The sequence below is a fragment of the Paenibacillus sp. 23TSA30-6 genome (genome assembly GCF_014858585.1).
In the GTDB taxonomy this organism is placed as follows: Bacteria; Bacillota; Bacilli; order Paenibacillales; family Paenibacillaceae; genus Paenibacillus.
The window spans coordinates 286,307-343,977 of sequence record NZ_SLTL01000001.1; the positions used below are offsets into that span (position 1 = coordinate 286,307).

58 protein-coding genes, 6 tRNA genes and 1 riboswitch (1 of these 65 cut by a window edge) are annotated in these 57,671 nt (G+C 47.8%); of the genes, 53 read left to right on the forward strand and 11 right to left on the reverse strand.

The genetic code is table 11. From position 1 onward, the window contains the following. Positions 1–459 precede the first annotated feature (459 nt). From E0698_RS01480 to E0698_RS01500, 5 genes are all read left to right on the forward strand, one after another. On the forward strand, positions 460–1,020 hold the full coding sequence (locus E0698_RS01480) for a M57 family metalloprotease (RefSeq protein WP_192510381.1): 561 nt from the start codon (positions 460–462) through the stop codon (positions 1,018–1,020). Between the two features lie 16 nt (positions 1,021–1,036). Continuing rightward, positions 1,037–1,705, forward strand: coding sequence for a hypothetical protein (locus E0698_RS26535; protein WP_238353817.1), 669 nt, complete (start codon positions 1,037–1,039; stop codon positions 1,703–1,705). A 582-nt stretch (positions 1,706–2,287) separates the two neighbouring features. Next, complete coding sequence (locus E0698_RS01490; protein ID WP_192510382.1) at positions 2,288–2,791, forward strand: DUF6933 domain-containing protein; 504 nt, start codon at positions 2,288–2,290, stop codon at positions 2,789–2,791. 102 nt (positions 2,792–2,893) lie between these two features. Further along, positions 2,894–3,202, forward strand: coding sequence for a hypothetical protein (locus tag E0698_RS01495; protein ID WP_134910728.1), 309 nt, complete (start codon positions 2,894–2,896; stop codon positions 3,200–3,202). Positions 3,203–3,412: 210 nt separating this feature from the next. Then, positions 3,413–5,044: a formate--tetrahydrofolate ligase gene (locus tag E0698_RS01500; RefSeq protein ID WP_192510383.1), complete on the forward strand. Its 1,632-nt coding sequence runs from the start codon at positions 3,413–3,415 to the stop codon at positions 5,042–5,044. Positions 5,045–5,070: 26 nt separating this feature from the next. Here the strand turns inward: E0698_RS01500 and E0698_RS01505 are convergent, their stop codons facing one another. After that, positions 5,071–6,831 (reverse strand): helix-turn-helix domain-containing protein, encoded by a 1,761-nt coding sequence (locus tag E0698_RS01505; protein ID WP_192510384.1) that lies wholly within the window; start codon positions 6,829–6,831, stop codon positions 5,071–5,073. 110 nt (positions 6,832–6,941) lie between these two features. Then, entirely contained in the window at positions 6,942–7,937 is a 996-nt protein-coding gene (locus E0698_RS01510) for an ABC transporter substrate-binding protein (RefSeq protein WP_134910725.1), read from the reverse strand. Positions 7,938–8,258: 321 nt separating this feature from the next. Here E0698_RS01510 and E0698_RS01515 point away from each other — a divergent pair, with 321 nt between their 5' ends. Further along, on the forward strand, positions 8,259–8,480 hold the full coding sequence (locus E0698_RS01515) for a hypothetical protein (RefSeq protein ID WP_238353818.1): 222 nt from the start codon (positions 8,259–8,261) through the stop codon (positions 8,478–8,480). A 423-nt stretch (positions 8,481–8,903) separates the two neighbouring features. Here the strand turns inward: E0698_RS01515 and E0698_RS01520 are convergent, their stop codons facing one another. Beyond that, complete coding sequence (locus E0698_RS01520; RefSeq protein WP_192510385.1) at positions 8,904–9,665, reverse strand: DeoR/GlpR family DNA-binding transcription regulator; 762 nt, start codon at positions 9,663–9,665, stop codon at positions 8,904–8,906. 372 nt (positions 9,666–10,037) lie between these two features. Here E0698_RS01520 and iolA point away from each other — a divergent pair, with 372 nt between their 5' ends. The 15 genes from iolA to E0698_RS01595 all read left to right on the forward strand — a co-directional run bounded on the left by iolA (position 10,038) and on the right by E0698_RS01595 (position 28,156). Beyond that, the gene (gene iolA, locus E0698_RS01525) at positions 10,038–11,501 is read left to right on the forward strand and encodes a methylmalonate-semialdehyde dehydrogenase (RefSeq protein ID WP_192510386.1); all 1,464 of its coding nucleotides are present in this window, start codon (positions 10,038–10,040) and stop codon (positions 11,499–11,501) included. A 15-nt stretch (positions 11,502–11,516) separates the two neighbouring features. Continuing rightward, a complete protein-coding gene (gene iolB, locus E0698_RS01530; protein ID WP_192510387.1) occupies positions 11,517–12,353 on the forward strand; it encodes a 5-deoxy-glucuronate isomerase in 837 nt (278 codons plus the stop codon). A 22-nt stretch (positions 12,354–12,375) separates the two neighbouring features. Beyond that, entirely contained in the window at positions 12,376–13,401 is a 1,026-nt protein-coding gene (gene iolC, locus E0698_RS01535) for a 5-dehydro-2-deoxygluconokinase (protein ID WP_192510388.1), read from the forward strand. A gap of 14 nt (positions 13,402–13,415) precedes the next feature. Beyond that, positions 13,416–15,326 (forward strand): 3D-(3,5/4)-trihydroxycyclohexane-1,2-dione acylhydrolase (decyclizing), encoded by a 1,911-nt coding sequence (iolD, locus tag E0698_RS01540; protein WP_192510389.1) that lies wholly within the window; start codon positions 13,416–13,418, stop codon positions 15,324–15,326. A gap of 17 nt (positions 15,327–15,343) precedes the next feature. Next, positions 15,344–16,249, forward strand: a complete 906-nt coding sequence (iolE, locus tag E0698_RS01545; protein ID WP_192510390.1) for a myo-inosose-2 dehydratase — start codon at positions 15,344–15,346, stop codon at positions 16,247–16,249. A 5-nt stretch (positions 16,250–16,254) separates the two neighbouring features. Next, entirely contained in the window at positions 16,255–17,682 is a 1,428-nt protein-coding gene (locus E0698_RS01550) for a sugar porter family MFS transporter (protein ID WP_134910718.1), read from the forward strand. A 32-nt stretch (positions 17,683–17,714) separates the two neighbouring features. Then, positions 17,715–18,743, forward strand: a complete 1,029-nt coding sequence (locus E0698_RS01555) for a Gfo/Idh/MocA family protein (RefSeq protein WP_192510391.1) — start codon at positions 17,715–17,717, stop codon at positions 18,741–18,743. Positions 18,744–18,880: 137 nt separating this feature from the next. Further along, positions 18,881–19,756: a sugar phosphate isomerase/epimerase family protein gene (locus E0698_RS01560; RefSeq protein WP_192510392.1), complete on the forward strand. Its 876-nt coding sequence runs from the start codon at positions 18,881–18,883 to the stop codon at positions 19,754–19,756. 105 nt (positions 19,757–19,861) lie between these two features. Next, positions 19,862–20,713 (forward strand): 2-keto-myo-inositol isomerase, encoded by an 852-nt coding sequence (gene iolI / locus E0698_RS01565; protein WP_134910716.1) that lies wholly within the window; start codon positions 19,862–19,864, stop codon positions 20,711–20,713. Positions 20,714–20,766: 53 nt separating this feature from the next. Beyond that, a complete protein-coding gene (fba, locus tag E0698_RS01570; protein WP_134914403.1) occupies positions 20,767–21,639 on the forward strand; it encodes a class II fructose-1,6-bisphosphate aldolase in 873 nt (290 codons plus the stop codon). 399 nt (positions 21,640–22,038) lie between these two features. Further along, entirely contained in the window at positions 22,039–23,361 is a 1,323-nt protein-coding gene (locus E0698_RS01575; RefSeq protein ID WP_192510393.1) for an outer membrane lipoprotein-sorting protein, read from the forward strand. A gap of 262 nt (positions 23,362–23,623) precedes the next feature. Next, a complete protein-coding gene (gene alr / locus E0698_RS01580; RefSeq protein ID WP_134910714.1) occupies positions 23,624–24,820 on the forward strand; it encodes an alanine racemase in 1,197 nt (398 codons plus the stop codon). Between the two features lie 294 nt (positions 24,821–25,114). Further along, positions 25,115–25,396, forward strand: a complete 282-nt coding sequence (locus E0698_RS01585; RefSeq protein WP_007429334.1) for a CopG family ribbon-helix-helix protein — start codon at positions 25,115–25,117, stop codon at positions 25,394–25,396. A gap of 6 nt (positions 25,397–25,402) precedes the next feature. Continuing rightward, the gene (locus E0698_RS01590) at positions 25,403–25,753 is read left to right on the forward strand and encodes a type II toxin-antitoxin system PemK/MazF family toxin (RefSeq protein ID WP_007429335.1); all 351 of its coding nucleotides are present in this window, start codon (positions 25,403–25,405) and stop codon (positions 25,751–25,753) included. 180 nt (positions 25,754–25,933) lie between these two features. Next, entirely contained in the window at positions 25,934–28,156 is a 2,223-nt protein-coding gene (locus E0698_RS01595) for a Tex family protein (RefSeq protein ID WP_192510394.1), read from the forward strand. A gap of 102 nt (positions 28,157–28,258) precedes the next feature. On the opposite strand, the gene cmpA is transcribed toward E0698_RS01595, so the two are convergent. After that, the gene (gene cmpA, locus E0698_RS01600) at positions 28,259–28,393 is read right to left on the reverse strand and encodes a cortex morphogenetic protein CmpA (protein ID WP_007429337.1); all 135 of its coding nucleotides are present in this window, start codon (positions 28,391–28,393) and stop codon (positions 28,259–28,261) included. Between the two features lie 160 nt (positions 28,394–28,553). Here cmpA and E0698_RS01605 point away from each other — a divergent pair, with 160 nt between their 5' ends. The 3 genes from E0698_RS01605 (at position 28,554) to E0698_RS01615 (ending at position 29,276) form a co-directional block, all read left to right on the forward strand. Next, positions 28,554–29,066 carry a SprT family protein gene (locus tag E0698_RS01605; RefSeq protein ID WP_192510395.1) on the forward strand — a complete coding sequence of 171 codons (513 nt, stop codon included), beginning with the start codon at positions 28,554–28,556 and terminating at the stop codon, positions 29,064–29,066. A gap of 44 nt (positions 29,067–29,110) precedes the next feature. Continuing rightward, positions 29,111–29,186 (forward strand) — tRNA-Asn (locus E0698_RS01610). 1 nt (position 29,187) lies between these two features. Continuing rightward, a tRNA-Ser gene (locus tag E0698_RS01615) sits at positions 29,188–29,276 on the forward strand. 94 nt (positions 29,277–29,370) lie between these two features. On the opposite strand, the gene E0698_RS01620 is transcribed toward E0698_RS01615, so the two are convergent. Next, positions 29,371–30,243, reverse strand: coding sequence for a Cof-type HAD-IIB family hydrolase (locus tag E0698_RS01620; protein WP_192510396.1), 873 nt, complete (start codon positions 30,241–30,243; stop codon positions 29,371–29,373). A gap of 46 nt (positions 30,244–30,289) precedes the next feature. Then, positions 30,290–31,048: a DeoR/GlpR family DNA-binding transcription regulator gene (locus E0698_RS01625; protein WP_025682798.1), complete on the reverse strand. Its 759-nt coding sequence runs from the start codon at positions 31,046–31,048 to the stop codon at positions 30,290–30,292. 243 nt (positions 31,049–31,291) lie between these two features. On the opposite strand from E0698_RS01625, the gene E0698_RS01630 reads away from it, so the two are divergent. From E0698_RS01630 to E0698_RS01655, 6 genes are all read left to right on the forward strand, one after another. Then, positions 31,292–31,363 (forward strand) — tRNA-Glu (locus tag E0698_RS01630). Between the two features lie 81 nt (positions 31,364–31,444). Next, positions 31,445–31,520, forward strand: a tRNA-Lys gene (locus E0698_RS01635). Positions 31,521–31,535: 15 nt separating this feature from the next. Continuing rightward, positions 31,536–31,618 (forward strand) — tRNA-Leu (locus E0698_RS01640). A 163-nt stretch (positions 31,619–31,781) separates the two neighbouring features. Then, positions 31,782–32,237, forward strand: coding sequence for a MarR family winged helix-turn-helix transcriptional regulator (locus E0698_RS01645; RefSeq protein WP_134910709.1), 456 nt, complete (start codon positions 31,782–31,784; stop codon positions 32,235–32,237). A 185-nt stretch (positions 32,238–32,422) separates the two neighbouring features. After that, a complete protein-coding gene (locus E0698_RS01650) occupies positions 32,423–32,797 on the forward strand; it encodes a helix-turn-helix domain-containing protein (protein WP_134910708.1) in 375 nt (124 codons plus the stop codon). A 107-nt stretch (positions 32,798–32,904) separates the two neighbouring features. Next, on the forward strand, positions 32,905–33,288 hold the full coding sequence (locus tag E0698_RS01655) for a helix-turn-helix domain-containing protein (protein WP_134910707.1): 384 nt from the start codon (positions 32,905–32,907) through the stop codon (positions 33,286–33,288). A gap of 127 nt (positions 33,289–33,415) precedes the next feature. On the opposite strand, the gene E0698_RS01660 is transcribed toward E0698_RS01655, so the two are convergent. Next, complete coding sequence (locus E0698_RS01660; RefSeq protein WP_149094522.1) at positions 33,416–33,637, reverse strand: XRE family transcriptional regulator; 222 nt, start codon at positions 33,635–33,637, stop codon at positions 33,416–33,418. A 352-nt stretch (positions 33,638–33,989) separates the two neighbouring features. Next, a complete protein-coding gene (locus E0698_RS01665; protein WP_149094635.1) occupies positions 33,990–34,679 on the reverse strand; it encodes an urease accessory UreF family protein in 690 nt (229 codons plus the stop codon). Positions 34,680–34,942: 263 nt separating this feature from the next. On the opposite strand from E0698_RS01665, the gene E0698_RS01670 reads away from it, so the two are divergent. Further along, a tRNA-Leu gene (locus E0698_RS01670) sits at positions 34,943–35,025 on the forward strand. A gap of 150 nt (positions 35,026–35,175) precedes the next feature. Here the strand turns inward: E0698_RS01670 and E0698_RS01675 are convergent. After that, a complete protein-coding gene (locus E0698_RS01675) occupies positions 35,176–35,652 on the reverse strand; it encodes a glutathione peroxidase (RefSeq protein WP_192510397.1) in 477 nt (158 codons plus the stop codon). 123 nt (positions 35,653–35,775) lie between these two features. On the opposite strand from E0698_RS01675, the gene E0698_RS01680 reads away from it, so the two are divergent. The 6 genes from E0698_RS01680 (at position 35,776) to kdpC (ending at position 41,789) form a co-directional block, all read left to right on the forward strand. Beyond that, positions 35,776–35,943, forward strand: coding sequence for a hypothetical protein (locus E0698_RS01680; RefSeq protein ID WP_192510398.1), 168 nt, complete (start codon positions 35,776–35,778; stop codon positions 35,941–35,943). 173 nt (positions 35,944–36,116) lie between these two features. Beyond that, positions 36,117–36,292: riboswitch (cyclic di-AMP (ydaO/yuaA leader) on the forward strand. A 114-nt stretch (positions 36,293–36,406) separates the two neighbouring features. Further along, positions 36,407–36,802 (forward strand): hypothetical protein, encoded by a 396-nt coding sequence (locus E0698_RS01685; protein WP_134910703.1) that lies wholly within the window; start codon positions 36,407–36,409, stop codon positions 36,800–36,802. Between the two features lie 215 nt (positions 36,803–37,017). Next, a complete protein-coding gene (gene kdpF, locus E0698_RS27585) occupies positions 37,018–37,092 on the forward strand; it encodes a K(+)-transporting ATPase subunit F (protein ID WP_223264321.1) in 75 nt (24 codons plus the stop codon). A gap of 150 nt (positions 37,093–37,242) precedes the next feature. Beyond that, positions 37,243–38,919 carry a potassium-transporting ATPase subunit KdpA gene (gene kdpA / locus E0698_RS01695; RefSeq protein WP_192510399.1) on the forward strand — a complete coding sequence of 559 codons (1,677 nt, stop codon included), beginning with the start codon at positions 37,243–37,245 and terminating at the stop codon, positions 38,917–38,919. A 52-nt stretch (positions 38,920–38,971) separates the two neighbouring features. Beyond that, positions 38,972–41,002 (forward strand): potassium-transporting ATPase subunit KdpB, encoded by a 2,031-nt coding sequence (kdpB, locus tag E0698_RS01700; RefSeq protein WP_192510400.1) that lies wholly within the window; start codon positions 38,972–38,974, stop codon positions 41,000–41,002. A gap of 58 nt (positions 41,003–41,060) precedes the next feature. After that, positions 41,061–41,789, forward strand: a complete 729-nt coding sequence (gene kdpC, locus E0698_RS01705; RefSeq protein WP_192510401.1) for a potassium-transporting ATPase subunit KdpC — start codon at positions 41,061–41,063, stop codon at positions 41,787–41,789. Positions 41,790–41,885: 96 nt separating this feature from the next. On the opposite strand, the gene E0698_RS01710 is transcribed toward kdpC, so the two are convergent. Next, positions 41,886–43,208, reverse strand: coding sequence for an Nramp family divalent metal transporter (locus E0698_RS01710; RefSeq protein WP_192510402.1), 1,323 nt, complete (start codon positions 43,206–43,208; stop codon positions 41,886–41,888). 285 nt (positions 43,209–43,493) lie between these two features. On the opposite strand from E0698_RS01710, the gene E0698_RS01715 reads away from it, so the two are divergent. From E0698_RS01715 to E0698_RS01725, 3 genes are all read left to right on the forward strand, one after another. Beyond that, complete coding sequence (locus tag E0698_RS01715; RefSeq protein ID WP_192510403.1) at positions 43,494–43,913, forward strand: organic hydroperoxide resistance protein; 420 nt, start codon at positions 43,494–43,496, stop codon at positions 43,911–43,913. Between the two features lie 124 nt (positions 43,914–44,037). After that, positions 44,038–44,364 carry a hypothetical protein gene (locus tag E0698_RS01720; protein ID WP_025682429.1) on the forward strand — a complete coding sequence of 109 codons (327 nt, stop codon included), beginning with the start codon at positions 44,038–44,040 and terminating at the stop codon, positions 44,362–44,364. Between the two features lie 123 nt (positions 44,365–44,487). Beyond that, positions 44,488–44,898, forward strand: coding sequence for a thiol-disulfide oxidoreductase DCC family protein (locus E0698_RS01725; protein ID WP_192510404.1), 411 nt, complete (start codon positions 44,488–44,490; stop codon positions 44,896–44,898). A gap of 4 nt (positions 44,899–44,902) precedes the next feature. Here the strand turns inward: E0698_RS01725 and E0698_RS01730 are convergent, their stop codons facing one another. Continuing rightward, positions 44,903–45,712, reverse strand: a complete 810-nt coding sequence (locus tag E0698_RS01730) for a DUF3153 domain-containing protein (RefSeq protein WP_192510405.1) — start codon at positions 45,710–45,712, stop codon at positions 44,903–44,905. 236 nt (positions 45,713–45,948) lie between these two features. Between E0698_RS01730 and E0698_RS01735 the strand changes: the two genes are divergently transcribed. The 13 genes from E0698_RS01735 to E0698_RS01795 all read left to right on the forward strand — a co-directional run. Then, entirely contained in the window at positions 45,949–46,920 is a 972-nt protein-coding gene (locus tag E0698_RS01735; protein ID WP_192510406.1) for a metal ABC transporter solute-binding protein, Zn/Mn family, read from the forward strand. A gap of 16 nt (positions 46,921–46,936) precedes the next feature. Further along, positions 46,937–47,701, forward strand: a complete 765-nt coding sequence (locus E0698_RS01740; protein ID WP_134910696.1) for a metal ABC transporter ATP-binding protein — start codon at positions 46,937–46,939, stop codon at positions 47,699–47,701. 5 nt (positions 47,702–47,706) lie between these two features. Then, on the forward strand, positions 47,707–48,636 hold the full coding sequence (locus E0698_RS01745) for a metal ABC transporter permease (RefSeq protein ID WP_192510407.1): 930 nt from the start codon (positions 47,707–47,709) through the stop codon (positions 48,634–48,636). Then, complete coding sequence (locus E0698_RS01750) at positions 48,633–49,520, forward strand: metal ABC transporter permease (protein ID WP_192510408.1); 888 nt, start codon at positions 48,633–48,635, stop codon at positions 49,518–49,520. Before E0698_RS01745 ends, E0698_RS01750 begins: the two co-directional genes overlap by 4 nt. Before the next feature lie 38 nt (positions 49,521–49,558). Then, the gene (locus E0698_RS01755; RefSeq protein ID WP_192510409.1) at positions 49,559–49,750 is read left to right on the forward strand and encodes a hypothetical protein; all 192 of its coding nucleotides are present in this window, start codon (positions 49,559–49,561) and stop codon (positions 49,748–49,750) included. Further along, complete coding sequence (locus tag E0698_RS01760) at positions 49,737–52,061, forward strand: histidine kinase (RefSeq protein ID WP_192510410.1); 2,325 nt, start codon at positions 49,737–49,739, stop codon at positions 52,059–52,061. Before E0698_RS01755 ends, E0698_RS01760 begins: the two co-directional genes overlap by 14 nt. 528 nt (positions 52,062–52,589) lie before the next feature. Continuing rightward, positions 52,590–53,747 (forward strand): ParA family protein, encoded by a 1,158-nt coding sequence (locus tag E0698_RS01765; protein WP_192510411.1) that lies wholly within the window; start codon positions 52,590–52,592, stop codon positions 53,745–53,747. 15 nt (positions 53,748–53,762) lie between these two features. Continuing rightward, on the forward strand, positions 53,763–55,010 hold the full coding sequence (locus E0698_RS01770) for a CpaF family protein (protein ID WP_192510412.1): 1,248 nt from the start codon (positions 53,763–53,765) through the stop codon (positions 55,008–55,010). Next, positions 55,007–55,804, forward strand: a complete 798-nt coding sequence (locus E0698_RS01775) for a type II secretion system F family protein (protein WP_192510413.1) — start codon at positions 55,007–55,009, stop codon at positions 55,802–55,804. Before E0698_RS01770 ends, E0698_RS01775 begins: the two co-directional genes overlap by 4 nt. Before the next feature lie 18 nt (positions 55,805–55,822). Beyond that, positions 55,823–56,695 (forward strand): type II secretion system F family protein, encoded by an 873-nt coding sequence (locus E0698_RS01780; protein ID WP_192510434.1) that lies wholly within the window; start codon positions 55,823–55,825, stop codon positions 56,693–56,695. Between the two features lie 13 nt (positions 56,696–56,708). Beyond that, entirely contained in the window at positions 56,709–56,900 is a 192-nt protein-coding gene (locus tag E0698_RS01785) for a Flp1 family type IVb pilin (protein WP_013309278.1), read from the forward strand. Continuing rightward, a complete protein-coding gene (locus tag E0698_RS01790; protein WP_149094536.1) occupies positions 56,900–57,568 on the forward strand; it encodes a TadE family protein in 669 nt (222 codons plus the stop codon). Before E0698_RS01785 ends, E0698_RS01790 begins: the two co-directional genes overlap by 1 nt. Positions 57,569–57,607: 39 nt before the next feature. After that, positions 57,608–57,671, forward strand: the start of a protein-coding gene (locus E0698_RS01795) for a hypothetical protein (RefSeq protein WP_192510414.1). Its footprint extends 2,153 nt past the window's final position; 64 of the gene's 2,217 nt are visible here — the first part of the coding sequence; its start codon is at positions 57,608–57,610; its stop codon lies beyond the right edge, outside the window.

Below are 57,671 nucleotides of genomic sequence, written 5' to 3' on the forward strand. Positions count from 1 at the left end.
TCTTCATACAATAGCAGACGCCGCCATAACATATGTGTGCATGGTCAGTGCATAATACTATGTGGAAACTCGACCTGATATAGGGTTCATGGTTCCTAAGCCTGAATAGAAGCTAACGTTATGAGACAACTCCGTCTATGATTGGGTTCCACATTTCTTTGGAAGGGGGCTATGCTGGTTTTACAATGGCTGATTTGTTAGAGCTGATAGACAAACTCACAGATTTGCAATTTGGATATTTAATCCGTCATTATTATGAACTCAATAACGCTACTTCCAGTTCCACTAAGTAGCTTATAAAAAATTCATCAAAAAACAATCTATCTATGACATTTAAAACACTCAAATTAAAAAAATCCAAAAAATTCAATTAATTTGGAAACTTTTTCTGAATTCATTGCGTCTAACTTGAATGTGTAGTTAAAATTAACTTTATTAGGAAAGAGGGAGGACTTTTTTATGGAAATTATAAGAAAAAGATTTTTCTTAGGCATCGTATTAGGCTCTTTAATTTTTTCTATGGTACTATTGCCTGTACATTCTGCAGACGCTAGGTATAGCTATTTAGGTATAACTTGGCCAAGTTCGGTTGCAAAGAACATAACATACTACCGTGATTCAAGCTCAAGTGCAAATGAAATATGGAATAGCGCTATTTATAGTTGGAATAATGCTACATCTAGTATCCATTTTGTAAACAATGGATCTAGTAGCGGGAAAGTAAGATTATCAACTGTTCATATAACCAATACAGATGCAGACGGAAGAACTCAGGCATATGCGGACAGTAGCAACCATATCTATAGTTCCTATAGCTGGTTCAATACTGCCTTCACCCAAAATTATTCTTCTCAGAAGGCACAATCAGTGGCTGCCCATGAGCTAGGACATGTCTTAGGACTAGATGAAGACTTTGGTAAATGCTTGATGTATCCAACTACACCACAACGCTATGATAATTGGGGAATTTACACTCCACAGCCTAGCGAAGATGTGTTTGGTATTAATGATCTTTATTAATAAGGAGGTAAATTAAATGAAGAAATATATTGTTACAACAATAGCTGCCGTAGCCATTGTGGGTGTGGTTGGGTATTTAGTAAAAAGTGATGCTCTCCAACCAACAACAAATAATGCACCAATCGTTGCAGACTCAAAACAAGCGACACCGAATAAACCTGAGCCTGAAAAAAGCGGAAAAACCAAAGTCATTACAAGCCTAAGCCTAAGTAAATCTTATGATACACTTGATGCTTTGACTAATGCTGTAGATTTGGTTGCACAGGTAAAAATAACAGGTATTCAGGGAACTTTACCAGAGGAGGATTCTACACGGTATAATGCAGAATTGACTGATGTGATTAAAGGAACAGAATCAGAAAAAAATATTGTTATTACCCAATTAGGAATAAAAAAAGACGATATTGTTGAAAAAACAGACAACCCCTACCTTAAGCAAGGCGATGAACTCGTTTTATTTTTGAAAAAGGGCCAAGATCCTAAAATTAATCCAATTTACTTTGTGGCTGGTGAATATCAAGGTAAGTTTGACATTAAAAACGGAAACGTTTATGCGGTCAATCAGGCGTTAAAAGAACAAGCTAGTCTTAATAGTATTGACGCAGAAAACAATCAATATATTGATGGGCAAAAACTAAGTACTTTTAAAGAAAATATTAAAAGTATAGTTAGTAGACAAGAATAAAAAACTCTATTTAAACCGCAATCCATTTGTGAATAATCAGAAAAGGCCTTGGCCTAAATCGTAAAAAGCTGACTTCTTATCCCGAGAAGTCAGCTTTTTAATACAGATTTTCTTATGATTTTGGCTTAGAGCAGTTAATCTGCTGACATGTGACTTAACTCTACTATATTCTTTACTCAGTTAGAATTAACTATTCTTTTTTAGATAAAAGAGAATACCTTGTAGAGGCAAGGCTTTCTCCAAAATTACCATTAATATTTTCTCAAACATGTGCCGTTAAAAGTAATGAAATCAGTCTCAAATATAATCAATTACTCACACTTAGGTAATCGCTTTAACTTCAACATGAGATACCTAAAATATTCTCAACCTGAAGGCACTGAAGTAGATTTTTTATCCATCCCCAGCATAAGATGTAATCAAATTACTGGAAATTCGCCACCTTCCTATATTATACTGAAAGAGTTTACAAACCGATGTTTGGAATACAGTGTTATGATATCCGGGACATGCCTTATACGAAAGATTGGACATGATCGAAACATGAGCTACGGCACAGAACCGTCATAAAGGAGAGCAACGATGTTTGTCATACGGGGAACACAAAAACTGCTGAAGGAATGGGATATCGAACCACTACAAGTTGACATTTATCCGCCTTTGAATAGTTGGCATGCCAACTTGTTTTTGCTTAATCGGAGAAAAAATATTGTGTTTATGCATGATGCATCCCGCTTGAGTGTCACACTGTTCGGAATCAAAAAGGCGCAGTACAAAAATCTACCAACTCTTTTCGTCCAAGCCTTGAAGGAACTCATGCTCAGTGAGGGTTTTGATGAACAAATTGTAGAGGCGTACACACAGGAAGGCAAGCAGATGCTGGCTACTACGACGAACAGCCATAGTGTGATGGGAACCTTGGATGAGATTATTTTTGTCATGAAGGAACTGGATATGGAGCATGGATGCGAGTTGGAAAAAAACCAGTGGAATAACCGGATTGTATTAAAAATGGTTCAATACCAGTATCCGGTCGATGCTTTTAAAGAAGCTTTGGAAAAGCATTATAAACTAGAGAATGTTTAAGAGAATTTACTATTTTTTCGAAAATAAGTTCCACTTATTCCCTCTATACTATATAATCTAATATAGTTCTAAAAGACTATATAGAGAGAGGTAAGGGGTAATATGAAGATTAAACTAAGAAATAAAAGCGGGATGATTAAGGAACGCAAAGTGGGTTTTTCTTGGACCACGCTGTTTTTTGGTTTTTTTCCTGCGTTGTTTAGAGGGGATTGGAAGTGGGCTATTATTATTTTTCTGGTATCCCTCCTTACGAGCGGGTTATCCAGCTTTGTATTTTGCTTCATTTATAATCGCTTACATATTAATGATCTGCTGTCCCAAGGCTATGGTCCTGCGACCAAGAAAGCCCAAGCTGTCCTGATTTCCAAAGGATTTCTTGCTGAAAATTACGCTGCTAACGCTGCGAGTTAATTGGAGAGCTGGTCGTTAAACAGAAGTGCCAAAAGAGTATCCACCAAAGTCCATCTGGGCGGGGGATGCTCTTTTTTTACAACTCACAGGAAAGCAAAGCTTGCGATGAAATGAATCATAGCGCAAAAAGCGGCACACTTTGGTAAAATAAAACGATACAGTGTTTGACACCATCGGTCAGACTTAAAAACAGGGGGTACATAACAAAGCATGAAACGGATTATTGAAGTAGCCAAAGAAGCAGGAATCGAAGAAGAGCATCTGGAGACGTATGGAAAATATAAAGCGAAGCTGAATCCGTCCCTGTGGGAGCAGGTGAAGGATCGTTCGAACGGAAAGCTGGTGCTGGTCACGGCAATGAATCCGACTCCGGCGGGAGAAGGAAAAACACTAACGACCATTGGGCTGTCGCAGTCGCTAAATGCGCTGGGGCACAAGACCATAGCTGCGCTGCGGGAGCCGTCACTAGGCCCCTGCTTTGGCATGAAAGGGGGAGCAACCGGGGGAGGACAAGCCCAGATTGTTCCGGCCGAGGATATTAATTTGCATTTTACAGGCGATATTCACGCGATTTCGGCGGCGCATAATTTGCTGGCAGCGATGATCGATAATCATTTGTTTCATGGCAATGCTTTGCGCTTGAATCCGGAACGAATCATGTGGAAACGGGCTGTAGATATGAATGACCGGAGTTTGCGAAGTATAGTAACCGGATTGGGAACAGGGAATGGAGCGGTGAGAGAAAGCGGCTTTCTAATTACCTCCGCGTCGGAAGTGATGGCGGTATTGTGTCTGAGTGAAAATATCGACGACCTCAAAGTGCGCTTGGGTCGAATGGTCATCGGATATAACGAAGCAGGCGAAACGGTGACGGCTAAAGATTTGCAAGCCGTGGAAGGCATGGCTGTGTTGCTTCGGGAAGCATTAAAGCCGAATCTGGTGCAAACGCTGGAAGGAACACCCGTCATTGTGCATGGTGGGCCTTTTGCCAATATTGCGCACGGATGCAGCAGTCTGATCGGTACGAAGCTGGCGCTAAAGCTGGGAGAGGTGGTTGTGACGGAGGCTGGATTCGGGGCTGAGCTGGGGGCAGAAAAGTTTTTTGATATCAAATGCCGTCAGTCCGGTTTGCAGCCGGATGCGGCTGTGCTGGTCGTAACCGCCAAAGCGCTGAAATATAACGGTGGTGTAGCTAAAAATGAGCTGGACGCGGAAAATCTGGAGCATTTACAGCTCGGATTAGCCAATATGAATCGGCATGTGTGGAATTTGCAAAAATTCGGCGTGCCTGTATTGGTAGCGGTTAACCATTTTGTAACGGACAGCGAAGCCGAATTGGAACTGATTTTCGCGGAATGCCGCAAGCTGGGTGTACCCGCAGAGCTATCGCAGGTGTGGGCACAGGGAAGCCAAGGGGGAGAAAAGTTGGCTCAAAGTCTGCTAAATCTACTCGAAGAGGACAAAGCCCATTTTGCACCGCTGTACGATCATGCGCTTGATCTGCAAGCGAAAATTAGTGTCATTGCGAAGGAGCTTTACGGCGCGGCAGAGGTAGCGTATACTCCTGCGGCTAAACGGGCGTTGTCCGGTATGGAGCAGCTTGGCTTTGGACAATTGCCTGTATGCATGGCCAAAACGCCGTATTCTTTTTCAGATCAGCCGTCTCTGCTAGGCGCACCGGAGGGCTTTACGATCCACGTGTCCAGAGTGTCATTGTCCGCTGGAGCAGGCTTCGTGGTCGTGGAAACGGGCAACACAATGACCATGCCCGGTCTACCCAAATCCCCGGCAGCCGAGCATATGTCGCTGGAGCCGGATGGGAGCATTCAGGGGTTGATGTAATATTATTGCGAAAAATGTTAGGTGTTTTATGAGGAAGCACCGAGCAGCTTGGGCAGTGCGGTGAGCAGCTTTTGGCGGGTCATGGCATCGTTCCAATTCCAGCGGTCTGCTTCTACAAAATACACCTGGCCTTGACGCACAGCGGGTAGGCTGTGCCAGAGAGCGCTGTTCAGCATGTGATCCAACGTACGTTTGGAGTCTGGAGCAGTGGGAATGAGCATAAAAATACGGTCCCCGGCGTAGTCGGGGAGCTGGTTGGGCTCAATTTCCGCGAAGCCAAGTCTTTCGTCGAGAACCTTTTGGATCGGCTCAGCGGGCTGAAAGCCCTGCGGGTGGTAAAGAGCCGCCGAGAAGCCGGACATCCCCATCACAAATAGTCGATCACCATGATCGAAGATGAAGACGGAAGCCGTTTCTCCGACTGTAATTTCTGTGCCGAGTTGCTGCCACATGCCCAGATTACGGGTGGCGAAGGCAGACAGCCATTGTTCGGCTTCGCGTTCCTTGTCAAGCCATGATCCGAGCGTCCGCAGTCGTTCCTCCAGCGTGGCAAAGGAGTTGAAGGTGACGGTGGGCGCAATGCCGGCAATGCGCTCATATTCCTGTTCATCCGAATTGGCGATGATAATCAGATCGGGATCAAGCGCACGGGTCAAGCGTGTATCGAGTGGAAGACCAACATCAGCAACATGTCCCAGACGATGCTTATAGACGCTGTATTCACTGAATCGTAGACTTCCGCCGATGGCTTTGGCCCCTAGCGCGAACAGATCGCCCATCGTTTCTCCATGATAAATAATGCGGCTGGGGCGGCGTGGAATATGGATATGGTGGCCCGTCCAATCCTTGACGCGGACAGAACAGGGAATGTTAAGCGCGTATTGTCCGGGGGGAATCCCGGTCATTTGCCGAAAGCGGCGGTTAAAATAATATTCGTCAGAGAAACCAACTTGGCGGGCAATTTCACGTAAAGGCCGTTTGCATTCCAGCAGCAGCCGCTTGGCATGATTCAAGCGCAGCTCAGTGAGGTAATGCAGCGGCTTTTTGCCTGTCCTTTTGCGAAACATTTGCGAGTATTGCCATATGGAAACGTTCGCCTGTTCGGCAAGCTGCTTGACGGTCATTGGTTTCTCATAGTTTTTCTCCATGTAGGTAATGGTGGCCTCAACTGATGCTGGTAATGTCGGACAAGAATTATCCTTATCCTCTACATAGGTTGGGGATTCCTGCCACAATAGCAGTAACTCCTGCAACCTAATTTGCTGCCGCAACGCAGTAATGGGGTTATGCAGGTGTACCGGTTGATGGGCGCTATGGAATAGCTCTTCGGTCAACCGAATGGACTTGGAAGAAGAGGTAACGATATGCTCACGTGACCCCGACAGGAGAGGACCCTTATATATGGAAGGATTGCTATTTATATTTTCAATCAGAGCTGTGTCTGATCCTGATTCCGATGACATGACGATGACCTCGAACATGAGCTTGTAGTATTCGGGTACAGTTCCATCCAGGGGAGCGATTCGATAGGATTCACCGGGAGTTAGCCAATACCCATGACCCGCATGGAATAGACACTGCTCCGGACCAATGTTCACCATACCTGTGCCACCAATGAACATAAGCAAGCAGTGATATGGAACCGGGTGTGAAGAAGATGCAAATGCAGATGCTGAAAGACCGGAAGATTGTACTTCGGCAGGCCTGCGAACCAACTCAATCCCCTTGAAATGATAAAGCAACGAGTTGGGCGGAGGAGGAAATACAGACGACTGGGGCTGGTTCACAGTGTAACGCTCCTTTTATTGAGAATGGTTATCATATGTACATAAGTATACCTCCTTTTGGTTCAACAAAAAAGAAGCCTATCCACAAGTGTCGATAAGCTTCTATATCCTTATTTTATGAGCTTAGGTAATTCGTCCAGCAACCATTCCCGGGTAGTAGCATCGCTGTCGGTTTTGCTAATATCCTGAGCGTACACATGCCCCTGCTTGACGGCAGGAAGCTGGAGCCACAGCTTGCTTTTCATCAACTGTTTGGTGGATTGCTGGGCTTCCGAAATCGGAGAATTCAGAATAAAAATCCGATCCCCAGCGTATTGTCCGATCACTTCCTGGGATATCTGGACGAATCCTTTGTCCTCGTCCAGCGCCTTCTGAATAAGAGGGGTAGGCTTGAGACCATCCTTTTCATACAGTATTTGTGACAGCCCTGTCCGTCCCATCACGAACAAACGGTCACCGGGATAGTAGGTAAAGACCGAAGCGGTTTCCCCCGGCTTTACATCGTTCGCGCGAAGTTTGCTCCACATTTCGGCTTCCTTGATTTTGTACTGGGCAAGCCAGTCTTCGGCAGCTTTTTTCTTGTTTACCAGGTCTCCGAGATGCAGCAAACGCTCGTTCAGTGGAGCAAAGGTATCGAACATAATCGTAGGTGCGATTTTAGTTAATGCTGTGTATTGCTTTTCATCCGTATTGGCGGTAATGATCAGGTCGGGCTGTAGCTCCAACGCTTTTTCCAAGTTAATCGGAAACCCCAGATCGGCCACATTCTGAACCTGCTTCTCATACACCTTGCCCTCAATCATGGAAGTGGATGTGCCTACAGCCTGAACGCCCAAAACCAGCAGATCTCCATAGTTTTCTCCGAAATAGGCAATGCGTTGGGGAGCCGTGGGGATGTTTACCGTGTGTCCCCTATAGTCTGTGTAAGAGCGTGTTGCAGCCGCTTCTGAAGCCTTGGTAGATGCCGTCGTTCCTGCAGTGGGTGCTGTTGTGTTACTATTTGCAGCAGGTTTCTCCGAGGTGCCGCATCCCAACAGCAACGCTCCCATAAGAGAGAATAGGCCGAGCATAGTCGTATATTGTCGAGTGGATTTCTTATTGATCATGGTAACCTCCGTATGATTGATGGATTCAGGGTTGTGTAAATGAGAATTATTATCACAGAAGCAATGATAAGCGATGCACCTTCAATACTCAATGGACAAACTTGGTCACGGAATTCGATTTTGTACAAAATGAAGATGCACGAATAGAGCTGACACGTACCGCACCTTGTACTACAATTTGTCTCACGCAAAAAAGAGGCCGCTCTATAGTAGTTAAAACTACTTTTGAGCTAGCCCCATGTGCTTTTGTCTAATTAGTTATTTAATAAAGAGGAAATATTGTTTTCGCAGAAGTACAATTTATAAACTAAGAAACAGGGAATGGCCTCCACCGGATGGAAGGGGTTTGAAAATGCAAAATTTTATTATCAATTTGATCGTTTCAATGCTCCTGTTTGGCTTGTATTAGTAAGTATCATACCAACTATATTTGAAGCAGACAATGAATATACTATTGTGATTTCAGATGCAGAAGCAAAGGTTAAATATCTTATTGATCCTAATGGACATTATTATACGCCTCATACAAAAGGGATGGATTAACTGACGAAAAGTTTGATAAAATATGGGACAAAGATTCAGAAAACGAATAGTTCACGTGGCTTGCTCCTTGATAGTATAAAAGGGCAAGCTTTTTTCATATTGGCAAATCACTAAAAAATGCACATAAAAAACGGAGTAGGCGGAATGGTGCTGTACAAGCGAAGCGGTCGCTTTTGTCCCCGGATTTCTACCCTAATATAAGCTTTATTCAAGAAATCCAGGGGCGGTGGCGATGGGAAGCACCATCCGATTGCGCAGTGGCTCCAAATGTAACTATTTACTTTTAGTGCAGCTTATATAAAGTTTTTTGGAATGCACTCAATTTAACTTTGTACAAAACACAAACACACGGATAAGCCGGGCTGTCCCGGTTCTATCCGTGTGTTTTGTTCTGTCACAACGTCCTGTCTGGTCGCTCTACTTCTACTCCCGATCCGCAATAATCAACTGAATATCGTGCTCCCGCACATATTCCTGATACGTGTTATCTGGCATCGTGTCTGTGACGAGATAATGAATCTGATCCAGACTGCAATAGGTCATGAGCGCGTATTTGTCGAACTTATAGTGGTCCACCAGCAAGAAAACCTCCGAGCTTTTTTCGACCACTACCTGCTTGATCTCGCTCTCCAGGGGAGAGGAATTGGTGACCCCATTGGCAATGGAAATGCCGGTAGAAGCCATGAACGCTTTGTTAATGTTATAGGATTTTAAGAGTTCAATATTTTTGAAGCTGGCAAAAGATTTGGTTTTCCGCTCCAGCATACCGCCTGTCGAAATGACATTCAAACCCGGAAACGGGAAAGAGTCGATCATAAAATCAAAATTGTTAGTGATAATCGTCAGTTGCTTGTTTTTGAGAAATTCGATCATTTCCAGCGTCGTGGTTCCCGAATCTATGAAAATAATATCCCCGTCTTCCACATAGCTAGCCGCCGCTTTGGCGATGAGTGTCTTCTCCTGCTGGTGCCGTGTGATTCGGTCGTTAAAAGGCTCCAGTGTCGTATGATTAACCGCCACACCTCCATATACCTTTTTAAGCTCTCCACGTTCCACGAGTTCCTGAACATCGCGACGAATCGTATTTTTGGAAACATCAAATACATTAACTAACTCATCTAATGAAGCCGTCTGGTGCTCAAAAACATATTCCTGAATTTGTTTAATGCGTTTCGTCTTTAACATGTAAATCCACCTTTTAATTTGGTAAATGAGAGCGATTATTGCAATTGAACAGCGGTAAAAGATTCTCTTACATTCATTATAACAACATTTAACCAAAACTTAATCATTTTTTTGTCTTTTATGTTTATTTCGATATATATCCGTAATTTGGATAGATAAATTTATAAAAAATTCAAATTACGTATTGACTGAAAGCGCTTCAAATATTATGATGTTATCAGATTATGATCAAAACATAACAAAAAGATAACAAACAAACGATGAAAAGAGGGATGAACACCATGGTTTAGCACCCTTGTGAATGAATTTTGTCCCAATATAACCAAGAGCTTACTTCAGCATCAACCAAATAGCCGCAAGGAGGAACAATGTATGTCTGAAGCACGGAAACTGAAAAACTACATTAACGGAGAATGGGTAGAGAGCAAAACAACACGTTATGAGGAAGTATACAATCCAGCTACGAAAGAGGTTGTAGCACTGGTGCCGATTTCGACGCAGGAGGATACAGATTACGCGGCTGAGGTTGCGGCCCGTACCTTTGAACAGTGGAAGAAGGTTCCTGTTCCACGCCGTGCCCGCATTTTGTTCAATTACCAACAGTTGCTCATAAAGCACAAAGAAGAGCTGGCCCGCCTGATCACCATTGAGAACGGTAAAAATTTGTCCGAAGCGTTGGGTGAGGTTGGACGTGGGATCGAAAATGTGGAGTTTGCCGCTGGAGCGCCTACCTTGATGATGGGTGACTCGTTGGCGACAATTGCAACGGATGTGGAAGTGGCGAACTATCGGTATCCGATAGGAGCGGTTGGCGGCATTGCCCCTTTTAACTTCCCAATGATGGTACCGTGCTGGATGTTCCCGATGGCGATTGCGCTGGGAAATACGTTTATTTTGAAGCCTTCCGAGAGAACGCCGCTGTTAACTGAAAAGCTGGTGGAGCTGTTTACGGAAGCCGGACTGCCAAAGGGTGTATTTAACGTGGTGTACGGCGCTCATGATGTGGTCAACGGTATTTTGGATCATCCGCAGATCAAGGCGATTTCCTTTGTCGGCTCCAAGCCGGTAGGGGAATACATCTACAAGCGTGGTAGTGAAAATCTCAAACGTGTTCAGGCTCTTACGGGAGCGAAAAACCATACGATTGTGCTGAATGATGCGGATCTGGACGATACGGTGACGAACATTATAGCTTCGGCTTTTGGTTCAGCAGGTGAGCGCTGTATGGCATGCGCCGTGGTTACTGTGGAGGAAGGAATTGCGGACGCACTTCTAGCCAAGCTGACAGAAAAAGCAGGCAGCCTGAAAATCGGCAATGGGCTGGATGATGGGGTGTTCCTCGGTCCGGTCATTCGGGAAGAAAATCAGCAACGAACCATTCGCTACATTGAAAAAGGCATTGAAGAAGGAGCCACTTTATTGTGTGATGGGCGTGAACGTGTGTCGGACGAAGGCTTTTTTATCGGGCCAACGATTTTTGATGGCGTAACTACGGACATGACGATCTGGAAGGAAGAAATTTTTGCTCCTGTGCTGTCCATTATCCGTGTGAAGCATCTCCAGGAAGCGGTAGACATTGCCAACCAATCTGAATTTGCAAATGGAGCATGTATTTTCACTACGAATGCGTCAGCGATTCGTTATTTCCGTGAAAATATCGACGCAGGCATGCTGGGCGTAAATCTGGGTGTACCCGCACCGATGGCTTTCTTTCCTTTCTCGGGATGGAAATCCTCATTCTTCGGAACACTACCTGCCAACGGTAAGGATGGGGTAGAATTTTATACCCGCAAAAAGGTTGTGACAGCGCGGTATCCCAAGCCTGTTTTTGAGTGAGGGGGGAGTAGAGATATGAGTAAATTGCTGCGAAAACCAGGCACGAATAACGAAGCTCCAACAACTACACCAACTACGAAAACGGGGACCCTCGTCCATGATGTAACAGCGAGTAATTCGCCATTATCCTATATCGGTTTTAAAATCGTGGATTTGGCTCCGGGTGAAGTGTACGCCGAGGAACTGGGCAAAACGGAATGCTGTATTGTGGCGGTCACAGGCCGCATTCATGTTACCGCGCAGGGAGAAACTTATGAGAATATAGGCACGCGAACGAGCGTGTTTGAGAAAATACCGACCGATAGTGTGTATGTATCCAATGATAGTGCTTTTCAGGTGGAGGCGGTCACGCCAGCCCGGATTGCGTTATGCTACTCTCCTTCGACCAAGCAGCTACCGACCCGGCTCATTCGGGCTGCAGATAATCAGGTGGAGCATCGGGGGCAGTATCATAATCAACGCACGGTGCATAACATTTTACCGGATTCCGATCCGGGTGCGAACAGTCTGTTAGTGGTTGAAGTGTTCACGGATAGCGGAAACTGGTCCAGCTATCCTCCGCATAAGCATGACCGGGATCGTCTGCCAGATGAATCATTGCTGGAAGAAACCTATTATCATGAAATCAACCCGCCGCAGGGCTTTGTGTTTCAGCGTGTCTATACCGATGACCGTTCGCTGGATGAGACGATGACCGTGGAGAACGGCGATGTGGTCATTGTACCGAAGGGGTATCATCCGGTGGGTGTGCCGGACGGTTATACGTCCTATTATTTGAATGTCATGGCTGGACCGACACGTATTTGGAAGTTTCATAATGATCCTGCGCATGAATGGATATTGAAGCGTTAACCGGAGAGGAGAGAAACAGCCCGTGAAATATGAATTCAACAGTCCCACCGAGAGAGAATATGATCTGATTGCCATCGGTCGAGCTTGTATTGATCTGAACGCAACGGAATATAACCGCCCGATGGAAGAGACGATGACGTTTACCAAATATGTAGGGGGTTCCCCGGCGAATATCGCGATTGGGGGTTCCAGGTTGGGCTTGAAGGCCGGATTTATTGGCAAAATTGCTGACGACCAGCATGGACGTTTTATTGAAAAATACATGCGCGACACAGGCATTGATACCTCCAATATCGTGGTGGATCAGGAAGGGCACAAGACCGGGCTGGCTTTTACCGAAATTAAAAGTCCGGATGAATGCAGTATTCTGATGTACCGTCAGGATGTGGCGGACTTGTACCTGACCCCGTCCGAGGTGGATGAGGAATATATCCGCAAAGCCAAGCTGTTGCTCGTGTCAGGGACAGCTTTGTCCAAAAGTCCCTCCCGCGAGGCGGTGCTGAAAGCGGTAAGTCTGGCACGGAAAAATGACGTTAAAGTGGTGTTTGAGCTGGATTACCGTCCGTATTCGTGGGCCACACCGGAGGAAACGGCAGTGTACTACGCACTGGTTGCCGAGCAGTCAGATGTAGTCATAGGCACTCGTGACGAATATGACGCTTTGGAAAATCGAGCGGTTGACGGTGATCAGCAGGAGCAGGGAGAGCAAGCCAATGAGCAGACAATCCGCTATCTCTTCCAGCATGCGCCAGAATTAATCGTGATCAAGCATGGGGTCAAAGGCTCCTACGCTTATACCAACACAGGAGAAACGTTCAGCGGCCGAGCCTATAAGACGAAGGTTTTAAAAACCTTTGGTGCGGGCGATTCCTACGCCTCCGCGTTCCTGTATGCACTCTTGCGGGGCAAGGATATTGAAACGGCTCTTAAATTCGGCAGCGCCTCGGCTTCTATTGTGGTGAGCAAGCACAGTTCCTCCGATGCCATGCCGACAGCCACAGAGATCGAGCAACTGATCGCGGAGAATGAAGCCAAACAGTACAGATAGGAGGAGAGCAGACGATGCGAACAATTCGTTTGACGACCGCACAAGCGTTAATACGCTTTTTGAATCAGCAATACGTGCATATCGATGGCCGAGAGTTTCCATTTGTAGAAGGTATATTTAACATTTTTGGACACGGAAACGTACTGGGCATCGGACAGGCGCTGGAGCAGGAATCAGGTCACTTGAAGATTATTCAGGGGAAAAATGAGCAGGGCATGGCCCACGCAGCTATTGCATACAGCAAACAGCTACTGCGGCAAAAAATATACGCAGTCACGACATCCGTCGGACCGGGCGCAGCTAATTTGGTGGCTGCCGCAGGTACAGCGCTGGCGAATAACATCCCTGTGCTGCTGCTGCCGGGGGACACCTTTGCTACGCGCCAGCCCGATCCGGTGCTACAGCAGGTGGAGCAGGAGCACAGCGCAGCCATCACGACCAATGACGCGCTGCGGCCCGTGTCCCGCTATTGGGATCGCATCACCCGTCCCGAGCAGCTCATGTCCAGCCTGATTCGGGCGTTCGAAACGATGACGAATCCGGCCACGGCAGGACCAGCGACGATCTGTATTTCTCAGGATGTGGAGGGCGAAGCGTTCGATTACGAAGAATCGTTTTTTAGTAAGCGCATTCATTATATCGACCGCAAGCTGCCGTCCGAACGGGAATTACAGGGTGCGGCAGATATTTTAAAGGCGAGCGGCAAGCCCGTGATTCTGGTCGGCGGCGGTGCTAAATACTCTGAGGCACGCGAAGCTTTGATCGCGCTGTCCGAGCAATACCAGATTCCGCTGGTCGAAACACAGGCCGGGAAATCGACGGTGGAAAGCACGTTTGCAAACAACCTGGGCGGCGTGGGTATCACCGGAACGGCAGCAGCAAATGCGGCGGTGCGACAGGCGGATCTGATCATCGGGATTGGCACGAGATACACCGATTTTGCCACATCCTCGAAAACGGCTTTTGAGTGGGATACGACCCGGTTCCTGAATATCAATGTCAGTCGTATGCAAGCGTACAAACTGGATGCATTTCAGGTTGTCGCAGATGCCAAAACAACCCTGGAACAGCTTGGCTCCCGGTTGGAAGGCTACACAAGCACGTGGGGAGACACCATTTCACAGTTGAAGAAGGATTGGTTAGCCGAACGTGACCGTCTAAGTCAAGTAACCTTTAGTCGAGAAGGCTTTACACCAGAGGTGAAAAACCAGTTTACACAGGAAGTGCTAAATGAATATGCGGACGCTCTCCAGACCGAATTGCCGCAAACGACGGCTTTGATCGCAGTCAACGATACGATTGCGCCAGACAGTATCATCATTAGCTCAGCCGGATCTTTGCCAGGGGATTTGCAGCGCGTATGGAATCCAGCCGTCCCGAACACCTATCATCTCGAATATGGTTACTCCTGCATGGGGTATGAGGTATCCGGCACGTTGGGACTGAAATTGGCAGAACCGGATAAGGAAGTATACTCCATCGTAGGTGATGGCAGCTTCCTGCTGCTGCATTCCGAACTGATTACTTCGATTCAATACAATCAGAAAATCAACATTGTGCTATTCGACAATTCGGGCTATGGCTGTATTAACAATTTGCAGATGGAGCATGGCAGCGGCAGCTACTATTGTGAATTCCGTACACATGACAATCAGATTCTCAATATAGATTATGCCAAAGTAGCCGAAGGCTATGGAGCGAAGACTTACCGTGCCAATACGGTAGAGGAATTAAAAGCAGCGCTCGAAGACGCGAAAACCCAGACGGTTTCCACACTCATTGAACTGAAGGTGCTACCGAAGACAATGACGGACGGCTATGATAGCTGGTGGCATGTCGGTGTAGCCGAGGTATCCGATTCAGACGGCGTGCAGCAGGCGTATGAGGCCAAAGAGAAAAAGCTGGAAAACGCCAAACAATACTAGGAAGGAAGGTCTGGCTCATGTCTATTTTGTGGGGGATTGCCCCGATTGGCTGGCGCAATGATGATATACCGGAAATCGGGGCAGACAACACGCTTCAGCATCTACTTAGTGACATTGTCGTTGCCGGATTTGACGGAACTGAGGTGGGCGGTTTTTTCCCTGAACCCCAAATTCTGAATAAAGAATTGCAGCTACGCAATCTGAAAATTGCCGGACAGTGGTTCAGCAGCTACATCATTCGTGACGGTATCGAGGAAGCAGCGACGGCTTTCCACAAGCATTGTGCTTATTTGCAGCAGGTGCATGCCAGTGTGGCAGTTGTTTCCGAGCAAACATACAGCATACAAGGCACAGGCCGATGCGTCTTTTCCGACAAACCTTATTTTACAGATGAAGAATGGAGCCATTTGTGCCAGGGACTGAATGAGCTGGGCAGGATTGCAGAGCAATATCAGTTAAAGCTGGTATTTCATCATCATATGGGAACGGGTGTGCAGACACTGGAAGAAGTAGATCGTCTCATGGCAAATACTGATCCCATGCATGTACATTTGCTCTATGATACAGGCCATATTTATGTGTCAGACGGAGACTACTTGACGCTGCTGCATCGGCATATGGATCGTATTCAGCATGTGCATTTCAAGGATGCACGCAAGAAAGTGCTGGATAGCTGTAAAAAAGAGAAAAAATCCTTCCGTGACTCCTTCCTGATGGGCATGTTTACGGTCCCTGGCGATGGATGCATTGATTTCAGCAAAGTGTACGAAGTGCTATTGAAGCATCAGTACAGAGGCTGGATTGTTGTCGAAGCGGAACAGGACCCGGCGGTTGCGCACCCTCTGGAGTACGCGCTGATCGCTCGCAAGTATATTAATGAAGCTTTACTTGCTCACACTTTAGGGAAGACAGAGGAGAGGTGAACGAATTGAGTAACGGGGCAGTTCAAAATACATTTTTGCGCAAGATCGTCATCATTTCTACCTTGGGTGGCCTGCTGTTCGGATATGACACTGGAGTTATTAACGGTGCGCTTCCTTACATGTCAGCTAAAGATCAGCTTAATCTTACAGCGCTTACACAAGGTTTAGTTGCCAGTGCGCTGCTGTTCGGCGCTGCGTTTGGTGCAGTGTTCGGCGGCAGATTATCCGATTACAATGGTCGCAGAAAAAATATACTGTTCCTCGCTATCTTGTTCTTTATCTCCACGCTTGGCTGTACGCTCGCACCGAACATCACGGTGATGATTATATGCCGCTTTATGCTCGGGTTAGCTGTTGGTGGCGCATCCGTAACCGTGCCTTCATATCTGGCGGAAATGTCTCCCGCCGACAGGCGCGGCCGGATCGTCACCCAAAACGAATTAATGATCGTAAGTGGTCAGTTGCTTGCTTTTATTTTCAATGCTATTCTCGGTACAACGATGGGCGAGCATCCACATGTTTGGCGTTATATGCTCATCATTGCAGCACTACCCGCCTTATTCCTGTTCTTCGGCATGCTGCGTGTACCGGAAAGTCCACGTTGGCTCGTATCCAAGGGCAGAGATGGTCAGGCTTTGGGTGTATTGAAACAAATCCGTAATGAACAACAGGCATCCAATGAATTGGTAGAAATTAAATCTAATCTGGAAGAAGAATCTGATATTCAAAAAGCAGGCTTTAAGGATTTGGCAGTTCCCTGGGTACGTCGTATTTTGCTTATCGGTATCGGTATCGCGGTGGTTCAGCAGATTACAGGCGTGAACTCCATCATGTATTACGGCACCGAAATATTAAAAAATGCGGGGTTTGCAACCCAGGCCGCTCTGATAGGCAACATTGCTAACGGTGCGATTTCCGTACTGGCGACCTTTGTAGGGATATGGCTACTCGGTAAAGTGGGCCGTCGTCCAATGCTCATGACGGGGCTGATCGGGACCACCTCGGCGCTGCTGCTCATTTCCATTTTCTCCAGCACATTAGCAGGATCACCTGCTCTGCCTTATGTAGTATTGGCATTGACCGTCACGTTCCTTGCTTTCCAACAGGGAGCCATTTCTCCGGTCACCTGGCTGATGCTGTCGGAAATATTCCCGCTTCGTTTGCGTGGCTTTGGTATGGGACTAACCGTTTTCTTCCTGTGGATTGTGAACTTCATTATCGGTTTGTTGTTCCCGGTATTGCTCGGCGGATTGGGATTGTCCACTACATTTTACATTTTCGTCGTACTTGGCATTCTCGCCATCCTGTTCGTCAAAAAATTCCTGCCAGAAACGAAAGGGCTTACATTGGAGCAAGTTGAGCATAATTTCCGTAATCACGGCAAACAGCCCGTTGCTGGCAAGCATCTTGAAGAGATCGTACAAATGAAATAATCGTACAGATGAATTAGAGGAGGAGCAACATCATGACATTAAATATTGGAGTTATTGGAACAGGAGCTATCGGACGTGAGCATATCAGACGAATTACCAACAACCTGTCCGGCGGTAAAATTGTAGCGGTCACAGACGTGAACCCGGAAGCGGCCAAAAGCGCGGTTGAGCAATTCAAGCTGGATGCCGTCGTGTACCCGGATGATAAATCACTGGTTGCTGCGCCCAATGTCGACGCAATCGTTATTACGAGTTGGGGACCTGCACATGAAGCGAGCGTGCTGGCGGGGATTGCGGCAGGAAAATACGTTTTTTGTGAAAAGCCCCTGGCTACGACAGCCGAAGGCTGCAAAAGCATCGTGGAAGCAGAGATCAAGCATGGCAAGCGACTGGTTCAAGTGGGCTTTATGCGCCGATATGACCGGGGCTACGAGCAATTGAAGCAAGCGATTGACAATCGTTTTATCGGGGAACCGCTCATGATCCGCGCAGCACACCGAAATCCGGAAGTAGACGACAACTACACGACTGACATGGCGATTACCGATACGCTGATTCACGAAATAGATGTGCTGCACTGGCTCGTCGATGATGATTATACCTCCGTACAGGTCATATATCCTAAGAAAACGCGCCATGCATCAAGCCATTTGAAGGACCCTCAAATTATTATGCTGGAAACCAAAGGCGGGATCGCTATTCAAGCCGAGGTGTTCGTGAATTGCAAATACGGCTATGACATCCAATGCGAGATTATTGGTGAAGAGGGTGTAGCGAAGCTGCCAGAGGTGCCGGGCATTGTGTACCGCAAGGAAGCTCAACTGGGCGTGGATTTGCTGATGGATTGGAAGCAACGCTTTATAGATGCCTATGACCGGGAGTTGCAGGATTTCATTGATTCGATCAAGGCAACAGGCGAACCGAAAGGCCCAACCTCATGGGACGGCTACATTGCCGCAGTGACAGCCGATGCGTGTGTGAAGGCACAAGCAAGCGGAGTTAAGGAAGCGGTTACAATCGGAGATAAGCCAGCCTTCTACCAAAATGTCGTTCATCAATAATCACAACAAAAGACTTATAACAAAAATTTGTGTGTGACTTCATCCGACCCCGTAGCGCCTTAGATGCTCATATGCTGGTCTAGCACAGCTTTTGATGTAAGGCTAAAAAATCATCACAAAAAATGGAGGAATGAAACATGAAATTAGCGTTGGACCCAACCCTGTACAAAAATATCCCGTTGAAAGAAATGGTAGATAAAACGGCGCAATTGGGCTATGACTACATTGAATTGTCACCTCGTGAGGACTTCTGTCCATTTTACAAATATCCCAAGGTCGATAAGGCTCAGATTAAAAACCTGAAAAAGTGGCTAAATGACGCGGGAGTGAAAATTTCATCGTTGCTACCGCTATATTATTGGGCCGGACCGGACGAAGATCGCCGCGAGGCCGCCGTGCGGAACTGGAAGCGTGCCATTGAAATCGCGGTGGAGCTGGATGTGGACCTGATGAACAGTGAATTTAACGGTTCCAAGTTTAACGCGGATATTTGCGAGGAAAAGTTTATCAAATCCATGGATGAGCTGCTTCCGGTTTTTGAGAGGGAAGGCGTGAAATTGAATCTGCAAGCGCATCCGTATGATTTTATCGAAACCAATCAGGGCGCAGTGGATATGATTCGGGCGCTCGACAAACCTTGGATTAACCTGGTGTATTCCACGGCGCATACCTTTTTCTATGATGATGGGATTGGCGATATTGCGCCCATGTTCGACTATGCAGGCGACCGTCTGACGCATGTACTGTTTGCGGATACATTTAACCACAAAGCTGCTGACGGCCTGCGTTATATCGTCAACCCTCCCGGCGTCGAAGCGACGGTACATCAGCATTTGAACATTGGCGAGGGAGAAGTGGATTTTGACACCATCTTCCGTAAGCTAAAAGAGATGAAATTCGACGGGATTGCCACCAACTCCGTATTTGCCTGGATGGAAAAGGCAGATGAATCCAGCACCTTTATGCTGAACAAAATCAAAGATGGTTTGGGACTTGCGTCACCGACGAAATGATCAAGGCAATAACCGGAACTTGAAGATATTTTACGAAACGCCTTGGGCAGACCCGTTCAAGCTGCGACTACGGTGTTTCCTCATAACAGGAGAGAGGTGCAGACGATGAAGCTATGTTTTAATCAGGCGACGACCCTGCGAAATTCCAATCTGGTGAAGGATTTGCAGCTTTGTGAGCAGCACGGCTACGACTACATTGAAATTCGCACAATGGATAAATTGCCGGAATACTTGCAGGATCATACGATTGACGATTTGGTAGCGTATTTCAACACTCATCATATTAAGCCGTTGGCGTTCAACGCGTTAGTCTTTTTCAACAATCGTGACGAAGCCGCATATCAGGAAATTATTCGTGAATTTAAAGAAATGCTCGTTACAGGCCAAAAACTGGGGATTCAATACATCGTTGCCGTTCCGCTGGTGACAGAAGAAAAAATACGCAAAGAGGATATTCGTCAAAGCGCTGTGTCTGTTTTGAAAGAGCTGTCGGATTTAGCTGAGCCTTACGGCATCCGTATAGCGGTTGAGTTTGTGGGGCATCCGCAATGTACAGTCAATACATTTGGTCAGGCTTACGATATTGTCGAGGCGGTGGATCGGGCTAATGTCGGGCTGGTGCTGGATTGTTTCCATTTCCATGCGATGGGTTCACGTTTGGAGGATTTGCAAAAGGCGGACGGCTCGAAAATATTTATTTTACACATTGACGACACCGAGGATTTCCCAATTGGTTTTCTGACCGATGAGGACCGGGTATGGCCGGGACTTGGCGCCATTGATTTGGAAAGCATTTTGTCCACTTTAAAAGGAATTGGCTTCTCGGACGTTGTATCGGTGGAGCTATTCCGGCCTGAATATTATGAGCTGGATGCAGAGGAAGCCATCCGGACGGCCAAAGAGACAACCATTCAGGCGGTGTCCGGCGTTTATGAGATTCGGCAGGAAGTCAGATAATCGGTCAGATGATCTGGAAATAGAGATACTCGGAAAGGAGGGCCACTATGCCGTTGCCATTCGTGTCTATGAAAGAGATGCTGCTCAAAGCCAAAGACGAGAAATATGCGGTGGGACAGTACAATTTAAACGGTTTACAATGGGCTAAAGCGATTTTACAGGCAGCCGAGGAAGAACATGCCCCCGTCATTGTGGCTGCTTCCGACAGGCTGGTAGAATATTTGGGAGGCTATCGGACAATTGTGGTAATGGTCAGTGCCTTAATGGAGGAAATGTCAATTACCGTTCCGGTGGCGCTTCATTTGGATCATGGCAGGACAGTAGAGAACTGCAAGCGAGCGATTGAGGCCGGGTTCAGCTCTGTGATGATTGACGGTTCTCATGATCCGATTGACGTCAATATAGCGATGACCCGGCAAGTCGTAGATTATGCGCGTTCCTATGGAGTCTCTGTGGAAGCAGAGGTCGGTACGGTCGGAGGCATGGAAGACGGGCTGGTAGGTGGAATCCGGTATGCAGATGCGCAGGAATGCTCACGTATGGTGCAGGAAACCGGAATCGACGCATTGGCGGCTGCCCTTGGCTCGGTTCACGGGCCGTATCAGGGAGAGCCCAAGCTGGGCTTTGCTGAAATGAAGCATATTTCGGAATTGACGGGCATCCCGCTTGTACTGCATGGCGGTTCCGGCATCCCTGAGCATCAGATTACCAAGGCGATTGAATTGGGCCACGCCAAAATCAACGTCAATACCGAATGCATTCAGGCTTGGGCTGAGGCCGTTCGTAACGCATTAACGAGTGATTCCCATGTCTATGATCCGAAGACCATTCTCACACCGGGCACAGCAGCGATTACTGCTGTGGTCAAAGGGAAGATGCAAGAGTTTGGCACGAGTCATAAGGCAGATGTGCGTTTTACCGTGTAATGTGATTAGAGAACACAGCCTTCAAAGTAATTTCAAAGCTGCTTCCTGTGCGGATTTTACCGTGTAGGGAACGGCTTTTTTTCGTGCGCAAAAAGTAGGCAAAATGTATCGATTTTTATTTTCCATAGTATACAATGTATTTTTATACATTATTAATGAAAGAGGTTTTGTAATGGAATTGTTTTTTACATATGTTTTACTAGGCTTTTCTATAGCACTGCCTGTGGGTACGATTACGTATTTTTGGTATGAATTTATCATTAGTGTTCAAAAGCTTTTGTAGCAATACAAATCGCCATCCAAGCTCTCAAGCTTGTCATGCCAGTCTGCATAAATCGAACAAGTCCTTCATAGACATGTACTAATTCATTTAAAACATGTGCTGAAGGGGTTGATGATATGCGCCGGATTTCATGGATGCTTGCCATGGTCATGTGTGTAACGCTGCTGCTGGCCGGGTGCGGCAAGAAGAGCGCGGATGATGTGGTTAAAGATTTGAGTGACGTGGTGAGCGACCTGAACAGCTACCACGGTACAGCTTTGATGACGCTGCATACCGGCGACACGCCGCAGGAGTACAAGGTGGACATTTCCTACCGTAAGCCTTCCTATTACCGAATTGCCATGACGAACGAGAAAAAGGATGTTACTCAGATCGTGTTACGCAATGATGAGGGTGTATTCGTATTGACGCCCAGTCTGAACAAAAGCTTCCGCTTCAAAAGCGATTGGCCGAACAACCAGGGGCAAGTCTATTTGTATGAAACGCTGGTTCGCAGCATTATTGGTGATGCCTCACGTCAACTGGTTTCGGACGATAAATCCTATGTATTCGATGTGGCAGCGAACTACAACAGCCATGCGCTGGTAAGGCAAAAAATATGGCTGTCCAAAAATAACTATGCGCCCACTCAGGTACAGGTATCTGATGCGAATGCGAAGGTAGTTGTGGATCTGAAATTCGATCAATTTGCGTTTGATACGAAGTTCGACAAGGACTCTTTTGATATGGAGCGCAATATGGCTTCTGGAAAAACAGGTAAGGGAAATGAAGGAACGCCTTCAGCCGGAGCAGTGGATTCCAGCGGGCAACTAGATCCTACAGGTACGATTGATGGCACGACTGGCGTAATCTCGGGCGAGCAAGGACAAGTGCAGGGAACAGCAGGAGAGAAGGCACAGCAGCCGTCAGGAGAAGCGTCGATGGATGGAGCTGCCACAGGCGATACGTCAAAACCGGATAGCGCGGACGCGACGGGTAGCACGGATACGGAGGCCAAGCCGGATACAGCGAGCAATACAGAGGCGCAACAGCAGACTCCGGGTGCATCTGATGCAGCAACAGGGACATCGGCAGGCACGGATGCTGCTGAAGCTGTGATGGGTGAGTTCGGCTTGATTGAACCGTCCTATACGCCAGCCGGGGTACAGATTAAGGATACGCCGGAGCTGGAGGACAATGGTACACATGCGGTGATGCTACGGTATAGTGGGACGTATAACTATACGATAGTGGAGGCGCGTCCGAAAGATCGGGCCGTATCGCTGGCTGCGGGTGAACTGGTCGATATTGGAGGAAGCTTTGCCGTTCTGACGGGTAGCGAGCAGCAGACGATGACCTGGATGAATGACGGCATAGAGTTCCGTATTACCAGTGCTGACCTGCCCGTGAGCGAAATGATACAAATTGCCGCTTCTATACAGGATCAATCGGGTAAATAAAACTTTATAGACGGATGCAGACGGTTTAGAGTGTATTTTACTCTGCTTCCGCCCGTATCCGTCTTTTGTTCATTCGAGGTCTAGAGGTGTGCACCGCTCGCTTGGGAGTCATGTTCTTTGTGGAGGATGCTGGCAAACGCCATCTGCCATTGACAGCCACGTTTCAGAACATTACCATTAACCTTTGGAAGTAAGGACTTTGCCACATTCCGAATGGTAAAAGGTATGTTACAGGCTAACAATTGAAGAAGGTGACTGGATTTTGCAAGCACAATACAGATCGACCCGGGCCGAAATCAACCTGGATCACCTTGGCGCCAACTATGAGGCTTTTCGCAGGGCATTGCCAGCGGATAAGCTGTTGCTGGCTTGTGTCAAGGCTAATGCCTATGGACACGGTGCCGTGGAAATTTCAAAGGAATTGGAACGCCTTGGTGCGGATTATTTGAGCGTCGCTTTTCTGGATGAAGCGTTGGAGCTTCGTCATGCGGGGGTTCAGCTACCGATTCTTGTACTCGGCTATACCTCACCGGAAGCTGTACAAATGGCTTGGGAGCATGATATCTCATTGACTGTGTTCAGTGAGGAAGTGCTGGAGGGTATCCGCAGACTGGACCGACAAGGAAACGAACGCAAGCTGAAGGTGCACATCAAAATAGACAGCGGCATGGGAAGACTGGGTTTGCTGCCTGGAGAAGAGGCTGTGACTTTTGTCCGGCAGACTCACGAATTAGAGCAAGTACTGCTGGAAGGCATGTACACCCATTTTGCCCGCGCGGATGAAGAAGACAAAAGCTATACACTGCTACAATATGATCGGTTTCGGGGCGTGGCGGAAGCGCTAAGGGAACAAGGTATCACCATTCCCATTATACATACGGGCAACAGCGCCGCCACCATTGATACCCCTTCCCTTTCCCCCAATATGGTGCGGATTGGCATCAGTATATACGGTCTGTATCCGTCTGATGAGGTTAACCGGCAAGCCATTGAACTGCTGCCTGTATTGTCATTGAAGACGGCAGTGGTTTATACCAAGACGCTTCCTCCCGGCTGGGGAGTTAGCTATGGCACCCGGTATGTGACCTCAAGTGAAGAACGGATCGGTACACTGCCAATCGGCTATGCGGATGGATACTCCCGCATGCTGAGTGGGAAGATCGAAGTGTTGGTACGCGGTCGCCGCGTCCCGGTACTCGGTACGATTTGCATGGACCAGTGTATGGTATCCTTACAATCTTTCGCAGAAGATGCGGAAGAAATCCAAACCGGCGAAGAGGTTGTTCTCATCGGCCAGCAGTCCGGCGAAACTATCGCGGCGGATGAGCTGGCATCCAAGCTTGGTACGATCCACTATGAGGTGATCTGCATGATCGCACACAGGGTACCGCGTGTATATACACGGGGAGATATTCCTGTCGTTCGAGTGAATTCGCTTCTTCCAACCCGCTGGGATTAATTTCATGACGCAAATTACCGGTTAAAAGCAGGAGTTTTCGCAGAACGTCCCGAAATATGTACAAAGGAAAGAAAAGAGCGCTGTAACTGTCAAATCGACGCATCAGGCTCCGCTGACACTTGTATTTCGGGGATCAAACGCCTGTACGAAAACGAACTGTGTAGTTTATAATGGAATGCAGCATAGATGATATATGAATATCATATATATTCTCTTGTATTCCGTTTGAATAAATTACCGGGAATAACGTTATAATGGTACAATGGCGACAAGGTTTTGGGGGTGGAAGAGAAGTTGGCCAATTTGCAGAACACCAAAAGAATAATGATCAGTTTGCCGGATCATCTCTTGCAGGAAGTGGACGGGATCGTAGCTATGGAAAATTCCAACCGCAGTGAATTTATCAGGCAGGCCATGAAGCTGTATGTAGGCGAACGAAAAAAACGTTACATTCGTGAAGCTATGCAGCGTGGTTATATGGAGATGGCTAAAATTAACTTGACCATGGCCTCCGAAGCCTTTCATGCGGAGGAAGATGCAAACAGCACCTTGGGCCGTACAGTTAGCGGGGTGTAATCCATATTGATCGTAAAGCGCGGCGACGTTTTTTTTGCAGACCTTTCACCCGTAGTCGGTTCCGAGCAAGGTGGCGTCAGACCTGTGCTGATCATTCAAAATGATATCGGCAACCGGTTCAGTCCCACCGTGATCGTGGCAGCCATCACCGCCCAGATTCAGAAGGCGAAGCTGCCCACACACGTGGAAATCGACGCGGCGACGCATGGCTTTGATCGCGATTCTGTCGTTCTTCTGGAGCAAATTCGGACGATCGACAAGCAAAGGCTTACCGACAAAATCACCCATTTGGATGAAGAAACCATGCGCAAAGTGAGCGATTCGCTACAAATCAGTCTCGGTTTGATTGATTTTTAGCATTTTGTAACGACGAGTGAAACGGGAAAAGGGCAGCGCGTGGGCGCTGTCCTTTTGCGTGTCCGATGAAAAATGCAGGCTGGGCCTGGCTTCATCGTTACGTGCTGGCGCTTTGATTCTTTTTTTGTGATAATGAAAGACATGATGAAAGACAAGAGTTGTAAGGAAGAAGGGATAGCTTTGTCTAACGAGGAAACGAAAACGGAAATCCGGCAGGAGCCGAACGAAGCAGATCGCCAGGAGCGGATTGTCAAACAAGTGGCGAGAGAGCTGTCGCTGGCACTCAAGCAAATCCGGACGACGATCAGTTTGCTGGATGAAGGGAATACGATTCCTTTTATCGCGCGATACCGTAAGGAAATGACAGGGGAACTGGATGAAAATCAGCTGCGTGAAATTGAGGATCGTGTGCTGTATTTACGTAATTTGGAGGACCGTAAGGTAGAGGTCATTCGCATTATTGATGAGCAGGGCAAGCTGACAGAAGACCTTCAGGCTGCCATCACTTCTGCGGTTAAGCTTCAGGAAGTGGAGGATCTGTACCGTCCATATCGGCAAAAGCGCAAAACCCGCGCGAGTGTGGCGAAGGAACGGGGGCTGGAGCCGCTGTCCATCTGGATCTGGAGCCAGCCGAAGCAGGGCGATGCTCTGAAGGAAGCTGAGTCCTATGTGAATGCGGAATTGGGAGTGGACAGTGCCGAGGTTGCTATTCAAGGAGCTTTGGACATTTTAGCGGAAAATATAGCGGACGACGCGGGTATTCGCCAATGGGTGCGTCGATATACACTGGATCATGGCATGCTAACCTCCGAAGCGAAGGATGCAGAGCAAGAGTCTGTCTACGAGAACTACTACAGCTATCGTGAGCTGGCTAAGAAAATGCCGCCTCATCGTATTTTGGCGATTAATCGCGGAGAGCGTGAGGGCATTCTCAAGGTCGGACTGGAGGTAGCGCCTGATTCGATTCACAATTACGTCGCAGGTCAAGTGATTAAAGGCTCATCTGCCGTGGAAGAGCTGCTGCGCAACGTCATTGAGGATGCGTATAAAAGGCTCATCGCACCCTCTATTGAGCGTGAGGTGCGCGCAGAAATGACAGAGAAGGGCGAGCAGCAGGCCATCTCTATCTTTGCGGGCAATTTGCGGAGCCTGCTGTTACAGGCCCCGATCAAGGGCCGCCGTGTGCTCGGTGTCGATCCGGCGTTTCGGACAGGCTGCAAACTGGCGGTAGTAGATGATACGGGCAAGCTGCTGGAAGTCGCGGTGACGTATCCGACACCGCCGAACAACAAAAAGCTTGAAGCTGCCGAGAAATTCAAGCAGCTCATTGCCCAATACAATATTGAGCTGATCGTCATCGGTAACGGAACGGCTTCGCGTGAAACAGAGCAATTCGTGGCTGAAGTCATCGCAGATATTGGCGACAGCAGCTTGGCGTACCTGATCGTCAATGAGGCAGGCGCGAGCGTTTATTCCGCCTCCAAGCTGGCGCAGGAGGAGTTCCCGGATCTGGACGTGGCTGAGCGCAGCGCGGCATCCATTGCACGTCGTGTGCAGGACCCGCTGGCCGAGCTGGTCAAGATTGAGCCGAAGGCCATTGGTGTAGGCCAGTATCAGCATGATGTGTCACAGAAGCATCTGGATGAAAGCTTGAAGGATGTTGTAGAATCGGCAGTTAACCATGTCGGTGTGGATATAAATACCGCTTCCTCGGCATTGCTGTCCTATGTAGCGGGCATTAACGCGACAATTGCCAAAAATATCGTGAAATACCGTGAGGAAAACGGCAAATTCAACAACCGTCGTCAGTTGCAAAAGGTACCGCGTCTTGGCGCGAAAACCTACGAGCAATCGGTTGGTTTTATCCGTATACCGGGTGGAGAAAATCCGCTGGATCGCACGCCGATTCACCCTGAATCGTATGCTGTCGTAGACCGCCTGTTGGCTGAACTGGGCATCAGCGCCCACGATCTGGGCACCAAGGCTGCGACGGAAGCGCTGAACGTGTCCAACATTGACGAACTGGCCGCGAAGCTGGAAGTCGGTGTGCCGACATTGAAGGATATTCTGGACAGCCTCCAGCGTCCAGGTCGTGACCCGCGTGACGAGCTGCCGTTGCCTGTATTCCGCAAGGATGTGCTCAAGATTGAGGATCTGGAACCGGGCATGGAGCTTCAGGGAACCGTCCGCAATGTAATTGATTTCGGTGCGTTCGTCGATATCGGCATCAAGAGTGATGGATTGGTTCATATTTCGCAGCTGCGCAACGGCTTCGTCAAGCATCCGATGGATGTCGTATCCGTTGGTGATAACGTAACCGTGTGGGTGCTGAATGTAGACTTAAAAAAAGGCAGGGTCGGTCTGACGATGAAAGCTCCGGCAGAAGCGCAATCGCAGGCATAATACTCTACAAATCCGTATAACCGCTTTATTAGGGTATAACAAAAGCCGGAATCTCCGAACCACTTCGGAGACTCCGGCTTTCATTTTTACTGCCCTGAACTTCTACCCATTGTTGGCATCAAACTCTACGCCTGGTGCTTTATGATAAAAAAACCAACAATCATTCAACAGTTTGATCTGGCGCCGGTCCTTTTTGTAAAAGGCCCGCATAAGCTGGTTGCTGAGCCATTGAGGCAAGCCAATCTCCTCCTCTGCGTTACTTCTGTATGTTTAGCATATGGGGTGGGTGCCTAAAGTGTGCTTATCAATTGGATGGCTTATGAATTGAGGGTTAGACTTTGGACGCTATTTTGTAATATGCTTGGCAGTATGGAGCAAAGGAGGAGAACGTGTAAGGATGGAGTCCAAGTCCCTTAGCAATTCGATGAACCATTCCATGAGCGATGAAGAGCTTCAGGAATGGGTGGAGCATATTTCAATGGAGAGTTTTGGCGTACCGTTTCGCCATCGTGCCAGCTTTAATTCGCGTCTGTCTTCCACAGGCGGTCGATATTTTATGAAAAGCCATCATATTGAAATTAATCCGCATCAACTTGCAGCCTACGGACGGTCTGAGGTGGAAAAAATTATTAAGCATGAGTTGTGCCATTATCATTTGCATTTGCGCGGGATGGGTTACCAGCACCGAGATGCGGATTTTAAAGCATGGCTGGCCCGTGTAGGAGGGAGCAGGCATTGCCAAACTCTGCCGGGGAGAGCGGAACGAAAGCCGCAGCCCTATCGCTACAAGCTGGTGTGTGCCTCTTGTAGTCAGGAATACTTGCGGAAACGTAAAATGAACCCCCAGCGTTACCGCTGCGGTAAATGCGGAGGCAAACTTCATCTGCTGGCACTTGACGGCGCCCCATGAATCATGGTAAATTAAACGTACTGTATGATAATTTACAGCAATGTTCCCTGATAGCTCAGTTGGTAGAGCACTCGACTGTTAATCGAGTTGTCACAGGTTCGAGTCCTGTTCGGGGAGCCATGGAGAGGTACCCAAGTGGCTATAAGGGGACCCTCTGCTAAGGGGTTAGACTGCGAAAGCGGTGCGAGGGTTCGAATCCCTCTCTCTCCGTTGATTTTTCAGATCAGAAAAAGGACGCTCGTATGCATCGGAATGATGCTTGCGAGCGTCCTTTTTTGTCTATGAAAGCCTGTGGATTTTCAGTTTACAAGGTCGGCTTCGGGAGTTTATCCAGTATATTTAGAAGAGTATGAGCTACGCCATTCTCTACATTGGTCAGGGTAACTTCAGAGCAGACGGCCTTGATGTCGTCTTTTGCATTGCCCATAGCGATGCCTTTACCTGCCATCGTCAGCATCGAAATATCATTATAGCTGTCTCCTACCGCTGCGGCTTCCTCCATGGAAATACCCAGATGATTTGCAAGATAACGCAGTGCGTTTCCTTTGGAGGCATCCTTATGCTCCACTTCAAAGTTACGGTCCGAGGAAATGACCATGTTCAGGCCGGGGAATTCCCGATAACGCTCGCGCCCCCGGTTCAATTTGGCTTGATCAAAGGAGAAGCACAGCACGTTATAAATCTCTACATCCAGCGGAATGTCTTCATACGAGGGGATACGGGTATGCCCGGTCTGTTCATATTGTTTCTCGGCTGCATGTAACAAAGCATCCAGCGAAATATCCGGATTGGCGCTTAACAGGCGATCCATTTCAACAGCCAGTAGCTGATGTCCGTTTTGTGGAGAATAAATAGCACGGTCTGTCATGACCTCATAATAAAAATCGTTTTCGCGCAGCCAGCTCAGCACTTCAAACGTCTCACTCCGGTCCATCGGTGTAGAGGTTAGCTGGCGACGATGTGCATCGTGTACGGTCGCACCGTTTGCTCCGATGACGGGAGTCACGAGTTCTGCTTCCTCCAGCTTGATCCAGGCATCATAAGAAGCTCTGCCCGTGGCAATGGTCACCTGAACGCCTTGCTGCTGTGCCTTACGGATCGCGTCTGCGTTCACCTTGCTTATTTTTGCTTCCTCGTTTAGCAGTGTTCCATCCAAATCAATCGCAAACAGTTTCATTTCTCCATCTCCTGTCTTCTTCTATATGTCTCATACTTCTTCCACATTACGGAACAATAATTTCAACATCATGACGGCGAAAAACATCCAGCATGGCCGGGTCCGGCAAACAGTCGGTGATAACGATATCCACCTCGTATAAATCGGCAAAGCGGTAAGGAAGGTTTTTACCAAATTTGGAGTGATCCGCAAGAATGATCACCTGATCGGCCTGTTTCATCATTTGGTGCTTGAGCATACCATCCTCTTCATGATTAATGCTCAATCCATGGACAGAAATGCCCCCGATCCCAACAAAAGCTTTGTCTACAAAATAGCGGGACAGGGTAGCGATGGCGGAAGAACCGTAGACAAAACGGTGCTCCTTTTGCAAGCGTCCGCCGAGTAGATGAATCGAAACGCCGTCCTTTTCGGAAAGAACATCAGCCTGATTAATCGAATTGGTAATGACCGAGCACTCCTGTACATGGAGCCTTTCGGCACATGCCTGTACGGTGGTGGAGGAATCGAGAATGATGCGATCTCCGTCTCGAACCATACTGGCAGCTATTTGTCCAATGACTTGCTTTTCCTCGGATACAGTGAGTAGTCTCTCTTTATAGTTTCTGGTTAATTCGTGATCCAGTGTGGGTAGAAGGGCACCGCCACGGGTTCGAATAATTTTCTGGTGCTCCTCTAGCTTTACCAGATCCCTGCGGGCCGTATCTCGTGATACATTAAAAAATTCGCAAATATCATCCACCGAAATACGCTTGTGAAGCTGTAGGTAATCAACAATTTTTAGCATCCGCTCTTCTTGATACATAAAAAGCTCCTCTGTTTAAAATGATTTCGGTATTCTGTAAGTGATTATAAGTAAAGTTAAGTTATTTTGCAATATAATCTCTTTTTATGCTTCTAATAACGTGAATAAAGCAAATTTACGTAAGTAAAAATGCGTTTTAATTCTCGATAAACAACTTATTTTAAATTTTTTAAAATAAGTATTGTCATTCATTCTTCTATTTGATATACTCTTTCTTGTCGCCAAGTTGGTGTATAAAAATACGGCCCGTTGGTCAAGCGGTTAAGACACCTCCCTTTCACGGAGGTAACAGGGGTTCGATTCCCCTACGGGTCATTGTTGTCTTTATGGACTACATGTTACATGCTTAAGGGAAATTCCTGAAGTCTGATGGCGGACATCTTGGATGAACAGCATGAGCCATTAGCTCAGTTGGTAGAGCACCTGACTTTTAATCAGGGTGTCGAAGGTTCGAGTCCTTCATGGCTCACCATTTATATTTTATTATGCGGTCGTGGTGGAATGGCAGACACGCTATCTTGAGGGGGTAGTGAGCGTACGCTCGTGGAGGTTCGAGTCCTCTCGACCGCATCAATGGAATGAACGGAAAGGTCTCTCACGGTAGAGGCTTTTTTTGTTTGTGTAATGATACAATAAAGTAGTCATAATTATAAAATAATGATTCCATAGTATAATATAACGCCATAATGTTATAGAATGATAAGTATAAACTGATGAAGTGACGGTGAAAAATATGGACACTCAACTGTTGGGAGATATATCAGAAAATATTTTGGGTTTGTTTCCGATTGTGAAGAAGAAATTTTTTACCTTCGGCACGCTTGATATTCCTTTACATTTGTCGCCTAATAACTTTCAGGTATTAATGCTTCTGCGGGAGGTGCGCTTGTCTACGGTATCTGATCTATCCAAACAGCTTAATGTCTCGCGTCCGAACATGACCCCTCTTTTGGACAAGCTGGTGGAGCATGGGTTGGCCGATCGCCAGTCGTGTGACTCGGATCGCAGAGTCGTGAATGTGGCGATTACACAAGAGGGCGATGCTTTTTGTGAGCAGGTATTCAATACCTTTTCCGGTAAAATTCAAGAAAGACTGGTGCTTCTGTCGGAAGAGGATTTATTGCACCTGAGTGAAACTTTGAACGAATTAAAGCAGATTTTCCTTAAAATCGACAACGTTGCTCCGTAATTGATGTAGGCGAACTGACGGAAGGCCGCCGTTTTCTTCGGAAAACAGGCGGTTTTTGTTGCATATTGTGGTATAATGAAAACCAACATACATAATTCGGCAATTTTAACATACGTGATCTTTGAAATGAAAACAGGAAACATGATATCGTTATTTGAGAGCCTGCTAGGGAGGAAGGAACTTCTATGCAATCTATTTACCAACGAATTGAGGAGCTTATCAAGGAGCGTGGAATGACAAAAAAGGCATTCTGCGAGCAGTTGGGTATCAGTACAGGAAATTTTGGTGATTGGAAGAGAGGCAAGACGACACCGGGCACGAATAAGCTCATTGAAATCGCTTCGTTTTTTGATGCCAGTCTGGACTGGATCATGTTGGGGCGGAATGTTCAGAGTGAGGTGCTGAAGGAATCGACAGACCCTTATTTTTTTGATGCAGATAGGCAACTGAATTGCCAGGGGGAACAGCTTAGCGAAACAGAAAAGGAATTTATACTTGAGTATATTGAATTTACTCGCTTCCGTAAAGAGAAAAAACAGGAAGATTCAACGGCAGAATAAACGGGTGCAGAATATTAAAGTGATGATTACCGAATAAGTATGGTTGCAATGAAGGTTGAAATTTTGGGAATAGTTCAAGAAAAGTTAGGGTGTCGGAGGGGATAATTTTGGGAGACCAAACGATTTATCAGCGGATTGAATCCTTGATTAAGGATCGGGGAATGACAAAGAAGGCGTTTTGTGAAAAGCTCAAAATCAGCTCGGGGAATCTTGGAGACTGGAGAAGAGGCAAAACAACACCGGGAACGATGCATTTAATCCAGATTTCGGACTTTTTTAATGTATCGCTGGATTGGTTAATGAAAGGCGTCAAGCCGGGTGAGGGCGTACTTCAGGAGCAGAAGGCTGCTTATTTTTTTGGAGTGATGGGGCCATTGAATTGCCAGGCAGAGGATCTGGATACAGAAGAACAGGATTTCATATTAGAATATGTGGAATTTGCGAAATATCGTAAGCAAAAAGGTGAGAATGACAAAACACAGCCTGAATGATCTTCTCGCTAAAGATCACTCAGGTTGAAAACCCGTAAAACGGACCGACGGGTTCGATTGACGAGTTTATTTGGGTTGCCGATGTTATAGCATGCCGCATGCTTGGGGGACGCTCACATCGTTGGTTTCAGAGTGGTGATGCCTCCTTATAATCGTTATCGTCGATGTTGAGGATTGCAGCAACTTGTTTTCTGTACCTTTGTGCTTTGCGGGTGCCGTGAATCAGATTGGACAAGCGTGAAGGCGGGATGTTATGCGTTTCACAAAATGATTTCTGATCCAGTCGAAGTTCGACAAGCCTTTGTTTGATGGCCCACCCGAAGGAGGTGACAGGCATTTTGTTGTTCAAGTGAAATCGCCCCTTACGGATTCTTGCGGAATAATTGGTGTGTTATAATAATCATCAGTAAACATGTTAGAATTAACCATCTAAAACTATGATACACGTTTATACGTGTTTTTACAATCTAAAATACGTAATTGAGATAAATTTATTACTTATTTAAGTGATAAATGGTTTGAATAATCCATCCAGAGCCTGTAAATGTGAGAAATGTCAGTTGTAATCTGGATAAAAAAAGCACTCTGCCACTGAAAAAAGTGGTGGAAGTGCTTTTGGCGTTGTGCTGGAAGGGTGAAAACAGGCATCAGGGGGATGCTGGAGGCGTATAATGGGGACAGACGAAGGAATTAGTCGAATCTTACCCGCGCTGGTGGTTGCTGCTCATATAGGGTGGCTGCGTAATGTAGGAGTTGGACCAGTGTCTTTGCAGAAGGCGACGCTGAAATGCGGTTGGCTCAGTCTCAGGGGTGTTGAATTGTTTCCATGCGTCTAGAAGCTCGTTGGTCATTCGTTGAATAACAGGATTTTTTTCCTCATAAGGAGGATGGAGTAGTTTGGAAGCATCTTCGACACAGAAGGACACTGCTGCGGCAAGGTAGCCGTGAATGGTTTGCTCTACATCATTTCCAAGAGAAACGTTAATCCAGGTATGAACGGTTGCGAGTGTGCCAATCGCATTGTATTGGATAAGTATAGCTTCGAGCTGGTCGAATTCAAGCCAAGGGTACAAAGCCTTAGCGAGCTTGAGCAGGCGTTGGCCGGATAAGCGTGACTCTTTCATGTGCTGTAGGGAAGAACGCTGGGCGTGCAGCATTTTATCAATAAGAGCGATACGCCAACCATCATTTTGCTGAACAGCGATATAAAGGCTTTTGATAGCCATGCCATCGAGGGATGTGAATTGAGGATGCAGATCGGTGCGTGCATAGTGTTCCAGGTCTTGCAGACAGGTTAAACGACCATTTCGAAACAGCTCCTTTAGCCCGTAGGAACGAGTGAAGCCACCGACAGGCAGGGAAGGGTCCAACAGCAATGCGTAGTTCAGCAAACGATTGCCTTTTTGCAAAGCGGTTCGCCTCCTTAGAGTATAATTTTATGTTATATTAAGTGACTTTAAAAATCGGATTAAGAAAAATTTTAGTGATATTATGTAATATATATTTACACTCAAGATGCTTGTATGTCAAATTAAATATTTTAATAGCTTTTATATGTTAGATTATATGACTTTAAAAATAATTATTGTATTTATGTTTACAAATAGAATACAAGGGAGTATAATAAATCTGTTGCCTCAAAACATTAGAATTTGCGGTCGTGGTGGAATGGCAGACACGCTATCTTGAGGGGGTAGTGGGCGTACGCCCGTGGAGGTTCGAGTCCTCTCGACCGCATTACATGCAAGACACAGTTAAAAAAGCATCCTGACACGTTTTTGGCGTGAAGGGATGCTTTTTTTTGTTATATCCCTTTTTTCCTAGCCACAGGAGCAGCCGCCTGGTTCGGCTGCTTGTGAACAGTGATGAAGTGGCTTGTAAGCTTTGCTACAAGAGCTTCTCTATATCCCCCGCCAGTTTATCCGGAGTTGTCTGTGGGGCGTAGCGCTTAAATACGTTACCTTCGCGTGTAATTAAAAATTTAGTAAAATTCCATTTGATCGCTTTGGAGCCTAGTACGCCCGGAGCTGTCCGGGTGAGGTAGCGGAATAAAGGGTGTGCCTGATCGCCATTGACATCTGTTTTGGCAAACATCGGGAACGTAACTCCATAGTTAATCTGGCAAAACTCCGAAATGTCCTCGCTGGAACCCGGCTCTTGCTTGGCAAACTGGTTGCTGGGGAAGCCCAGGATTTCAAGCCCCTGCTCATGGTACTGGTCATATAGCTCTTGTAGCGCCTTGTATTGAGGGGTTAGCCCGCATTTGCTGGCTGTATTCACGATAAGCAGAACTTTTCCTTCGTATGTGGACAACGGAATCTCTTTCCCTTGCAGGGTTTGTGCATCATATTCATAAACGGTCATGGTATCTCTCCTATTTACTATTTTACAATTAAATTGTAAGCAATTTAACGAGGGGTTGCAAGTCTATAATAGATGTATTGCACTGTCTGAAACTGTAAAATCGTATTTTGTTTAAAACGGCAAATGGCACTGCAAATGGGGCGAATTGCGGTGTTTCTCATCGTAAAAACAGGCTCAATCGGCGTTTATCAGGTGCATACAGCAGTTTTTCTTCCTCTTTTACAAAAAAAAGGGACAAAAAGCTCTCCATACGCCAATATTGACATGCCCATCATTTTCGAAAAGGGATGAAAAACCGAGCTTGAAGGAGCTGGGAGAAGGATATTCCAGTTGTAAGCGCTATTATTCATCTTCTTTGCTCCAAAGGCCGATTTATAACCCTGCAGGTGAGCTTTACAGTGTTCCTTGCGCGGGTGTATGATTCAAGACGTAATTTCAAATTAAGTGAATGAAGCAGCAACGAATTGTCTATAGCGCTGAATTTTGCAGTTGCAAAAGCGGGGGAACCAAGCGAGATCTATGCGGCTTTTAGAGGGCCGTGTGTCTCATGGGGTGAATTTTCCGGCCAAGTGCCAGAAATAGGGCGACTCTCACGTCCGAATCCGACAGCTAACCTCGTAAGCGTACAGGGAGAGGCAACAAACCGCCGTGTGCAACCATGGTTTATTTTATCATGGTTACGTAAGAAGCCGGAGGAAGCCTTTTTCCTTCGGCTTCTTTTTGTTGTCTTTTTATACCGGGAGAGGAGCTACTGATGGAAGGTCGGCTAATCATTGTCACTGCACCGAATGAATCGGGCAGAAATTTTGTGAAATTGCTTATGTACAAAAAACTGGCGTTTGCGGTTCTGACGAATAGCGCTCAGGAGGAACGACAGCTCAAAAAAATGGGTGTGGAGCATATTGTGCGCATCAATACGATGCAAGCAGGAAAATGGAATTTTCCCAAAAAAGAAATTGGCTGCGTGTATTTGTTTGAGAACAGCTTGAATCTGACGTGCCGTTTTCTGCAAATATGCCGGCCGCTGACATCAGATTCGGTCTATGTCATTACACAAGGCTGTAATCCTCAAGGGATTTATCGAGGTTTGGGAGCAGACCATGTGATCTACACTTTGAATGGAGAGGTGGGTTTCCTGTTGAACGGATAGTCGCTTACGGTATGGATAATATAAATTAATATTTTCGAATTCATTGTATGGTGATTTTACGAGGATGTAAGAATGACGATCTGAGGACCGATACGGGAGGGTATGAACATGATGGATATATACATGCTGCTCGTGATGGCTGTGAGTTATGGAGTGATACTGCTGTTTGTACGCTGGTGTGATGCGCAGACCTCCAAAGGAGGGCGAAAAGGATGATGGTTGTGCTTACGCTTACGGCGATTGTGTTTGTGTATTTAATCTACGCACTCCTGAATCCTGAAAAGTTCTAATCAGGTGAACAGGATCAAGCGGGCGGGGGACAGCAGATCGTGGATGAGACATCAGAGGCAGCGGGTTTTCGCAAACGTGTGCACTCGCCTGGTGCTATGAACCCGTCTGTTGTTCCAAACGCAGGAGCATTTTGAAGGAGGGAATAGATGATGGAGCTGCTGCAAATTGGAATTGTGATTGTGATATTGCTGCTCTTGGTGAAACCAGTGGGCACCTATATATATCATGTATTCTCAAATGAACCGAATCGGACAGATCGGGTGTTTGGCGGAACGGAGAAGCTGATTTATAAGGTTATAGGATTGAAAAAGCTGGAGAGCATGCGTTGGACCACGTACGTTATGAGCTTCATTGCTACGAATGTCGTGCTTGTGGCGATCAGCTATGTGCTGCTGCGCTTGCAGGGACTGCTTCCCGTTAATCCGTCTGGAAATGGCAATATGGAAGCGTCACTTGCTTTTAATACAGTGATCAGCTTTATGACCAATACGAATCTCCAGCATTATAGCGGAGAAAGCGGACTTACGTATTTGACGCAGATGGCGTTCGTTACGATGATGATGTTCACTTCGGCTGCTTCCGGTTTTTCGGTTGCTGCGGCTTTTATGAGAGGATTGACGCGGCGCGGTGAAGGGACGGGCAACTTTTTTCAGGATTTTATCAAAGCGATTATACGGATTTTTCTTCCATTGGCCTTTGTACTTACGCTGGTGCTGGTCGGACTGAAGGTACCGCAGACGCTTCAGTCTACGGCGGATATTACAACGCTGAGCGGAACACAGCAGCAGATTGCTTTGGGACCCGTTGCTTCGATGGAATCGATCAAGCATTTGGGCACGAACGGGGGCGGTTTCTATGGGGCCAACTCGGCGCATCCTTTTGAAAATCCAAATCCCTGGACGAATGTGCTGGAAATTTTGGCGATGTGGGTGATGCCGGCTTCGCTGCCGTATACCTTTGGACTGTTCGCCCGTAATCGCAAGCAGGGCTGGATTATTTTTAGCTCCATGATGGTATTGTTCCTCGTCTTCCTATCCATTACGTATGTGTCGGAGAAAACGGGCAATCCGTTGATTCATGCACTGGGTGTGGATGCTTCTCAGGGAAGCATGGAAGGGAAAGAGGTTCGCTTCGGCATTGGACAATCGGTGTTGTTCACGGCTGTAACGACGGCGGCAACCACTGGCTCGGTGAATAATATGCACGATACGCTGACCCCGCTGGGCGGTATGGCTGCTTTGGGTGAAATGATGCTGAACGTCATTTTCGGCGGTAAGGGCGTCGGGCTGATGAATATGCTGATGTATGCGATTCTGGGTGTGTTTATATGTGGATTGATGGTCGGCAGGACCCCGGAATTTATGGGCAGGAAAATTGAAGGCAAGGAAATGAAGCTGATCGCGATTGCCATTTTGGTACATCCGTTTCTCATTCTGGTGCCGACTGCGCTCGCTTTTATGAGTCATTGGGGATACGATGCGGTCACAAACCCCGGATATCACGGGTTGACTCAGGTGTTATATGAATATGCGTCATCTGCGGCTAATAACGGTTCGGGATTTGAAGGTCTTACGGATAACAACGTATTCTGGAACGCGACAACAGGGATTGTTATGTTCTTCGGACGATATGTATCGATTGTTGCACTGTTAGCTGTAGCGGCTTCATTGAATGCCAAAGCACCGACTCCAGTGACGACGGGCACACTTCGTACGGACAACAAGCTGTTTGGGGCGATTCTGATCGGGGTTGTGCTGCTGATTGGTGCTTTGACCTTCTTGCCCGTCATCGTATTGGGACCTGTGGCTGAATTTCTGACCATGTGAAGAAGATGAACATGAAGAAGAAAATGAGAATGGATGAACGGGGTGCTTGATCATGAAGGAACAACGCAAACGCATGCTGGACAAAAGCATCTTAAAGCATGCGATCAAGGATAGCTTTATGAAATTAAATCCGATGATCATGATGAAAAATCCTGTCATGTTCGTCGTGGAGATCGGCACATTGGTTGTGCTGCTCATGCTTCTGTTTCCCGGTTATTTTGGAACGGGTAATGAAATGGGCTTTAACCTGGCTGTTTTTATCATCCTGTTGTTCACGTTGCTCTTTGCTAACTTTGCTGAAGCGCTCGCAGAGGGTCGGGGTAAAGCACAAGCTGCCTCTTTGAAAAAATCTAAGCAGGATACACAAGCCAACAAGCTTGTCGGGGATGAGATTCAGGTGGTCAGCTCGACCGAGCTGCGCAAAGGTGACATTGTGATGGTGTCCCAGGGCGACATGATTCCGAGCGATGGTGAGGTGATTGAAGGTCTTGCCTCAGTGGATGAATCGGCGATTACGGGAGAATCGGCTCCAGTGATCAAGGAATCAGGTGGTGATTTTTGCTCGGTAACCGGCGGGACGCGCGTGGTCAGTGACCGAATTAAGGTGCGGATTACGACAGAGCCGGGTGAGACGTTCATAGATAAAATGATTTCGCTCGTGGAAGGCGCACAGCGGCAAAAGACGCCGAACGAAATTGCGCTGAATACCCTGTTGATCAGCTTGACGATTATTTTTCTGATCGTGGTGGTGACGCTGGCACCGATTGCCCGTCATTTTAACATTGACCTGCCTGTTCCCGTGCTGATCTCGTTGCTGGTCTGCCTGATTCCTACAACGATTGGAGGACTGTTGTCAGCCATCGGGATTGCCGGTATGGACCGGGTCACCCAGTTTAACGTGCTGGCCATGTCAGGCAAGGCAGTAGAAGCATCCGGGGACATCAACACGATGATTTTGGACAAAACAGGGACAATCACCTTCGGTAACCGGATGGCGAGCCAATTCGTGCCTGTAGGCGGCGTAGAGGAGACAGAGTTAGTGAAGTGGGCTGCGATGAGTTCGATGAAGGATGAGACGCCTGAGGGGCGCTCAGTTCTGGAGCTGATGCGTAAGCAGGAGCACACGCTGGATGAATCCTTGGCAGCAGGCGGGACCTTTATCGAGTTCAAGGCGGAAACCCGGATGAGCGGTCTGGATCTGGCTGATGGACAAAAGGTACGTAAGGGCGCGGTGGACTCTGTCCGGCAGTGGGTACTATCGCAAAACGGCAGCGTTCCAGCCGATCTGGAGGAAAAAGCGAATCAGGTGGCCTCTGAAGGAGGTACGCCGCTGGCTGTCGCGCTGGATGATCGGATATATGGCATTATTTATTTGAAGGACACGGTGAAGCCGGGCATGAAGGAGCGATTCGATCAGCTCCGGGAAATGGGCATACGCACGATCATGTGTACCGGGGATAATCCGCTGACAGCCGCGACAATTGCACGGGAAGCGGGTGTGGATGATTTTGTGGCTGAAAGCAAGCCGGAGGACAAAATCGCAGTCATCCGCCGTGAGCAGGAGCTGGGCAAGCTTGTTGCCATGACCGGAGACGGTACGAATGATGCTCCTGCGTTAGCACAGGCTGACGTCGGGCTGGCCATGAACAGTGGTACGATCGCGGCCAAGGAAGCCGCCAATATGGTAGACCTGGATTCCGATCCGTCCAAAATTATTGAGGTGGTCGCTATCGGCAAGCAGTTGCTTATGACACGAGGTGCTTTGACAACGTTCAGTATCGCAAACGATGTTGCCAAATATTTTGCCATTATTCCGGCGATGTTCATGCTGGCGATTCCGCAAATGAGCGCATTAAACGTGATGGGGCTTGGTTCTCCGCTATCTGCTATTTTGTCGGCGCTGATCTTCAATGCTGTTATTATTCCGCTTCTGATCCCGCTGGCCATGAAGGGCGTGAAGTATAAGCCCATGAGTTCGGATCGTCTGCTGGGACGGAATTTGCTGATTTACGGTTTGGGCGGTATGGTGGTGCCGTTTGTCGGCATTAAGGCCATTGATTTGCTGGTGCATTTGTGGATTTAACGCAGCCTGTGAAGGTGTGCATTTCGGATACTGAATGGAAGCAGAAAGGATGAGCAACATGAGTGGCTTTTATCGGATGATGTCCGGACGCAGATTTGCTGCACACGAAAAAGTCGGGTCTGCCGGGCAGGGGAATAACAAGCGTCCAGAGACGGATGCTGTGCCGAATGGACAGCCGGAGAGAGAAGAGATGCGGGGAGGCACCATTATAGGAGTGGCCTTGCGCACCTCGGTGCTGATGATTCTGCTGTGCGGTCTCGCTTACCCGCTGGTTAGCACGGGCGTGGCACAGGTATTGTTTCCGCAGCAGGCGAACGGCAGTATGCTTCGTAATGCAGAGGGTCAGGTAGTCGGCTCCGAGCTGATCGGGCAGTCCTTTGCCAATCCGGCGTTTTTTCAGGGGCGGGTATCGAGCATTGATTATAATGGGGCTGGTTCAGGCTCCAGTAACTACGCACCGTCCAATCCGGCCTTAATACAGAGGGTCAAGGATTCGATAGCGGATTGGCAGAAAAATAATCCGGATGTACCAATCAGTCAGGTTCCGGTGGACCTGATTACAAACTCCGGCTCCGGTCTGGACCCGCATATCTCGCCACAGGCGGCATTGGCTCAGATCCCGCGTATTAGTGGCTTGACGGGTATTACACAGGGTAAGCTGAAGGCAATGGTACAGGAGCAGACCGAAGGCCGCAGTGCCGGGGTGTTCGGTGAACCACGTGTGAACGTGCTCAAGCTGAACCTCGCGCTTGAAGCGCAAACGCAGGCACAGCCTGACAAGCGGTAAGTTGGACGATGGATTAGGGTAATTAAAAAAAGGTATCCCGGGTTGCAATAAGCCAAGGGGATACCTTTTTCTTGATTTTAAAGTGTTGTTTGCCTCTCAATGACCTGAAATCATTTGTACGATGAGCACCACATTCAAGATAATGATGACAGCGGTCACGATCCAGGCTAATACTTTTTGCCATGTTTTGTTCGCAAACTCACCCATACGCTTTTTGTCGCTGGTGAAGATCAGCAACGGGATGATGGCAAAGGGAAGCTGGATGGACAGAATGACCTGACTTAGCACGAGCAATTCTTCGGCCCCTTTTTCCCCCGCGATTGCTGTGACGATCACCGCTGGAATGATAGCGATGAGTCTGGTTACCAGACGGCGCAGCCAAGGCGCGAGACGAAGGCTGAGAAAGCCCTCCATGACGATTTGCCCGGCTAAGGTACCGGTTACGGTTGAATTCTGACCGGAAGCGAGCAGCGCCACCCCGAACAGGATACTGGCGAGCGTGGTTCCGAGTAATGGCGACAGCAGATAGAAAGCATCGCTGATTTCCGCCACATCGGTTTTTCCTGCTGTATGGAACACGGCTGCGGCGACGATCAGAATCGCGGCATTGATAAACAGGGCGAACATGAGCGCTATACTCGAATCCCATGTTGCGAATTTGATAGCCTCTCGTTTGCCTGCTGACGTCTGCTCGAATTTACGAGTTTGTACGATGGACGAATGCAGGTACAGGTTGTGAGGCATCACGGTAGCGCCCATAATACCGATGGCGATATACAACATGCTTGGGTTGGTCAAAATTTGTGAGTCCGGTACAAAGCCACCCATCACGCTGCTCCATTCCGGCTTAGCCAAAATGAGATTGATGCCAAAGCAACTGGCAATCGTCACCATCAGTACAATGACCAGCGTTTCCAAAGCACGAAAACCTTTATTTTGCAGTAATAAAATAAGCATGACATCAAATGCGGTAATCAGGACACCGTACAATAGTGGTATACCGAACAGCAGCTTGAGTGCAATGGCTGAACCGATGACCTCGGCCAGATCCATGGCTGCAATGGCGATTTCGCATAAAAGCCACAAGCCGATTGCCACCGGGCGACTATAGGCTTCGCGGCACATCTGAGCTAGATCTTTGCCTGTGGCAATGCCGAGTTTGCCGGATAAGGCTTGTAGCAGGATGGCCATCAGATTGGAGATCAGAATGACACTGAGCAGTGTATAGCCAAATTGCGATCCGCCTGCAATGTCTGTAGCCCAGTTGCCGGGGTCCATATAGCCGACAGCGACCATATAGCCGGGTCCGGCAAAGGCGAGGAATTTTCGAAACCACGTGCCGTCCTTCGGGACGTTCAAGGAGCGATTCACTTCCGATAGTGAAGCGATTTCCGCCAGGTTCCCTTTTGTATTTCTCATACGCTTCACCTTCTTTATCCATGTTGGAATATATTATTAGTGACATAACTATTGCTTTATCCCTATTGTACACCCACAATAGTTTTTGTCCAGTGCAACTTTTGTGCGGTTAAGCAAGTTAATCTTATTTTAACCCACGACAGGTTGTCGGTCATATTATAAATCCGCGCTCTCCAGTGATTCATTTTGTGTGGTTTGTTTAAAGTACATACGAGAAGGAAATCATCATTAACATGGCGATGATCCCAGCGAATGTAAACCATGTAAAGAAGGAGAGATGAAATCATGGAAGCATTATACACAGCATCAGCAACGGTACATGGCGGAAGAGACGGTTCTGTCGCTTCATCGGACGGAGTTTTGAAGCATAAGCTCAGTACACCGAAGGAATTGGGTGGTGCAGGTGGAGAGGCCACGAATCCCGAGCAATTGTTTGCGGCAGGCTATGGCGCCTGTTATGAGAGTGCATTGGCTAATGTAGCCCGCAAAGCCAAGGTAAAAGTGGATAATGTTGAGGTCACCAGCCACGTGTCCATCGGTAAGGACCCGAGCGATGGCGGCTTCCAATTGGCGGTGCGTCTAGACGTGAAAATACCGGGTATTGAACGTTTTCAGGCCGAAGATTTGGCACGTCAAGCGCATGATTTTTGTCCGTATTCCAAGGCGACTCGTGGCAACATTGACGTCGAGCTGAACGTCATTTGATCGCGAAGCACATAATCTCTACGTTCCTGCCGCCGATTCATCGGCGGCTTTTGCATATAGACCTTGATTCGCGGAGATCCGAGACTATTTGACATCATCGCCAAAATTCATTAAGATGGCTTAGGTGATTCTGGTCATCAGGTACGAAACAAATTTGAAAAATACGGGTGATATGATGTCTTACAGACCGAATATTGTTAATTTCACGCTGGCTGGCAGCAACGAAAAAGAAGGGCTTTATGAGTTTAAAATGAGTTTGGCCGATGGAACGGAGTGCCGCGTTTTTTCTCAACGTAATCCGGAGTGGACCTTGACGAATATCAGTCGATTGCTAACGACGCCTTGCCCGGTATGCCATAAGGATTTTATCTGCAAGTGTATGGATAAGTTCCATGATGAGTTTTTAGAGCAAATTAATTCGAAACAGCTGTTTGAGAAAGCATTGAGCTAGTTCTCAAAACAGGTAAAAGCCTATACATTGTTAAACAAGCGTCGGATGATTTCGGCGTTTTTTTGTTTATACTCATACTGTTGAAGTATTCTGTTGTTTATTTCCCGGAGGTGAAATGCATGTATGAAGCAGTCTGATCATTCGATTGTGTTGGTGGATGGTGTATGCCATTTTTGTCAGGGGGCGGCCCGCTTCATTATTAAGCGTGACCCGAAGGGGACGTTTCATTTTGGTTCCCTGCAATCCGAGCAGGGACAGAAGCTTCTGCGTGCAGGAGGATTGTCAACGGATCAGTTGGATACATTCGTACTGATCGAAGACGGTATGTATTACACAAGGTCAACCGCGGCTTTGCGGATTGCCAGACATCTGCGTTTTCCATATCCGCTGGCCTATGTCTTTATCCTCGTTCCCCGCTTTATACGCAACGCAGTCTATAACTGGGTGGCACGTAACCGATACCGCTGGTTTGGCAAGGATGAAGAGGATCAATGTCAGATCCCCCCACCAGAAATTAGGCAACGATTTTTTTAACTGTTCAGGATTCAGGTTTCGGAGGAGCAGCTTTCTTTTTAGAGTCCTTTTTGGAGCGATGACGACGAATCAGCCATATCACAACTGCCGCAATCAGGATCAGGCCCGCAACGGCTACATATATGATATGACGCAGATTGGGTACGTTGACGGATAACTTTAGCTCATTAGATTCTAATGGGGCAATATTCCAACGCAGCGTTTTTCCGTCTGCCGATACACTGTCGGCATTGCTGGCTGCGGGCTGGATCGGTAAGGATATGCTAAAATTTAGATCAAGCTGCCGCTCCACTATTTTGCGTGCGAACACATTCATTTGCTCTAATTTGTCACCGAGTCCCCGAGCTTCCTCAGGAAGCATCTGTGGCAGATCGAGCTTCATTGTAAGATCATAGTTAGTTGTGAAAAAATGTGGGGTCACAGCACGTTTAAATTCTAATCCCTCAGGTAGATTTAGACCCTGATTGGGATTTTTTCCACTTGCACTCCAATCTCCTTGATAGTGCCCCTTGATTTGATAACCCTTTCTTCCCTGCTCAGATAGTGGCTGAACATTTAGATTGTTGCTTTGAATCCGCTTGGCCAAGCGGTCCAGCAGTCCTGGATTATCCAACATCACTAGCGTCTGATTGTTTACACTGAACGAAGCATCCATATCCACACTTTGATCCAGATGAACATCTACATGGACGTCCCCCCGTGCACAGGAAGTGAGAGGGATCAGACAGCACAGCAGCACAAAAATGAGCAGCATTTTCCGTGTTCGATGTTGTTGATGCTTGTCCCGGTAAGGGCCGTATCCTGTTTGCTCCATGATCTTCCCCTTCTTTATATATGTTCTTTCGTTTAACGATTGGATATCTTCTATATATTACACATTCGGAGAGCTAAAATCGAACGGACTGACAGGATAAATAGATTTTTATATTTAAAATGTTTCCTTGGGGAAACATTTTAGTGTATACTCTAAAATATAGTATTAGGAAAAAATAATTGACATCATGAAATAGTTTGTCCCAAATACATATAAATAGAGGAGGATGTTGAAACATGAATAAACGGTTTAAGACGACTGTACCGCGATGGGCTTTGATGGCAGGAACATTGTTCCTGGTTTTAGTTGTAGCAAGTGCATGCACTAATGGTAAGAAGGCGGAGCAGGGAGCTACCGGAGAGGCGGGGCAAAAAATAAAGGCAACAGCTACCATTGGCATGATTTCTGATATTGTCGGCAAGGTAGGGGGTAATCATGTGGAGGTTACAGGCATTATGAAGTCAGGTGTTGACCCACATTTGTACAAGGCTTCTCAGGGAGATATGCGCAAACTGGATCAGGCGGATATTATTTTTTATAACGGACTGCATCTGGAAGGAAAAATGCAGGATATTTTGGAGAAGATCGGCAAGCAAAAACCTGTCGTACCTGTGTCCAAAAATATTGCTCAGGATCAGTTGCGCTCAGGTAGCCCGGAAATGGGGTCGGAGCATGATCCGCATATCTGGTTTAACGTACAAAACTGGATGTCTGCAGTAGAAACCGTCAGAGATGAATTGTCGACGCTGGATGCTGCTCATGCGGAGGATTATAAGACGAATGCAGAAGCTTATCTCGCTGAACTGCAGAAGCTGGATGATTACACGAGGGAGCAGATTGCCAGCATACCAGAAGCCCAGCGCGTGCTTGTCACGGCCCATGATGCTTTTGGCTATTTCGGAGATGCCTACGGCATTCAAGTGAGAGGCCTTCAAGGAATGAGCACAGAATCCGAAGCGGGCTCTCAGGATGTGACCAAGCTGCGTGATTATTTGGTTGAACATAAAATCAAGGCTATATTCGTAGAATCCAGCGTTCCAAGAAAGGCCATAGATGCGGTCATCCAGGGAGCAGCGCAGCAGGGCCATACAATCAAGGTTGGCGGCGAGCTGTATTCGGATGCGATGGGTGAGGAAGGCACGGAAGACGGTACGTATATTGGAATGGTCAAGCATAACGTTAATACGATTGTTAAAGCTCTTAAATAAAGGAGGAGGAAACAACATGGAGCATTCACCACTTGTGGTTCGTGATTTATCTGTAGCTTATCAAAAAAAGCCCGTTCTGCTTGACGTTTCCTTCGAGGTGCCGGAAGGCAAGCTGATTGGTATTATCGGTCCGAACGGGGCTGGGAAGTCCACGCTGATCAAGGCTGCGCTTGGACTAATCCCGAAGCTCAGAGGCGAGGTGTTGGTTTACGGCAAGCCTTATAAACAGCAGTTGCTCAAGGTTGGTTATGTGCCGCAACGTGAGTCGGTAGATTGGGATTTTCCGACGAACGCGCTGGATGTGGTCATGATGGGACGATACGGCAGACTCGGCTGGTTCAAGCGGCCAGGAGCCGCTGATCGTCAGGCTGCGCTGGAAAGTCTGGACAAGGTAGGCATGAGCGACTATGCGGACAGGCAGATCAGTCAGTTATCCGGCGGGCAGCAGCAGCGTGTTTTTCTAGCCAGAGCACTTGCGCAGGACGCTCAGCTTTATTTTATGGATGAACCGTTTGTAGGTGTGGACGCTGCAACAGAAAAAGCCATTATTTCATTGCTCACAGATTTGAAGCGGCAGGGGAAAACGGTACTTGTCGTTCATCATGATTTGTCTACGGTCACAGATTATTTTGATCAGGTCATGCTGCTGAACGGCCATCTGATGGCGTTCGGAGAGACGGCAGACATTTTCACCGAGGAAAATCTTCAACGTACGTATGGCGGACGTCTGGGCATACTCAAAACAGGTCCGGATTCCGGCACGATACTCGGAGTGAGGTGAGCGGTATGACAAGCTTGGCTACGCTTTTGGCCGATCCGAATATGCAGTGGATTCTACTGGGCTGCATCTTGCTCGGTTTAAGCAGCGGTGTGATTGGCAGCTTTATGTATTTGCGCAAACAGTCGCTCATGGGGGATGCTTTGGCACATGCGGCTTTGCCGGGGGTATGTGTAGCATTTATGATTACGGGCACAAAATCCGTATTTGGATTTATGATCGGGGCCGCCATTGCAGGTATTGTTGCAACCTTTGCCATCAGTGCGCTGACCCGATACTCACGAATCAAAAGCGATTCGGCGATTGCAGCCGTGCTGTCTGTATTTTTCGGCTTTGGCATTATGCTCTTGACGGAAATTCAGCACAGCGGAGCGGGGAATCAGAGCGGGCTGGATAAATTTCTGTTTGGTCAGGCGGCAGCAATGGTATTGTCTGATGTCTACACGATGGCGGCAATTTCGGTGGTGCTAATCGGGATCTGTATATTGTTCTTCAAGGAATTTAAGCTGCTTAGCTTTGATCCCGGCTTTGCCCGTGGACTTGGTTTTCCGGCAGGCTTGCTGGATAAGCTGTTGATGCTGCTGATTGTTATTGCGGTGGTTGCCGGTATTCAGGCGGTGGGTGTCATTATGATGGCGGCCTTGTTGATTACACCTGCGGTATCGGCAAGATACTGGACCGAGAAGCTGGGGGTCATGGTGTGTCTATCGGGTTTGTTTGGTGCTATAGCGGGCTTCGGTGGAACGGTCATTAGTTCTTTGGGGCAAAATCTGCCCACAGGGCCGTTGTGTGTGTTGTGTGCGACTGTCGTGTTCGGTGTGAGCCTGATTTTTGCGCCGCAGCGCGGAATGATTTCCAAGGCTATCGTTCGGTTGAACGTCAGGAAAAATCTGGAGCAGGCAGTCGGAACACAGCCAAGGGAGGAGCGTGCCCTATGAGTTCATTTTATGTGATCTTGACGGGAATGTTAGTGGCAGGGGGATGCAGCATTGTTGGCTGCTTTCTCGTGCTTCGGAAAATGGCTATGATTGGTGATGCGATCAGCCATGCGGTGCTGCCTGGGATTGTTATTGCCTTTCTAATCAGCGGATCGAGGGACTCGGTGTGGATGATGTTTGGTGTGGCCGTGCTGGGTCTTCTAACGGTGTACCTGATTCAGCTATTCCAACAAAGCGGTCTGCAAAGTGATGCTGCCATTGGCGTAGTGTTTACAACATTGTTTGCCATAGGTGTTTTGCTGGTCAGTGTGTTTGCTTCCAATGCCCATCTGGATATGGATCACGTTTTGTATGGGGAAATTGCTTATGTGCCGTGGAATACGTTAGAGATTGCTGGCTTCGATGTCGGTCCGAGGGCTGTGTGGATTACGGGCGCGATGTTTTTGATTAATTTGCTCGTGGTAGGGGGATTTTTCAAGCAATTTAAAATCACTTCCTTCGATCCTGCGCTGGCGGCTTCGGTAGGTATTCCGGTTGTTTTTTTTCACTATCTGCTGATGAGTCTCGTCTCGCTTACGACAGTGGCATCGTTTGAGAGCGTGGGTGCGATTCTGGTGGTCGGAATGCTCGTGGTACCGCCTCTTACGGCTTATCTGCTGACGGAGAAGCTATCCCGTATGATTGTGTACAGCGTCGGGTTTGGGGCGATCAGTTCGGTAGCAGGCTTTTACACAGCAAGTGTACTGGATGCTTCTATTGCCGCATGTATGCTGTGTGTATCGGGTTTGCTGTTGCTGCTGGCCTTTCTCTTTTCCCCGTCCCATGGGGTGGTGTGGCAAAAGTTGTTCCAGCAACGAGGACTGGTTCGTGAAGACAGCAAGTAATTCGCAGAAGGCGATCATCTATGAGTGCCTAAAATAGCGTGCAGACAGGTAGAAAACGCCTGAATGCGCGTTTTTTTGCGCGTATGCTGCCCTGTGTGGCTTATTTGGGGCAGGCTGGAGCGGATCGTCTTGAATTGTTGGGGACACGGGAGTACATTCATTACAGCGATACAAGAACGGACGGAACGATCTGTCACGTTGCAGGGAGGCACGAAGATGGAGAGCTTTAAACGTAAATCACCAGAGGAAATATTGGATTCCATTAATAAACTGCATCGAGGCAGACTCAAAATATACATTGGAGCGGTCAGTGGATCGGGCAAAACGTATCATATGCTTCAGGAAGGACAATTGCTTCAGCATGAAGGTATCGACGTTGTGATTTGTGCAGTGTCGACCATGCAGCGGCGCGAGACGGTGGAGCAGGTGGGCACGCTGGAGCGGATACCCAGTATTCATTGGGTTCAGGATGGGGTAGAGCAGAAGGATTTAAATCTGAAAGCACTGGAGGAACGCAATCCCGAGGTGGTGCTGGTGGATCATTTGGCACATCGCAACCGGGAAGGCGCCCCATTTCCAACGCGGCTGGAGGATATTCAATATCTGCTGGATCTGGGTATCAGTGTCATTACGACGATCAATGTCTATGAGCTGGAAGGAATTACGGAGTGGGTTTATCAGCTAACAGGAATAGAAGCGGAATATACAGTTCCTATCGATACGCTGGAGCTGGCGGATGAAATTCGTCTGATTGATGTTACACCGGAAACGATTTTGGAGCGGCTGGCGAAAGGATACATGTATGCGCCCAATCCTGAGATGTTTCACCGGGGGAATTTGGGTAAGCTTCGTGAGCTGGCTCTGCGATTGGTGGCAGAGGATGTGAACGATTCACTGGAACGGCATCGGGAGGAATTGGGTCTGCACGGGGCGTCAGGAGCCGCAGAGCGTATTTTGGTGCCTGTCCAGTATCACTGGAACGGGTCCATATATGTACGCAGGGGAGAGCAGGTCGCCAAGCGGCTGGGTGGAGATATGCTGGTGGCCTCCTTTGTCGATCCGAAGCGCAAGCTGTCCAAGGAATCGGCGGCCTTCAAGCGCTCGATTGAGCAACTGGTTGAAAAGGTAGGATCGGAATTTGAAGAAATCCCGCTCATTACCCGCAGAAGATTGCCTCGGCAGCTTATCCATTATGCGGTGGCGCGTAATGTTACCCGGATCGTTATGGGACATTCCCGGCAGACCCGGTGGCAGGAGCTGGTTAGAGGTTCGCTGGTGAATGGGATTTTTAAGCGGATGAAAAATATGGACCTGTTGCTTATTGCCGACCGCGCCGAGCAGGAGGGAGAACGTATTTTGCCGACGATGAGGCAGGAAGAAGACAATGATCCATACCATCGTCTGAGCGACGAGGAAGCGCAGGCTGAGGCTGCCAAAATCCGGCGTGGCAAGCTCAAGGTATATATCGGTGCTGCCCCCGGTGTCGGTAAGACGTACACGATGCTCAGAGAGGGAAATGACCTGCTGGCAAGCGGGATTGATGTTGTTATCGGACTGCTGGAAACACATGGAAGGGCGGAAACACTGGCACAAGTAGGCTCGCTGGATACCGTTTCCCGTCAGATTATCGAGCGTCATGGCGTATATTTGGAGGAAATGGACACGGAAGCGATTCTCAAGCGCAATCCCGAGGTGGTCCTTATTGATGAACTGGCACATACCAATGTTCCCGGCAGTTCGAGATCCAAGCGCTATGAGGATGTATTGACGATTTTGGATCAAGGGATTTCTGTCATTTCCACAATGAATGTACAGCACCTGGAAAGCCTGAATGATGCGGTCGAGCAGATTACCGGCATTCGGGTGAGGGAGACGGTTCCCGACCGTATGATGCGGCTGGCCGATGAGGTACAGCTCATTGATGTGGCTCCCAAATCGTTGCAGCAGCGTATGCGTGATGGCAAAATATACGATCCTGCCAAGGTGGAGCAAGCGCTTAGCCATTTTTTTAAATTAGGCAATCTGATTGCCTTGCGGGAGCTTGCTTTGCGGGAATTGGCAGATGATGTAGATGAACGGCTGGAATCCTGGGATCGACACGAATCGCTGAGAGGGCCGTGGCGTAGAGAGGAAGTAATCTTCGTAGGGGTGACGCTTAGTAACAATGCTGAAAGGCTGATTCGACGCGGCTTTCGTATTGCTTTTCGTCTGAAGGCGGTATGGATCGTGACCTATGTTCATGTCGGTATAAGCATACCGGAGAAGCTAAACTCCCGGCTGGAACAGTTGAAAATGCTAACCCACCGTCTGGGAGGAACCTTCGAAATCCGGCTTGTTTCCAGTCGGAGAGAGATTGCTGACATATTGATTACTCCGGTGGAAGGGTATACGGGTACGCAGTTAATTGTGGGGCAGTCCTCCAGAAGCAGTCGTTGGGGAAAGGATGCGGTCGTCCCGCAAATTCTCCGTCAAGCGCGTCATATGGATGTTTTGATCGTGGCGGACTATGACCCGGACATCAAGTTGGAGGAAGGGGATTGAATCGCCCAATCCTTTTATAAATAGTCAGATGCTGGGTTCCGGTTGTTCAGTGCTTCCATAGTATATTCTATCTCAAAGAAATGGAGGCGAATTTGAAATGTTTAAACATCGTTCGCATCATTGTCATTTTCCTAAGCCAAGAAAACGCGTTACTAAGAAGATTATTAAGGTGACTGTCATTAAGTTTGAGCCTAAATTTAAACATGATCACCGGAAACATGAAGATTTCGGTAAAAAATGTCATTGTCGGAAACATCGCCATCATCGCCATCATGACTGTCATCGTCGTCACCACAAATTCTACTAAGATTAAGGCAATGGGAGGCGGGCTTGAATGCCCGCCTTTCGTTTACATAAGGATTTGAAGAAATTCTAACATAAAAAATGCTTGCTCTAAAATAGGCGCTGTGCTATTCTACCAGTAAATAGATTGCACGTGACGGAAGCACCGTTCACCAACCGTATGTATGTACGGTTTGATGAACGGTGCTTTTTTGCGTTGTTGTTTTGGGGGAGGGGATGAGCGTCATGATTCCGGTAAAAGTAGTGCTGGCTGTAGAAAGCCGGGATTATATTGAGCCACTGCTGAATTATGTACACGGAAGCGAGTACGCCAGAAGGCTGAGAGTAACGGCATTTTCGCAGCCGGAGGCATTTCGCCAATACATGATGGAAACGGCTGGAATGAAAAAGCCGGATGTAGTGGTGGGTGAAGCCGCTTTTTTGAGTCTGTGGGCAGATCGGGAAGCTTCCGATATTCCTTGTCTGGTGCTACATGAGGGAGAACAGGTGAGCGAATACGGACAACCTTTATTAAAATATCAGCCCTTGTCTGAATTGGTGGGCTTTATTTTGGAAACGGCGAGACAGCGGACAAGTGGGCGGCAGAGCGTGAACAGCCGGGAAGGCGGAATGATTATTGGCATGGTTGCGGCTTCCGGTGGGTTGGGTAAGACAACGGCTGCGCTCAATATATCAAAGCAGCTGGGAAATGAGGGGTATTCGGTTTTTTATTTGAATTTGGAAACGGTGGATTCAAGTTCGTTGTTCACGGGTTCCGGCAGTTCTAGCGGAGCAGAAGGAGAGGGGCTGTCCAGACTGCTTTATGACCTCAAGGCAGCGGGGCATAAGGGAAATCCCTTATCTGTCGCTTCGTATTGTGTGCGCCGTTCTGAAATTCAGGCCGACACCTTTCAGCCTGTCGATAACCGCAAGGAACTGATGGACATGACCTGTGATGAGGCGGTAGAGCTGATTCGGACGATTGCCGAAAGTGGACAGTATGATGTTGTAATCGTAGATGGCGAATCCAAAAATGGCGACCGGGCTCAGGCTGTACTCGAAGCCAGCCATAAGCTGATCTGGCTGCTGGCGGACGATTTAATGAGCATGCACAAGTGCGGGCTATGGCTGGATGTTCTGGAAGCCATGCAGCCTGAAGGACTTGAAGCCATGCTGACCAAAACCCGTTTTGTGGTGAACCGTTATATGGGGACGATGGTTAACACCTTGCCTCGGGACTTTATGGAGCTGAGCGGAGCGCTGCCCTACATTCCTTCATGGAAGCAGATGCAGCATCGTGAGTTGCTGCTTAGTTCACCGATTTATCAGCGGGAAATTCGCCAGCTGTGCCGCGAGCTGCTGAATGTGGAGACTGTAACACAGCCGCCCGCCGCTTGGTCTTAAAGGGGGCCGATGAACATGAATGAAGAACGGTTTCGTGCACTACGAGCGGATATCCGGGGAGGCCTGGACGTCACGTCCTCGGTAGGGGATGCAGAGTTAGTGCGGCATATTGAAAATCGAATTTTGCATGACACAGAGCTGGCAGGTTTGACCTCCAGAGAAAAGCATGCGCTGGTCCGTAAAATTTTTAATTCCTTCCGTGGGCTAGATGTGCTCCAGCCGTTGATTGATGACCCCACGGTTACGGAAATTATGATTAATAGTCATCGGGAAATTTTTGTGGAGCGGGCAGGTGAGGTGATCCAGGCACCCGATCAATTTGAATCCCGTGAGCGACTGGAGGATTTGATCCAGACGATTGTAGCCGGAGTGAATCGGATTGTGAATGAGTCTTCACCGATTGTCGACGCCCGATTGAAGGACGGGTCACGTGTAAATATTGTGCTACCGCCAGTTGCTCTCAAGGGACCGACGATGACGATACGGAAGTTTCCCGAGCGTCCGATGACGATGGATGACTTGATACGAATGGATGCACTGGGTACAGAAACCGCCAGTATGCTCAAAGATCTGGTACGCAGCAAGTACAATATTTTTATAAGCGGGGGTACGGGGTCTGGTAAAACGACCTTTCTGAATGCATTATCCCAATTTATCCCGCCATCAGAACGGATTATTACGATTGAGGACTCAGCAGAGCTGCAAATTGTAACCGTACCTAATCTGGTTTCCATGGAAACACGGAATGCCAACACCGAGGGGAAGGGCGAAATCACGATTCGTGATCTGATTCGTTCCTCCCTGCGTATGCGTCCCAATCGCATTGTGGTGGGTGAGGTCAGGGGGAGTGAGGCGTTGGATATGTTGCAGGCGATGAACACAGGACATGATGGATCGCTATCGACGGGACACGCAAATAATATCCGCGATATGGTCAGTAGACTGGAGACGATGGTGCTGGGCGGGGCTGAGCTGCCACTAGGTGTGGTACGGCAGCAGATCAGCTCGGCTATTGATATATTCGTGCATTTGTCACGGTTGCGGGACAAATCCAGACGGGTGCTGGAAATTAGCGAAGTAGCTGGCTTTAAAAATGGTGAAGTGGTGCTCAATCCGCTCTATCGTTTTCAGGAACGGGGCGAAAGTAAAGGACGCATCGTCGGAGGGCTGGAGCGTTGCGGTGAAGGTTTGCAACATACGTTGAAGCTGCAAATGGCCGGGATGAAGCCGGAAAGCTGGAGCAGGGGGGAAGCGTCGGTATGAAGCCAGGAAAAGCGGCTGTGAAGCCGGAGCAAGCATCCCGTCAGACTACTTCCCTGCCGGACTATACGGTATATACACTGTCACCTGTGCAAAAAAGCCTGTGTATCCTCTTTAGTGGCGTGCTATTCGCAATGATCGGCTATCTTTTTTATCATCAATGGATATTGTCGTTGCTGTGCGCTGCTGGAGCTTTGCTGACGCCTCGTTATTTTAGGCAGTTTTTGCTGCAACGGCGCAGGTCAGCTCTAAGCATTCAATTCAAGCAGGCTTTATATTCGCTCTCGTCTTCCCTTTCGGCGGGGAGGTCGGTGGAGAACGGCTTTCGTGAGGCCGTAGAGGATTTGAGGCTGCTTAGCCCGGATGGAGATCATGATCTGATTTTTGAATTTAACATTATTACAGCCTGTCTGGAAATTGGACAACCTGTGGAGACGGCCTTGCAGGATTTTGCTCGTCGGGCGCAGATGGAGGACATTACGAATTTTGCGGACGTGTTTGCAGCTTGCAAACGAACCGGGGGTGATCTGGTGGAGGTCGTGCGACGGGCTTCAAGTGTTATAGGGGAGAAGCTGGAAATTCAGCAAGAGATCGGTGTGATGATCGCGCAGAAACGTTTTGAATCTAGGGTTATGTTTGCGGCGCCTTTTCTGTTTGTACTGTTTATGACAATCACTGCGGGAGATTACATGATGCCGTTATACAGCGGGACAGGTATGATTTTGTCTACCTTTTGCCTATTGGTGCTTGGTGGCTGCCTCGTATGGATTAACCACATTATGAAAATTGAGGTGTAAGGAGAGATAGGCGTGGTGATGTTGGTTTGTCTGGTCATGCTGGTTCTGCAAGTGGGAGGTTGGGTGGTGCTGAACCGGATGTACGGTGCTAAGTATGCGAGCTTTCGCCATATGAAGCTGGAAGGACTGCGCCTGCAAAGGCTCTCGGTTCCTTTCGTACACATGATCCATGCTTCACGTGCCGCCCAAAGACTGCCTTTGCTGATGTTCAAGCTCCAGCGCTCGGTACAAAAGCTGTACGGTATGCGCAACAGTGGGGAAAAAACGATGCTTTTTCTGGCCGAAATGGTGGGTTACGGATACATGATGGCGGCTGGTGGAGCTTTAATATCGCTCATGATGGGCGGAGATGCGACCGGGCTGGTGCTCGGATTGGGGCTGGGTATTCTGGTGCCCATCGCGCTGGTCAAGGATCTGCACGGAAAGGTACAGAAGCGGGATCAGCAAATTTTAATGGAATTGCCTGAATTACTGAGTAAAATCATGCTTTTGGTCGGCGCAGGCGAGACAGTACAACGGGCATTGCTTCATTGCGTGGAGCGCAAAGGGGCGGATATGGTACATCCGTTGTACCGGGAGCTGCGTCAGACGGTGGGGGAATGGGAAAGCGGCTATTCCTTTCAACAGGCATTTGAGCATTTGAGCAAGCGCTGCGGCATTCAGGAAATGACGGTGTTTACGACAACAGTGTTACTGAATATGAGACGCGGCGGTAGCGATTTTGTGATGGCTTTACGTGAGTTGTCCCAGACGCTATGGAGCAAGCGGACCTCAATTAGCCGCACAAGAGGGGAGCAGGCTTCATCTAAGCTGGTATTTCCGATGGCGCTGATTTTGCTAACGGTTATTGTGCTGGTGGGCGCTCCCGCCTTAATGATGATGAATATGTAGGAGGAATACAACGATGATGACATTAGTAACAGGTAGTATTCGTAAATTGTACAAGGATGAGGACGGTTTGGGTACGTTAGAAATGATTCTGATTATCGCGATTCTGATTGCGGTGGCGATTATTTTCAAGGATCAGATCAAGAAGATTGTAGAAGGTCTGTTGAAAAAAGCGGATAAAAAGAGTAACGACTTCATGGATTCATAATGCTGCGTAATTTGGCACACAAAGAGGAAGGGAGCTTCTCATTGGAAGCTTCCCTCGTCTTTCCCATACTGTTGCTGGTCATTTTTGTGATGTTGTTTTTTTGCCTGTATATATATCAAAAATCCATCTTGGTGCAGGTCGCTTCTACGGCTTCGGAACGAGCCGCTTATAGCTGGGATAACAGCTTCAAGGAACCGCGTACAGGCGCATTCACCCAAGGACAACGAGATTCGCTTTATTGGCGCTTGAAGGATGATGCCATGCTGGGTGCCTTGTTTGGCTGGGCTGGAGCCAATAATCAGGTAAGTGTGCAGGTGCCCGGTGGCGGTGGAGGAGGCGATTTGCCCGCCCAGAAGCTGTCCCACGCCGAGAGTGGCATGCCTGCCGGTATGCAGGGACAGATGACATATGAGAACAGCCTGATCAGCCGTAAGGTGACAACAGAGCTGAATAAAATAGTGAAAGTGCCTTTGCTGAATCAGTTTCTGGATCAGACGGATTTACAGGGAACAATGAGCTCGGGTGTGGTAGAGCCTGTGGAATGGATTCGTACGGTAGAGCTGGTTCGATATTACGGAGCAAAATTTATGGGCAGAGGCTCAGGTGAAAAGATAAATCCGGCAGTTGCAGGACAAGTATTAACGCAATATGGACAGAACGGTCCGTAAGAAGCGGAGAACACGAATGGACTGGAAGGGAGGAAGCGAGTGTTTGGAAAAGGACGTAATGCTAAGGATAGCGAGCTAGGAGCCGTCACGGTCTTTTTGATTC

Bases quoted from the DNA above. Each gene is read 5' to 3' on its own strand.
- E0698_RS01620 (WP_192510396.1), bottom strand. From the start codon at position 30,243: ATGAAACTGTTTGCGATTGATTTGGATGGAACACTGCTAAACGAGGAA.
- E0698_RS01575 (WP_192510393.1), top strand. From the start codon at position 22,039: ATGCGCCGGATTTCATGGATGCTTGCCATGGTCATGTGTGTAACGCTG.
- E0698_RS01520 (WP_192510385.1), bottom strand. From the start codon at position 9,665: ATGTTAAAGACGAAACGCATTAAACAAATTCAGGAATATGTTTTTGAG.
- E0698_RS01760 (WP_192510410.1), top strand. From the start codon at position 49,737: ATGGAGAGCTTTAAACGTAAATCACCAGAGGAAATATTGGATTCCATT.
- E0698_RS01515 (WP_238353818.1), top strand. From the start codon at position 8,259: ATGGCCTCCACCGGATGGAAGGGGTTTGAAAATGCAAAATTTTATTAT.
- iolD (WP_192510389.1), top strand. From the start codon at position 13,416: ATGCGAACAATTCGTTTGACGACCGCACAAGCGTTAATACGCTTTTTG.
- E0698_RS01675 (WP_192510397.1), bottom strand. From the start codon at position 35,652: ATGACCGTTTATGAATATGATGCACAAACCCTGCAAGGGAAAGAGATT.
- E0698_RS01685 (WP_134910703.1), top strand. From the start codon at position 36,407: ATGGAAGGTCGGCTAATCATTGTCACTGCACCGAATGAATCGGGCAGA.
- E0698_RS01480 (WP_192510381.1), top strand. From the start codon at position 460: ATGGAAATTATAAGAAAAAGATTTTTCTTAGGCATCGTATTAGGCTCT.
- E0698_RS01605 (WP_192510395.1), top strand. From the start codon at position 28,554: ATGGAGTCCAAGTCCCTTAGCAATTCGATGAACCATTCCATGAGCGAT.
- kdpA (WP_192510399.1), top strand. From the start codon at position 37,243: ATGGAGCTGCTGCAAATTGGAATTGTGATTGTGATATTGCTGCTCTTG.
- E0698_RS01710 (WP_192510402.1), bottom strand. From the start codon at position 43,208: ATGAGAAATACAAAAGGGAACCTGGCGGAAATCGCTTCACTATCGGAA.
- kdpB (WP_192510400.1), top strand. From the start codon at position 38,972: ATGAAGGAACAACGCAAACGCATGCTGGACAAAAGCATCTTAAAGCAT.
- E0698_RS01625 (WP_025682798.1), bottom strand. From the start codon at position 31,048: ATGTATCAAGAAGAGCGGATGCTAAAAATTGTTGATTACCTACAGCTT.
- E0698_RS01745 (WP_192510407.1), top strand. From the start codon at position 47,707: ATGACAAGCTTGGCTACGCTTTTGGCCGATCCGAATATGCAGTGGATT.
- iolE (WP_192510390.1), top strand. From the start codon at position 15,344: ATGTCTATTTTGTGGGGGATTGCCCCGATTGGCTGGCGCAATGATGAT.
- E0698_RS01715 (WP_192510403.1), top strand. From the start codon at position 43,494: ATGGAAGCATTATACACAGCATCAGCAACGGTACATGGCGGAAGAGAC.
- E0698_RS26535 (WP_238353817.1), top strand. From the start codon at position 1,037: ATGAAGAAATATATTGTTACAACAATAGCTGCCGTAGCCATTGTGGGT.
- E0698_RS01500 (WP_192510383.1), top strand. From the start codon at position 3,413: ATGAAACGGATTATTGAAGTAGCCAAAGAAGCAGGAATCGAAGAAGAG.
- E0698_RS01490 (WP_192510382.1), top strand. From the start codon at position 2,288: ATGTTTGTCATACGGGGAACACAAAAACTGCTGAAGGAATGGGATATC.
- kdpC (WP_192510401.1), top strand. From the start codon at position 41,061: ATGAGTGGCTTTTATCGGATGATGTCCGGACGCAGATTTGCTGCACAC.
- E0698_RS01495 (WP_134910728.1), top strand. From the start codon at position 2,894: ATGAAGATTAAACTAAGAAATAAAAGCGGGATGATTAAGGAACGCAAA.
- E0698_RS01770 (WP_192510412.1), top strand. From the start codon at position 53,763: ATGAATGAAGAACGGTTTCGTGCACTACGAGCGGATATCCGGGGAGGC.
- E0698_RS01725 (WP_192510404.1), top strand. From the start codon at position 44,488: ATGAAGCAGTCTGATCATTCGATTGTGTTGGTGGATGGTGTATGCCAT.
- E0698_RS01680 (WP_192510398.1), top strand. From the start codon at position 35,776: ATGGCACTGCAAATGGGGCGAATTGCGGTGTTTCTCATCGTAAAAACA.
- E0698_RS01510 (WP_134910725.1), bottom strand. From the start codon at position 7,937: ATGATCAATAAGAAATCCACTCGACAATATACGACTATGCTCGGCCTA.
- E0698_RS01555 (WP_192510391.1), top strand. From the start codon at position 17,715: ATGACATTAAATATTGGAGTTATTGGAACAGGAGCTATCGGACGTGAG.
- E0698_RS01730 (WP_192510405.1), bottom strand. From the start codon at position 45,712: ATGGAGCAAACAGGATACGGCCCTTACCGGGACAAGCATCAACAACAT.
- E0698_RS01780 (WP_192510434.1), top strand. From the start codon at position 55,823: ATGTTGGTTTGTCTGGTCATGCTGGTTCTGCAAGTGGGAGGTTGGGTG.
- E0698_RS01740 (WP_134910696.1), top strand. From the start codon at position 46,937: ATGGAGCATTCACCACTTGTGGTTCGTGATTTATCTGTAGCTTATCAA.
- E0698_RS01645 (WP_134910709.1), top strand. From the start codon at position 31,782: ATGGACACTCAACTGTTGGGAGATATATCAGAAAATATTTTGGGTTTG.
- E0698_RS01765 (WP_192510411.1), top strand. From the start codon at position 52,590: ATGATTCCGGTAAAAGTAGTGCTGGCTGTAGAAAGCCGGGATTATATT.
- iolI (WP_134910716.1), top strand. From the start codon at position 19,862: ATGAAGCTATGTTTTAATCAGGCGACGACCCTGCGAAATTCCAATCTG.
- E0698_RS01750 (WP_192510408.1), top strand. From the start codon at position 48,633: ATGAGTTCATTTTATGTGATCTTGACGGGAATGTTAGTGGCAGGGGGA.
- E0698_RS01785 (WP_013309278.1), top strand. From the start codon at position 56,709: ATGATGACATTAGTAACAGGTAGTATTCGTAAATTGTACAAGGATGAG.
- E0698_RS01650 (WP_134910708.1), top strand. From the start codon at position 32,423: ATGCAATCTATTTACCAACGAATTGAGGAGCTTATCAAGGAGCGTGGA.
- E0698_RS01790 (WP_149094536.1), top strand. From the start codon at position 56,900: ATGCTGCGTAATTTGGCACACAAAGAGGAAGGGAGCTTCTCATTGGAA.
- E0698_RS01560 (WP_192510392.1), top strand. From the start codon at position 18,881: ATGAAATTAGCGTTGGACCCAACCCTGTACAAAAATATCCCGTTGAAA.
- iolB (WP_192510387.1), top strand. From the start codon at position 11,517: ATGAGTAAATTGCTGCGAAAACCAGGCACGAATAACGAAGCTCCAACA.
- iolA (WP_192510386.1), top strand. From the start codon at position 10,038: ATGTCTGAAGCACGGAAACTGAAAAACTACATTAACGGAGAATGGGTA.
- E0698_RS01775 (WP_192510413.1), top strand. From the start codon at position 55,007: ATGAAGCCAGGAAAAGCGGCTGTGAAGCCGGAGCAAGCATCCCGTCAG.
- E0698_RS01735 (WP_192510406.1), top strand. From the start codon at position 45,949: ATGAATAAACGGTTTAAGACGACTGTACCGCGATGGGCTTTGATGGCA.